The following is a 57671-nucleotide window of genomic DNA, read 5'->3' as shown; positions in this document are numbered from 1 at the left end:
AGGCGGGGGTATTGATGGTGTAGCAGGGGCTCAAGAAGTCTCTTATGACTGGAATGGCGAGTCTGGTAACGGCATTATGCAGCCTCCTGGTAAGTATTCATTAAGAATATGGGTGCGAGACTTTGGCGCTAACTTACCGGTTGAGTATCCATTTATTCGAGAAATTGAAATCATAGAATAACGTTCAATTTTGGGTTTCAGGTTTCTGCTGTACGACCAAGATTAAACAGAGTTTTAAGTTCTTACATCCATTGATATGTACAATTTTAAATGTATCAATGGATCTTTAATATTCCCCTTACTTTTTTATGTGAATTTGCCATTATTAAGTTAATGGCTTTTGGTTATTTTAAGAGATGATTAATATGCGTATTGTGTCTATTTGTTTACTTTTATTGTCAGTGTCTTTGTACTCATTAGCAGCACACGGATTTGAAGATATAGCCGACTTTACCGGTGAAATGCAGCATCAAGCCGGTTATTTTGATTTTTATTATGATGATAAAACCGACAAAATTTATCTAGAAGTAGACAAGCTTGACAAAGACTTCTTATTTCAAAGTAGTTTGCCTCAAGGAATAGGCTCCAACGATATAGGGCTAGATCGTGGCCAGTTGGGTGAGACTCGGCTAGTTAAATTTGAACGCTACGGCAATAAAGTGTTCTTAAAACAGTTGAACACCGAGTATCGAGCGAGCTCAACTAATAAGGCTGAGAAGGCTAGTATAGATGAAGCCTTTGCAGATTCAGTAATTGCAGGTTTTAAAGTAGTTGCATCATCTAACGACACGGTATTGATTGATTACACGGCGTTTTTGTTATCTGATATTCATCAAATATCTCAACGTTTGTCAGCTAGAAAGCAAGGTAGCTATAAGCCGGATGTTAGCCGTAGTGGAGTTTATTTAAAAAAGAGTAAAGCCTTTCCTAAGAATACTGAGTTAGAGGCCCTTGTTACTTTTGGTGGCAGTAAACCTGGTGAGTATGTTCGACAAGTTACACCAGCTCCTTTAAGTATTTCAGTGCATTTACACCACTCTTTAATTGAATTGCCAGATGACCAATATCAAGCCCGCAGGTTTGTGCCTTTTTCCGGGTTTTGGTCAATGGAGTACCAAGATTACTCAGTGCCAATTGAAAAGAGTATGTCCCAGAAGTTCATTCCTAGGCACAGATTATCTAAACAAAATCCAAGTGCTGATGTAAGTGTGCCTATTGAGCCTATTGTTTATTATCTTGACCCAGGTATTCCAGAGCCTGTGATGAGTGCCTTAAAAGATGGGGCGCTTTGGTGGGATCAAGCTTTTGCCGCAATAGGTTACAAAAATGCTTTTCAAGTGAAAGTCCTACCAGAGGGAGCTGACCCCATGGATGTGCGCTATAACGTCATTCAGTGGGTGCATAGAGCTACTAGAGGCTGGTCTTATGGCTCATCTGTAATTGACCCCCGTACAGGTGAAATCATCAAAGGTCATGTTACTTTAGGTTCATTGCGAGTAAGGCAAGATTACTTAATCGCCATTGGGTTAACTAGCCCCTTTAGTGAAGACGGAAAATCAGATATTGATGCTGATACCAGTAAACAAAAAGCCATGGCACTAGCCCGTATTCGTCAGTTATCAGCCCATGAGGTTGGTCACACTTTAGGAATAGCCCACAACTTTGCCGCAAGTGAATATGGCCGCGCGTCTGTGATGGATTATCCGCACCCCTATGTGACTATTAAAAAAGGAAAAGTGGATTTAGAAGATGCTTATGATGTAAACATAGGTGAATGGGATAAGTACGTTATTGCTTATGGTTACCAACAATTTGCTAACCAGACTGATGAGCGGCAAGGTCTTAAAGCTTTAGTCGCTGGTGCCCGTGATAAAGGCTTTAAATATCAGTCTGATCCAGATGCTCGGCCCTCCCATGCAGCCAGTGCTGATGGACATTTGTGGGATGGGGGAAGTTCATCTATTGATGAGCTTTATAAGTTAACCAAGGTTAGAGAAATTGCTCTTGATAACTTTGGCTTAAGAACCCTTGAATCAGGGAGTACCTTATCTTCACTAGAAGAAACTCTAGCGCCTATATATTTGCTACATCGTTATCAGGTTGACGCGGTAGCAAAACTTATTGGTGGTATCTATTACGAATACGAAACTAAAGGGGATTACACTGAAGCAAAAGGGGTTCAAGTGGTTGAGTCTAATACTCAAAAAGAGGCCATTAAGGCGATGTTAACTACTTTAAGCACTGATTTTTTGAGTATTCCCGAACATATCAGCCAACTTATTACACCTAAAGCATACGGTGACAGGGCTAACAGAGAAAGCTTTAAGGGCCGCACCGGATTAACCTTTGATCCTATTACAGCCGCTGAATCTTCAGCCGCATATAGTCTGGCTCTGTTGCTAAAAGCTGAACGTTTAAATCGAGTTGCAGCACAAAATGAATTTGCAAAAGGTACACCAGATATAAAGCAGTTGTTTACAGTTATCTTTAAACAAACCATAAAAAATGGAACGAATGAGGAACATGTACAACTCAGTAAACGCATTAATTACTTGGTACTTGATCAAACTGTAAAAGCCTTATCTCAAGATAATTTAGCGCCAGAGGTAAGAGGCGCTATAGAGGCAGAATTAACAGGCTTACATAAATGGCTTAAAAATCATAACCGTAACCCAGACAATGCAGTAATGGCCAGACAACTCGAGCATTACTGGCATTTAGGGGAGTGGAAATCACAGTTTAGTGCTAAACCTCTACCCCCAGGCTCTCCTATTTAAAGATTATGAATAATGTGACTGAATCATTATATTGTGTGAAATGTGGTAGCGCTAGCCTAGCTAAGGATGGCGAAAAGTCCTACCGTTGTAGCCATTGTGACTTTACGTATTTTCACAATGTGGCTGCTGCCTCAGGGGCTTTTATTGTCTTTAACAATAAAATACTCTTATTGGAGCGAGCGTTAGACCCTGCTAAAGGTAAGTTGGATATTCCCGGTGGCTTTGTTGATTATGGGGAGTCTAATGAACAAGCTCTATGTCGTGAGTTATTTGAGGAATTACAGCTATCTGTAGCAGATTCTGAGATGTCTTATTTATATTCATTTCCTAACCAGTATTTATATAAAAACGTGGTTTACCATACGGTAGACTGCTTCTTTGAATTGATACTAAACTCGGAGCCAAGGTTGGTATTACAGCAAAGTGAGGTAAGTAACTATTATTGGGTAGACCCGAAAACGCTTAACTTAGATGAGTTAGCTTTTGAATCATGTAAGCAAGCACTTACCAAGTATTTAGAATAATAAAAAAGGAGCACTAGGCTCCTTTTTTATTCAATAGTCTTTTTATAGAGCGGCAATTAGCCCCTATAGCCAAAGAACTTATTTCTGATAATTTCTTCAGCAACACCCTCGGGTAGATTCTCTTGCCAGCCTTCTTGACCACCAGATATTTGTTTTAAAATTTCTCTTGAATAAATATTAAATAGCTCAGAATCACTACATTCGATGCCATGTAAAAAGCCATTCTCTAATAAATGACGATACAAAAAGCGTAAGTGTTCTGGCACTTTTACGTCGGTAAACTCACTCAAATTACCGTCTTCGTCCATTTCTGGGTAAACAAATAAACGAGTATTGTCTGGAAATAACTTACCAAACCCTTCCAAAATTCCACCCTCAACACCACGATAGAAATCTTCATTAAATATTTGTTTGAGATTAACCATTCCAACAACAATACCAATTTGTAGTTTAGTAAATTGCCTGAAGTAAGCTCTGAGTGAAAAGTACCGAGTATAATCCGATATCATTACGTTATAACCAAGAGAGTTAAGTAACTGTATTCTTTGAACTATATCCTTCTCTGGCACTTTTGCGTCATTACCGTGAATATCATTTAACGATATTTCAGCAATGGCTATAGTGTTTTCAGGATTCACACCTGGTAGGTTTGCAAATGATTGCTGGCCTTGCTCAATCATATCAACATTAAGCTTGGTTACTGGTCTAAACGAACCACGAATAGTCATGACGTTTTTCTTATAAAGCATTTCTGCCGGTACGGTAACTGTGCCATCTGGTTTGAACATTACAGCACGTGCTTTCCAACTGCGGATCAGATGAATATTTTGAGCGCGATTATCTGAATCTTCAAAATAAGGGCCCTCGAAATCAATAGCGTCAATTTCTACTCTATTGGGTTTCATTCCATCGGTTAGAGAGTCTATGATTTTTTTGGGATCTTCAAAGTAGTGATAGGCAGCATAAATTAAGTTTACACCAATCACGCCCAAAGCTTGTTGTTGGGCTTCTGCATTATCGTCTAACATTCTAACATGAACTATGATGTTAGAAGGCTGAGCACCTGGGTACATTTGCACTCTAACACCACACCAAGCATGGCACTCATTGTTTCTATTGAAACTTTTCGCCGCAACCGTTGCTGCATAAGCAAAGAAACGAGAAGATTTAGAGCGGATGTCGGCAACCCTGTCGATTACTAAATCAAACTCTTGCTCCATCATGGCTTGAACACGAGCTTTACTTACATATCGTCTATTCTCTTGTACGCCATAAATGGCGTCAGAAAATTTCATATCATAGGCTGACATGGTTTTTGCAATGGTACCGGCTGCAGCACCTGCTAAGAAAAATTGTCTGGCAACTTCTTGCCCTGCACCTATTTCTACTATGGTGCCATATTTCTTTTCGTCCAGATTTAAGCGCAAGGCTTTTTGGCTAGTGCTGCGACTACTAACACTAGCCTTCGATGCTAATTTTTTGTCCATGATATCTCCAGTACGAGGCGTAGATGAAATGTTCATTTCTATTGTAGCCTTTTTTACACCTGTGGATAAATCAAAACTTCGCCTTAAAATAACTTAATTGATTGAATCATATAACTAATTCAGTGGTTACTATTAATATTTAACAACTTAGTGGGGTATAGCTTCTTTGAATTCCTAAAATAATACCACTTTGGTCAAATGCAATTTCAACGACATCCCCTGAGTTGAGCTGCATATCAATTTGCTGAAGGTCGGTTAAGGCCGATATAAGCTCCTCAGATAGTTGCATCACTTCATCATCACAGGTTTTTAGTTGCCAGATATTCTCAGTAACGCTCAACACTGCGCGTTTTTGATGGTGCTGGGCATAAGTTTTCCGTTGATTTAGGTAGTCTTTATAATGCTGGGCATAGCGATTACGAATACCTTCTGAGGACAAGTCCTTGGCATTATTCAATGTGTGAATTTCAACGCTTTGATAGGCTAATTGTGGTTTATTAAATTGCACATTTCGAAACATCATAATACTAATTAATAGTAGGGTACTTGCTGCCACAGCCACATAACTTATTCGGTTAAAAATTGCTGTGGTTGTTTTGTGGCTTGTTTGTTTCTCTAAAAGCTTACGTTTGATAGACACTGGTGCGAGATGTGCTGCTTTACGTTTACTGTAAAGCTTTGCAAGTGCTTCTTCAGACGGTTCGTTATCTTTAGTCATGGTCTGTCTCTGCATATTTTTCAAGTTGTTTGCTAAGGTGCTGTTTGGCGTATCTAAGTCTGCTTTTGACCGTTTCAATTCCGCAATGGGTAATATTCGCGATGTCTTGTAAGCTAAATCCTTCTTGTTGCAAACAGAAGGCTTCTCGCTGTTCAAAAGACAGTGACAATAGTGTCTGCTCAAAAACACCGTGTATATCTGATTGCTCGTGCTTTGTATCTAAGGCCTTCGAGTTATCATGTATTGAATTAATATCTCCAGTCATGGGTTTACCTTGTCTCAATTCATCAATCAGCAGGTTACGAGCTAAGGTAAATAACCAAGCTTTAAATTGCCCTGAATCTCGAAAAAGGTGTTTTTTTTCCATAACCTTCAGCCAGGTTTTTTGACATATATCTTGGGCTAAAATAGGTTCAGAGAGTGTTAGTACAAAATGGTACAAGTCGTCGCCACAGGCTGTATACAGCTTAGTTAACAAGGCTTTGTTGCCAGACTCGGCATAACGGAGCATAACGCTCTCGTTACTATGCCTATCAACTATCAAAGATTTTAAGGTTAACGCAAAGCTCATAGACGCTCCTTAATGTATTGTAAATGGCCGCACCATACAAAGCGGCGGCCAATATTAGATAGGGCTATTTAACTACCTAATTTAAAGTCTAACATAACTACCATACCATCTTGTGGTTGTGGGGTGCCTTGTACTATGTTGGGCTTGTATTTCCACTTTGCCAACGCCCGTCTTGCAGCTTGCTCGAATACTCTTTTGGGTTCGGCATCAACTACTTTAATGTTATTTACTGCTCCTTGAGTATTAATGGAAAAGCTGAGTTTTACCCAACCTTCTTTACCATCCCGGGCAGCCGTTGCTGGGTATTTAGGTTCAACTCTGACAATAGGCCTAGCCACACCGTCATCCATGCCTAAGTTAGGTGATATACCTGTGTTGATAGTGGGGCCTTCAAAAGTACTGACATACAAACTTGGGTTAAGATTTTGTTGTGGTGTTGACTCTATTACTCTAGGGATGGGCTCTGGTTTGGGTTTAACTTTGGGTTTGGGTAGCACTTTCGGTTTGATGAGTAAAGGTTCTTCATCAAAGTTATAGTTTAAGTTAATAGGTGTGCTCTGGGTAGCGGTGGCGCGGGTTATTTCGTCATTGGATATCAGCATATCCATGAGTACAAAGGTGCTAAAGGTGATAGCTGCAGCAATAGTAATAGCGCCAATGAGTTTTTGAATATTAATACTGGGAGCTGAAAGTTGCGGTGTTAAAAGTGTTTGCATTGTGTTTCTCCGTTGGTTTCATAGGAGTAACGCAACAGCAACGGAAAAGGGGTTAAATAGTTTAAAGTTTTTTGACAAGGCTTATAAAAAATCGTTTCTCTATAAGCCTTGTGCAGGTTTATTTAAAATTGATATTGTACGCCAACATAAGGTGCTTGCCCTTTGGTGTTATATTCGGCTAAGTCTTTATAGTCTTCGCCAAACAGGTTTTCAACCCTTGCAAAAACAGTGAGCTTGGGGGTCACTGAATAGCGGGCGCTTAAATCAACTATTTGATAATCATCCATTGGCACTCTAACTGATTGAAATATTGCACTATCGTAAACAGAGTCAGTAAAGTCTTTCACCAAACGTACATTGGCAGATACCGTTAATTTTTCAATTTGGTAATCAAGGCCAACATTAACTAAGTGTTTTGGACGACGAATACGTTGTTCACCAGTGGTGTCTTCTGTGTCGTTATAGGTGTAGTTAGTGTTTAGGTGTAACGATTCACTTAACGCTAAGCTCGCAATTAACTCGACACCTTGAGAGTACACCTCGCCTATTTCTTGTATGTATCCAGAGAAACTAGCTAAATCAAACTCAATACTGTCAGTGATTTTTTGGTCAAAATAAACGGCTTCAAAGTGTGAGCCATTGTGTAAGTTGTATTCAATAGCTACCTCGTAGCCTTTGGTATTCTCTTCTTTTAGGTCACTGTCAGTAGCGGGGGCATAAGCCCAGGCACTGTTGTTATAATCAATTTCAGAAAGGCTTGGTGCACGAAATCCAGTACCATAAGCGCTGCGGAGTTTAAGTTCGTCATTACCAACAGCCCAGATATAGGCACCGCTTAATCTCATACTAGTGTGCTCGCCAAAGTCTTCGTTGTCGTCGTGGCGAACACCTGCTGTAACATAGAGGTTTTCAATGAACTGACCTTGGTATTCTAGGTAGTAACCTTTGCTAATGCGACTAAGGTCAGAAGAACTAATGACTTCTTTTTCCCAGTCTAGGCCGTAAACTACACCGTGATCTTCGTTAAAGACTGTGTTGCCTAGGTATTCAAAGCGCTCCACATTACCCTTAGTAAAGAAAGCTGAAATACCGTCGGTAAAATTCTCACGCTCCACTATGGTCTTTGCATAAGCGAATTCGTGGCCACTGTTATCTGTTTCATAATTAGCCGTTACTCTTAGGTTACTTTGGGTAAATTCATTTTCACAGTCGTTAGTACCTAAAGCAGAAAAGCAGTTGTCATACTCGCCATCTCCAGAGGTGTTTCGCAGAACTACGCCAAACTTTAACTCTTCATTTACCTGCCACCCAAGCCATGAATGTATCGTTGTGTTTTCATAACCATCTTGATCAAGGGTGGTATCATCGATTCGTGAGTTGAACCCATCAGTTTGGTAGTTAGAAGCCGAGAGGTAATAATCTAGGCTTTCAATAGTGCCTCCAACATCTGCTGCTAAATTGGTAGTACCATAACGACCTAGTTCTCCACTAACATTACCGGACAAGTCTTCACTGCCTGCGCCACTTAGGATATTAATGACTCCGCCTGCATCAGCACCGTAGGCTAATCCTTGAGAGCCTCTTAAAATCTCTACCCGCTGAATATTGCTACTTTGTAGGTGGGCGAGTTGTGGGCCAACTTGGGTACCTGTTGGGTCAGATATATCTACACCATCAACGCGAACTAGGGTGCGGTAACCTTCTTCACCTCGAATACGTAATGCTGACGTTGTACCTTCGCCCCCTGTGTTGGTGACGCCTATTGACGCTTGCACTTTTAACACATCGGCAAGGTTGCTGTAGCCACGTAGTTCAATGTCTTCTTTGGTGACGACAGATACAGACGTGGCAATTTCTCTAAGTGGCATAGCAATACGACTAGACACCACAACCATTTTTTCTATGTCTTGTTCTTCGTTATTCTGCTGTATATTTTCTTGTGCAAATAATGGGCTGGCAATTAGGGCTGCGCTGACCGATAACGCGAGTGATGTAAGTTTCATAAAATCCTCAATCTTATCTTTAAAAAACGATTGAGAGGGGTGGGTAAAGAATTGCGTGGTTTGTGATGTATAACAAACGCCATGTTTAGGTAATCAAACAAGGTCACCTAAGAATATGTGCATTCTAATGAAGCCCGCCGCTCCATACGTAAAAATAGCTATTTACTTAGGCCGGTGTCGGGCTTTAATGCGAATTTGCATATTACCGTTGCGGGGGCAGCAGTGGAATTTCACCACACTTCCCGTTTACCCTATCCAGTTTATTTGTCAATAAGTAAATAAGCGATAGGCACCTAGAATAGTGGCGTGCAAGATACGTTTAGTTAAGGATATTGTCAACGGGGTTTACACCATTGATATATAAAAAAACACCTGTCGAATGACAGGTGTTTAATAAGCTTTTTTAAACTAGCCAAGCCAAGCCAATGAGATGACTAAACTGGTTCTTATTTTTTAAGTCTACGCAATGCTAGGCCCATCAAAGCTAAGCCTAAAATAGCGGGGGTAGAAGGTGCGGGTACTTCCTCTGCTCCAACTACTGCCCAAGTACCAATCAATCCAGCACCTCCTATATCGTCAATGCTGTCTGCTGGGGCGTAAACGTTTCCGCTTTGTGCACCGTTAAGGGCACTAACATACATAGCTGACGTAACAGCCCAGTTTCCTTGCCCACTAAAGGCGAGTTCTCCTGCGGTAAATGTCATTGAAGGGTCATCAGTAAATGTCCAAATATTTAAGCCGGTATCAGCAAGGTGGCTATAAATCAAGGGGATGCCATTACTTGTATTGTTTGCACTGCTAAGATTGCCGGATGTTAAATATGTACCACCTAATACTTCAAACGACGAGTCAAAAAAATCAGTTAGTAAAAATCCTGTAAAGTCACTGCCACTGACAGTTGCAAGTGAGGTACCTGATGTAGCACTAATGGTAATAGAGTTTTCAACACTAAGGTCAACTTGTAAAACGAGTACTGCATTGGCAAAACTACTAATTGATAACGCTATACCTGCACCTGCCATTTTTAACATTCTTACGTTCATATTGAATTCCTAGGTTTAAATTAGTTGGTACTAAATTATTATTACACTCCATATAAAGCGATTTTCGAGCCAAGGTTGTTTATTTGTTTTATTTCAATTGGTTATGGCTTTTTTTGGGTTTTTATTCTAAGGGCTTGTAAAATAAATTGACATAAAGGCGTTAGCATTTAGTTCAAATCTAATTGTTTCTTTGCAGTCAGTTCATTCATCAATAACGCTTTTCTATTTTCTTAGTCTTGGTAAAACTTTCGTGCGGTGTCTATTTGTTCACACATGATTTTCACTTCATCTAACATTCGGGTTGTGAGTCTGTGGGTTTTGTCTGGATTGGGGTGAAATACAAAATTGTTCTTAGCTGCTGGAATATGTGGCCATTGCTGCCAATTTAAGCTGTCGCGGTTGTCAGCACTATAAGGAGCAGGTTGTATCACCACTTGGGGTAAGCTGGTGAGTACTTGTTCTAGGCCAACAATGGGATAGTCGTCTACTGCGTTTGCAAATGGGTTATTGCCACCACATAACTCAACTTGCTGCTGTAACAGGGCATTTTTCGCTACTGTGCGCAGCGGTCGCGCCCACATTTCATAAAATACTTTGACTGGTGATTTAATGCTATAGGTTTGTTTAAGCTGCTTTAAGTGGGCTAAATATTTAGTTGCTAACGTCTTCGCTGCGGCCTCTCGACCAGTGAGTTCGCCTAACATTAGGATTTCGGCTGCCACATCTTCAATCTGAGTGGGGGCTGAATACACCACCCTAAGCTGGTATTTCTCTAAGCGCTCTAGGTCATCTGCAGGATTACCGGTTTTCCAGGCGATAATTACATCGGGGTTAAGCTGTAAAATTTTTTCGATTTGTAGTCGCGCATAGTTACCAACACGCAGTATATCCTTGGCTGCTGCTGGGTAATCAGCATGGGCCGAGGTACCAATGATTTGCTCACCTGCGCCTATGGCGTAAAGTGATTCAACTAAGTGTGGTGCTAAGGCGATTATGCGCCTTTGTTGTTTTTGCTCTTGGGTTAAGGCCTTAGCGTTATCGCTAGCATGCTGATTGTCAGCAAAAGCTGGTAAGCTTAGTATGAAAGCACAAAGTGCGATTAACCCTCGAAATGTGCTCACCAATCAATTCCTCTTTGTGCCTTTATGCCATTATCAAAGGCATGTTTAACTGGGCGAACTTCACTAACAGTATCAGCTAATTCGATAATGGAACGGTGACAAGCTCGGCCGGTGACCACCACATGTTGTGCCTTCGGCCTTGCGTTTAACGCAGCAAGTACTTCATCTAGATCTATGTATTTGTAAGTCACCATATAAGTGATTTCATCTAACAAAATAACATCAACGCTTGGATCTTGAAGTAAGGTTTTACTGTATGACCAGGCAGCTTGTGCAGCTTTGATATCGCTTTCTTTATCTTGAGTTTCCCAGGTAAACCCGGTGCCCATTACGTGAAACTCAACGCCGTTTTTTTCTAATAGGTTACGTTCACCACATTCCCAGCCACCTTTAACATATTGTACTACCTTGGCATTTAAGCCATGGCCTACAGCGCGGGTAATGGTGCCAAACCCCGATGTTGATTTACCTTTACCATTGCCTGTTATTACTAGCAGTAAACCTTTGTCTTCTTGGGCGGCAGCAATTCGCTGGTCTACCTTTTCTTTTTGATTTTGCATGCGCTTTTTATGAAGTGCTTTGTCTTGTTCGTTACTCATATCTATTATTCTTGCTCATTTGTGATGTGATGAAATTTGTAATTTTAGACCAATCTAAATGGGCTTCGCAGGCATCGGCTAAGCGGTCTAATTCATGTTCTTGTTGCTGTGCGTATGTCTGTGCTTTATCTGTATCGGCGCCAGCCCAACTCAGTATGTGTTGTAAGGCTTCGGGTGAATCGAACAACCCATGTAAGTAACTGCCAGCCACTTGGTTATCGGCACTAATACAGCCATCCAATTTACCGTTATTTAAGGTACAAAATGCTTTGGTATCTGGCACTCTAATGCTTGCACCCACATGAATTTGGTAGCCTTCAATAACCACGCCTTGCTGTGAGTTATCTAGTAGTAAATAGCCTGTGCTATGTGTTAATTGTTTTTCAGCTTGTAGCTCGGTATAAATATTTAAGTAACCTAACCCCTCTGAAATTCCAGCTTTACCTTCTATGCCTAGTGGGTCGTGTATGGTGTTACCAAGCATTTGATAGCCGCCGCAAATTCCCAAAACCTTACCTCCATAGCGAAGATGCTTGGCAATATCGTGATCCCATCGATGTTGCTTAAGCAATGCTAAGTCGTCTCTGACGTGTTTACTGCCCGGTAAGATAATCAGATCACACCCTGGTATGCTTTTTCCTTGGGGCACAAAGGTTAGTTCAAGCTGAGGGTGGGCTCTTAGCATATCAAAATCGGTGTGATTACTAATACGAGAAAACACAGGCACTGCAATCCGTAAACGTACATTGTTTTTGTCGATATGCTGATTAGCTTGTATGGCGTCTTCTTCAGCTAATTGTAGGTCCATCAAATAAGGTAACACGCCTAATACTGGTTTATTGGTTCGCTCTTCTAACCAATCTAAGCCACTTTGTAAAAGTGCGATATCACCTCGGAATTTATTGATTACAAAGCCCACCACACGATTTTGCTCACTAGCAGATAATAACTCTAAGGTACCCACTAGGTGTGCAAATACGCCGCCTTTGTCTATATCAGCAACGATAATTACTGGGCAATCTGCCGCTTCAGCAAAGCCCATATTGGCGACATCACCTTCTCTTAGGTTGATTTCGGCAGGGCTACCGGCGCCTTCGACCATGACCACTTGATATTGATCAGTTAACCGCTGGTGGGACTCAAGTACAGCCTGCATCGCCACTTTTTTATAATCGTGATAAGCCTTAGCCTGCATGTTACTTATTGCTTTACCGTGAATAATGACCTGGGCACCAGTATCACTACTGGGCTTAAGTAGAATTGGGTTCATGTCTACATTGGGTATGACGCCAGCGGCTTGAGCTTGCAGGGCTTGGGCACGACCTATCTCGCCGCCATCTGGTGTCACTGCACTATTAAGTGCCATATTTTGTGGCTTAAATGGGGCTACCTTATAACCCAACCGCTTTAAACAGCGGCAAAATCCAGCAACCAATAAACTTTTACCCGCATCTGTGGTGGTGCCTTGGATCATCAAAGTGGCTGACCCACCTAAGTTGGCAGGTAAAGCGTTGGGTTTAGGCAAAGTTTTCATGTCCTAGGTCAGCAGGCATACCTATAAAGTCAACTCGCGGCAGAGCACCAGCGTAGGTTGGAATAGTAATTCTGGTCAAACTGCCATACCCAATTTCTAATTGGCTGTACCACTGTCCATCTTGCCAATCTACAGGTAATACATGTCCTAAAACTTGCCTGATTACGCCCCCATGGCAAACCAGTAAATTACGTTGGTTTTGATAACTTTCTAACAAAGATTCCCAAGCAGTTATCACTCTAGTATGAAACCCCTCAAGGGATTCACCTTTAGGTGGTGAGTGTTGTTCTGAGCTTTGCCAAAACGACGTCATTAGTGGCCAGTGTTGTGATTGGTCGTCAAATCGAATCCCATCCCACTCGCCAAAGTCACATTCTTGAAAATCTGGATTGAATTGAACATCTAACTCATGGATCCGTGCTATTTCTTCGGCAAAATCACTGCAGCGCCTTAATGGTGAGCTAATGATGTTGTCAAGATATAGTAAGTTCCTACATTGTTGATGCATTTGCTGACGGCCATTGGCACTCAGCTGAACGTCTGTTCTACCGTTTAATGCTTCAGGTCCATCTACTTCACCGTGGCGCAATAAATATACCTGTGTTGGCTGCTCTGACTTGTTTTGTTTGGTCATCACTAGTCCTTTTTATTTTCTCTACAACAGCGAATATTTAGAAGCCTAGCGTTATTTAGATTAGGAGTAATATTGTTGTCGGTACAAAAAAAAGCTGCTGTTGCTTGATTCATAATTAATGGGCTTATAGTTAGTGATTAAGTGTTTCTTTGGCGCATTGCCAATAGAAAAAAGATACTGCCGATGGCCGAGGTGATTATACCAATTGGGATTTCTTGGTCTGGCAGGGCGATGCGGGCGATTACATCAACCCATACTAAAAATGCACCGCCTAACAATACACAACCAATAATTAGAGTGCGACTTGTAACACCTAGCCAATGGCGAATAATATGGGGGATCATCAAACCTACAAATCCGATGCCACCGCAATAGGCTACGATACATGCGGTTAATGCCGCGCAGGTCGCCAAGGATAAAAAACGTAACCGGCCCACATGCACCCCTAGGGTTTTGGCATTTTCGTCACCAATTAATAAGGCATCCATATGGCGGCCGTATAGTAACAATAAAGATACGCTTACGATGAGCACGGGTAATATCACCCAGGCATACCAAGTTTCAATTCGTGCAAGACTGCCCATTAGCCAAAAGATTACTTTGTTGGCAGCAAATGGCTCTGCCATAAATAAAATAAAATGACTAAGAGCACTTAGCATAAATGAAACGGCTATACCTGCTAGTAACATGTGTTCTGTTTTACTACCAAAGGTTCGAGTGACTAAAAGCTGTACTAAAATTACCGAAAACAAGGCTCCAAAAAATGCAGCAAAAGGCAAAGCTAATGAAAAGCTTATCTCTGGAAATAGCTTTAATAATCCCATGCTTTCGGCGAAGTTACTGTCAAATAATAAAGTAGCAATACTTGCGCCTAACCCCGCACCTGACACCACACCAAATAGGTAAGGATCGGCAAGCCCGTTACGGGTAACATTTTGCAATGTTGCGCCAGCAACTGCTAATCCAGCCCCAACTAAAAAACCTACTAATACCCGCGGCGCCCGAATTTCCCAAAAAATCATCTCGTTTACCTCTGAGCTACAGCTATCAACAAGGCATGACAATAACTCTCGGTTACTAAAGTCAGCAGCTCCAAAAAATAACCCTACAATCACAGAGATAATGGCAAAGAAACATAACAACCAGAATTTCTTGTTCATAATTAACAGTCACCTTTTGTTAGATGGTGATCTGTTTGATATGGGGGATAAAAATTCACATGAAAACTTTTATTACTCGCACCTTCAGTAACAGCGCAGGGCAATCGAAATACTTCTGATAATTGCTTTGTGGTAAATACGGCCTCTGGCGTACCTTTGGCTATTAGCTTACCTTGGTTTAGTAGACATACATTATCGCAATAATGAGCTGCTAAATTGACATCATGTAAGCTCATTATAATGGTGACGTTGAGACTACGAGCTAATGAAGTTAGGAGTTGTAAAACTTGATGTTGATAATACACATCAAGATGGTTTACCGGTTCATCTAATACTATTAAATCTGCCCTTTGCACTAAAGCCCGAGCGATTAAGCCCCGCTGCTGCTCACCACCTGATAGTGAATTAAAGGTTTGTTGAGTTTTTTCGGTCAGTCCTACTTTTTCTAATGCTTGTGCAATACGCAATATGTCATCTGGGGTCGCTCTGCTGATCAAAGAAGAGTGGGGTAGTAATCCCATACGTACAATTTGTTGTAAGTTCAGTGAAAATACAGAGTCGTTGATTTGATTGACCACAGCTATTTGCTGCGCACGCTGCATTTCGCTATATTCTTTAAGGTTTTTTTGTTTCCAGAATACGTTACCTTGGCAAAATACTTGGCCTGAGAGTATTTTTAATAAGCTTGTTTTACCCGCACCATTTGGCCCTAGTACACCTAAAACTTCACCTTTGTGAACACTTATATCAATATCAGATAAGATGGCTTTTGTAGCAATCTTATAATTGATGTGCATTGCAATAAGGTTTGGTTTTTCAGGCATATGCTAGTTCTTACTAATGTTTCGGGCTCATTAAAATCATGTGTCAATCAAACCACCAAGGTGAAAAATAGCGAGCAGGAAAGCATATCGAGAATCAGCAGAGCTGTTACAAGAGTATGTTGTCCGTGTATTCCCGCACGAATATCAAATTGGCCAAAGTTGATAGGCCAACATTACAATAATGGATGAGGCTGGTATCTGACTCACGTACTTTTACATCTATTTACATAGACTAAGAACGTATACAGTTGCGGGTACAGTGCTGGCTTCTCACCAACTTCCCATTTAATTTGTATGCTTGTAACTAGAATCGTACACCACACAAAACCTTATCTTTAGGCCGCGAAATATAGCAAGTAAGTAGATGATATTCGAGGGTTAATTGGTGAGGCTGACGTGTTAATTTAGTTTCAGGCCTGATAATCATTTCGAATCATAAAAATCTTAGCAGGCCTTTATTTTTTACAATTGATTTACACTAAATCAATTAATTTGTCTGAAACTACTGGCAATAGCCATTCCAATCGCTCGTTGAACCTCGGTGTGTAATCTATTGGCACTTTCACCACTTAAAGATGCACAGGATATCTTTTCCGCACAAGTTAATTTAGAAACACGACTACCAGTACCAATTTTAGGTGAAGGTGTATTTCTTAATATTTCTAACTGTTCATCAAAAAATTGCTGCAAATCTTGAGGGTTAACCACTATGCGTTCAATATCATCATCATTACCCGGAGGAAGTGGTTGATTCAACTCTGTCAGGCGTTCTCTAGCAGAGTCTATTTTAAATGCAACCTTGTTATAAAGTGGTATTGCTTTAGCCTGTTGGTCTTTCCCAAACACTTGAGTGTCGTACATTTGTGCTAGTAAATACGTTGCCTTGGGTTGATTGTATTTAGAGGCCACTTCAAACCACTCTCTGGCTTTCTCATTATCTTGCTCTACGATTTTTCCATCCATATAAATAACACCAAGCAAATATGCTGCTTCATACGCTTTATTCTTAACGGCTCTTTCTAGGTATCTAATTCCTTTACTAGCATCACCTTTATCGCCAGACGTATATATCAACCCTATTTTATACTGCGCACTTCCTTGGTCCCACTTAGCAGCTTTCTTGTACATTTTGAGCGCTTTAGATTCACTTTTTTCGGTTCCATAACCAACTATATAAAAGTTACCTAATGTTTCCATTGCACTTGGGTGGCCTTTCTTGGCATATTTCTTAAAATCTTTGAACACTTTGACACAGTATTCACTACTGCACGATTCAAAATCAAAGGCATTTGAAAGTGTTGAAAAAGTAGTAAATACAGCAATTATTAACAATTTTTTGAAATGACACATATTAACAATATCCTTATATTGAATTTTTAAGCTGGTTGATAAGTTAAACATATTTTTGGGAAAATAAGTAACGGCTAGGGTTACAAAATGTATTTATTTGAATCTAATTGTAAAGTAACATCAGTTATATTATCTGTAGGCATTTCAAAGTACCCCCACATGGACTTGTGTTATAAAACAACTGATATGCAACCAAGCATTAAAAGTGAGCTTAACCTATGCATCTTTTGAATTTTGAAGCTTTTTTAGTGGCGATTACTCTTCTAACAATAACCCCTGGTATAGATACTGTGCTGGTAATTAAAAACTCTAGTCGCTCTGGTGGTGTGGATGGAGTAGTAACCAGCTTTGGTATTTGTATGGGGTTGTTTGTCCATGCGACACTTTCAGCTGTGGGAATTTCAGCTATATTGCTGCAATCTGTAGAACTCTTTACAGTGATTAAGTGGTTGGGTGCTACTTATCTTATTTGGCTAGGACTTGGCGCACTAAAATTGGCGTTCAAAGGGCAACATGGTATTGCAATTAATGATGTTGCAAGTCGCTCAGTTAATGTGAGCCGGTCATTAAGAGAGGGCTTTTTGTCTAATGTACTAAATCCTAAAACTGCAGTTTTTTATTTAGCATTTTTACCGCAATTTATTAACCCTGATTACTCCCCATTTTTACAGGCTATGACTATGGCTGGTATACATTTCGTTATAGCAATGGCCTGGCAATCTTGCTTAGCTGGAACTGTTAGCTCAGCAAAGCGCCTTTTTGCTAGTAGTACAGCATTGCGGTGGATGGACGGCGTAACTGGGAGCGTTTTGATTTTTCTTGGTGTTAAATTAATTAGTGACAAGTAAACAGGCACCTTATTTTAATTCACCAGAGTACTTAGAGATGCTTGTGGTTGTTTGCATTCTTCCGCTTTAAGACAAAAAAAAGCGGCTATAAAGCCGCTTTAGAGAGTTTGTTGAATTGAAAAAACGGTATAATTTAGCTTTAATACGTGTAAGGTCAATAACGACTTCTTGTTACCCCTTCACCCCCCTAACGCAATGCTCTGCGACGACTAAAAGCAATACCAGCGATTCCAATTAGTACAAGTAACAAAGCTGCAGGTGCTGGAACTTCTGCTGTTGCTTCAGAAGTTTGGATTGTCCAAGTTGCTGTAGTGGCATAATTTGCGTCAGTCGAATCTGTAGAGCTTGATAAATAAAGAACAGAGGAAGAGTTTTCTTGAGATGCATTATTTTCAAGGTAATACCCAGCAGAATTATTGCCATCGATATCAAAAACAGTGAATATTCGACAATATCCATAGCAACCATTTACATTTACAAATAAATCTTCCATTGCATCAAAAAACAAATCACTTAGTAAGGTGTTTGATATTAGCTCTGCTTCTTCTTGAGTGAATAAAGAAGTGTCAAGTGTACTCAAAACTAGGTCTTCAAAAACAACATTGTATAGAGAGTTTGCAACATTTACGTTGTATGCACCCTTAAGGGTTGTTCCTTCTAAATCTAAAACCACATCCGAAGTCTGATTGTAATCAGTAACTAAATCTCCAGTTATTGAGTTAATGAGGGTTGCTTGCGTAGATGCTGCAAATAGAAATGAAACACCAGCTAAAAAAGAATAAAGTAATTTAGATTTCATTATTAATTCCTAAGTAATTAAAGTAACAACGTATCAATTTTTTTTAGATACATACGAATTTATTTAGTAACACATAACGACAATAGCAATTTGCGGGCCATGAGGAAAACTCTTTTAAAACAAAGGTTTGCGTTGTTGTTTTTATGTTAATCTTTATTTGTGTAAAAAAAACTGACAAATGTTGGGTGTTACTTCAAATTTTCAAAAGACTTTTTAATTTACTAACTTTTCCAATTATCAAAAATCTAATTTTGGAGAATTAGATGTAGCAGTATGAGAGTTAGTTACACCTATTTGTAATTCTATAGAAGGCGACCAATATGTGGAGGGATTTACTTTAAAAAAGAAAACGGGAAAGCGCCTATACACCTTCCCGTTCGGGATTGAGTTAAGTAAAGACCAATAAACTTAACTCGAGAGCAAACACACATTAATCTAAATGATAACTATTATCAACATTGTTTATGAAACTTTTTGATATTTTTATTTCCCCATTGACAAAATTCATTTTTAGCGCATTATTGCAAATGATAATTGTTATTATTTGTATTGATCGGTCTTGATGACTATTAATCAAAATCAAACCATAACAATCTGAATATAAATACTATCTGTGACATGGGATAGCATTAAGCCTCGCATGTTAAGCATGCTTGGTTGGCATATTGACTTCAGAAATTGGTTTTATTTTTTGATCAAATTAGGGGAATGTAATGCTACAAACAGATCAAATGACTATTTGGAAAGCGCAAATATGCGCCGGTAATGAATGTTTTGAAAGGTGTCAGACTTTATCTGCATTGGCACATTATAACAAAGCTATAAGGCAGGCAGAATATTTATTAGATAACTGGATTGACCATAAAGCTGCGGTAGCTTCAGTTGTGATTAGTTATCACAACTTAGCAGATTTATATTTAAGAGAAGACAAGGCCATTTTAGCCGAGCATGAGTTAGAAAAAGTTCATAAAAAAATATCCACTTGTTTAAGTGAAGCACAGCCAAATTCTTACCGAGCCAATGCGTTAATTTGGGGCGTTAGCCAAACCTATATTGCTTTAATTAATCACCAAAAAAATCATCCTGAACATGTAATGTCAGTCCCACCTTTAATACCAAACTTATTTGAAACCACTTTTAAAAACACCCTCAACTAATAGGAAAAACAATGCGTAAAATTCAAACATTTCTTTATGCTGGGGCTCTAAGCCTATTAAGCTCAGCCGCCTTTGCACACGAAGGTCACGATCATAGTCATTGGAGTAGTGATGCTTTACATATTTTGTTTTACAGCTCTCTTGTTGCTGCAGTAGCTGCCATGACTTTTTTGGGGATAAAACAATTTAAAAATAAAGACAATAGCAAAAGCGAGGAAATATAATGCTTCATTCACTTACCACTAAGATAGATCGCATCTTAAATTTTGAGCAAGCGTCAGCACATTGTGATATTCCTTGTAAAATATATGACCCAAGTAGCGCACAAGTTGCTGCTTTAAGTGTTATCCGTTTTATTGATTTAATTAATGAGTTAGAGAGTAAAGACAGCTTAAACCTTGCTGACCATGCACAACTAGCTCGTTTAGTTCGCGAGAAAGAAATACACGCTCAAATAGTAAAAGACGAGATTGTTGTCATCTGGGGTGATTACTTCAAGCAGCCTCAATTTGAGGCTTTTCCTGACGCTAGCGAGCTAGTCCATAATATTCTCTTAACCGGCTCTGCTTGTAAGCAGCATATTAATCGAGATAAAGCAGTTGCTTTGTTGAACTTAGTGAACGATTTTGCAGAAATGTTTTGGGCCACTAAAGGGGTTGATATTTACATTGCTACTTGCCCATACCCGCCAAGTGAGTCGGTTGTCTACCCTAAATTAGCTTAATGTTTAAAGTAAAAATTCACAGAGTGGTAGGGCATAGTATGCACCCTACCTTAATGAATAATGACTATGTTATTTGTGGAATATGGCCAGGCTTTGCAGCAAGAAATGGGTGTTTGGTTGTGGTGTCTCATCCGCAATTACACACAATCGTCAAACGTGTTGAAAATATAGACTGCTCAGGCCGATTAAGACTTTCTGGTGATTCTGATTCAAGTATAAGTTCTGACGATATCGGCTGGGTTGAAAGGAAGTACATAGTTGGACGGGTGATATTTTGTATCTCAGCCTAGATATTTTATTCGCATACATATTTAGTTGAAGATAAAAAGATATCAGAAACATGCTAACAAATGCTGTAGCTTTAGTTTACTGGCGTTTTCTTACATTTCGATGATGACTTTGGTCAATATAATTATAAAGTGAGGAGTGTTTTGTTTGTCTTTTGCCAGAATGGGTTAAAAGTACTTTATATAAGCAATACAGTAAGCCAATTAAGGCTATAAATGCCAAATCGAATAATAAGTAATGTAGCCATTCACTTTGTAATGAATGAGTTACTTTAACTTCTGTTGAAAAAGAATATGTACTTTGGGCACACAATCCAAGCACACACACAAGTTTGTTTATCTTATTCATCTTGCGATCCTACTAGCCTTACACTTCACGCTACTTAATTCTAAGCAAACCAGAATTAGCTTGTTGTATTTTAAGATACTCCAATATTATATAAATGCAAATGATAATTGTTATTATTTACTTGTGCCGGGCAATAATGTATCTTTTAGGCACTCATACAAGATTTGAAGGAAGAGCAATGACAATTAACTTTCTTTGTCCTACACACAGGGATTGGGTTTATTTTCATCCTCAAGAAGCATTAACTTATATAGAAGAAGCGCAGCAGCAAGGTGAGACGTTGCTAGAAAAACAAGATTGGCAACAAGCCACTGCGTTTCTTGGGTGTGCATTCGAAACAACTACGATACTCATGGAGCTTCAAGGAGTAGGGAGGTCTTATATGCTTTCTAGGTTAACCTCACTGGCAATTTTGCTTGCTAATAGTTTCAATAAACTCAGTGTGCCCGATAATGGAATGGCAATATTAAATCTGGCCAAGAAGCTGCTTCAGTCAGCGGCAGACCTGTCTTTGGGTAATAAAGGTAAATTGGATTACATACAGCAATGCCTTTTTGCCATTACTACAAGTCAAGAGCAAAACAGGGAAAATCTACCATATCAGCAGATTGAGCCATTTAGACATATTCATTAATAAGCCAATACTCATACGTAGAAATCGTTATCATTAAGGTTTTTATTACTATGTGATAGCATGCGCCCTGAGTAAACCGATTTAACTTGCGTTGTATTAACGCCCTTATAGCTACTGGATATTTAAGATGGGCAGAGCTCATATTTTAATTGTTGAAGATGACCAAGTATTAAATGATCAGCTAGCTGATTTATTACGAAGTAAAGGTTTTTTGATTAATCAATGCCATGATGGTCAACAGGGGTTGTTGTCTGCGGTTAAACACAAGTTTGATTTGATCCTACTGGATGTACTTCTGCCTTCATTAAATGGGTTTTCAGTTTTAAATACTCTGCGAAAGACTAATCAAACGCCTGTTATGATGTTGACAGCTTGTGGTGCTGAGCAAGAAAGAATTGAAGGTTACAGTAAGGGGGCAGATGACTATTTACCTAAACCCTTTAACCTAATGGAGTTAATGTTACGTATAGACGTATTATTGCGTCGAACAGGAATATCAACAGCGCTGCCTTTTACAAAAAATACTCTATCGGCTAATGGACTAATATTGGACAAAATAACGCAACAAATTAGCTATCATGAGCAAAGTATTACCCTAACGCCCATTCAGTTTCGATTATTATTTACTTTAGTTGAAAACCAAGCTGAGGTATTGAGTAAAGCTTATTTATATCAAACTGTACTTGAGCGATCGTTTAGCCGATATGATCGCACTTTAGATATGCATTTAAGTCGCGTCAGGAAAAAGCTCATTCAAGCTGGCATGTCAGCTGAATGTCTGGCCACTGTGCATGGTAAAGGGTACGTATTTAAGTGAAGAACCGTCTACTTATTAAGCTGTGTTGTATTATTGGTGCGGGTACTGTTTTGTTGTTTTGGATGATAGATATTCTCAGCAACCAAGCTGAGCAGAGCATGAGCTTTATCGACGAGCAGTATAAACAAGAGTTACAAGATTACGCCAAACAAGCTGAAGATATTTATAGTAAGCATGGCAAAGATGCATTAGATATCTGGTTAGAGGAATTACAAGAAAAGGAGCAAACTTGGGCGGCGGTTGCGGCTTCTAATGTGGTAACTGTGTCTGATTCGGATTTGAGAGATAAGTATGTTGAAGGCATTAAACTTGGGAGAAGTCTTGACTGGATGATCCATCTTTATTTTGATTACAATCCCATTATGGATATTCCTTTTACTGATAAAAATACCCACTTTTTAATCCAATTACCCCAACGTATGCGACCTGGAAAATACTACACTCATGCAGGTTTAGCTATTAAGTTTGCGTTGCCTTTGATTTTGTTATCTTTGCTTTCTTTGGTCTTGTATCAACATTTGATGTCGCCATTACGTCGATTAGAAAATGCTACCAAACAATTCAGTGAAGGTAATTTTGATGTGCGTATCAATGCGTCACTAGATTCGAGAGACGACGAATTAACTGCTCTGGCAGACACCTTTGATCACATGGCCGATCGTACAAGTAAATTAATTGCTAGCCAAAGGCAAATGTTATCTGACTTATCCCATGAGTTACGTACGCCTTTAACCAGAATGGATATGGCTGTGGATTTTTTAGAGCATCAGCTCGACCCTAAAAAAGCGGCAGATAGACTTAGATACGAAGCAGCCAATATGCGGGAGTTGGTAGAAGATGCATTAACACTTGCTTACTTAGACACAGAGCGGCCAAAGCTTAACAATGAAACCTTTGATTTAGCAGAGCTTATCAATGTGATTTGCGAGGACTCGCGCTTTGAATACTCAAATCATACCCTTATTGCTAATTTGCCAGAACAAGCTGTAATCAAAAACAGTAGTCAAAGAGCACTTGGGCAGGCTATAGAAAATGTTATCCGCAATGCACTGCATCATACGCCACTCACTAAACAGGTGACTGTATTTCTATCTAAAACCGACACACTGTATTCACTAGTTATTGAGGATGAGGGGCAGGGGGTACCTGAAGAACTACTTGAAGAAATTTTTAAACCATTTTTTCGGGTAGATAAGGCCCGTACTTTGTCTGATGCTCAAAGAGAGCTTAAAGTGGGGCAAAAACGTAATGGTTTTGGTTTAGGACTAGCCTTAGCTCAGCGACAAATAGAAGCCGTGAAAGGCAATATAAAAGCCAGTAATCATTACTCACATGAAGGTAAAATTTTGGGTTTAAAGATTAGTATTGAGCTACCTATAGTGAGTGAATACGCATGATGCCATTCAGCACTTGGATTAACCCCTGTGGTGCTGAATGGTTGTTATATAAAAAGTTTTACCAGTAATGGTTATTGTATGCCGCCGTGGGTGAGTTTTTCAGGATCCAGCAATTTCGCTAATTCTTGTTTATCCATGCCTGTTTCTTCACTTGCCACCTCAATAATCGCGCGGTTTTCAGCGTAAGCGAGTTTGGCTATTTTAGCTGCTTTTTCATAACCAATCACTGCGTTTAGGGCGGTGACTAAAATAGGGTTACGGGTTAATGCTTCTTTAAGTTTTTCTTCTTTTACCACAAAGGTTGCTATAGCCTTATCTGCCAATAACTCACTTACATTACTAAGTAGCTCAATACTGTTTAGCAAATTATGGGCTATCACAGGTAGCATCACGTTTAGTTCAAAGTTACCTGATTGCCCAGCAATACTAATAGTGGTGTCGTTGCCTATTACTTGGGCACCAACCATAGCGGCGGCTTCTGGGATAACTGGGTTGACCTTGCCAGGCATGATAGACGAGCCAGGTTGCAGCGCTTCTAGTTCTATTTCGCCCAGGCCTGCTAATGGGCCTGAGTTCATCCAACGTAAATCGTTAGCAATTTTGATGATAGAAACCGCTGTGGTTTTCAATTGTCCAGATAACGACACCGCAATATCTTGGCTACCAATGTGGCTGAAAAAATTCTCTGCTGGAGTAAAGGTTAACCCTGTTAGCTGGCTAAGCTCTTGGCTGAACTCGTCTGCAAAGTCTGGGTGAGCATTAATACCTGTACCTACAGCTGTACCTCCTTGAGCTAGGCTATGCAAGTCTGGGAGTAGGGATTCAATATGCACTATATTTTGATCGATTTGATTCGCCCAGCTAAGTAAGCTTTGGTTAAACCTTACCGGCATGGCATCCATTAAATGGGTGCGCCCTGTTTTTACATGGTGTCTCACTGTACTGGCTTTTTGTTTAATGGTTACCGATAGGTGTTGTAAAGCTGGAAGGAGTTTGGTGTTTAGCTCTATAGCAGCACTTACATGAATACAGGTTGGGATAACATCATTACTACTTTGACCATAATTAATATGATCATTTGGCCCAACTTTATCTCCGTACAAATTCGTTGCAAGGGTAGATAATACTTCGTTAGCGTTCATGTTCGAGCTTGTACCTGATCCAGTTTGAAAAATATCTACTGGGAAGTGACTCATTAACCTTTCATCAGCTAGCAGGCCTGTAGCTGCCTGATTAATAGCAGCCCCCATCTTATCTGGAATAGCGCCAAGCTTAACGTTTGCGGTAGCGGCAGCTGATTTTATTTTGATCAATGCACGGATAAAAGACTCAGGCATGGCTTGTTGACTAACTGGAAAGTTATTTATGGCCCGTTGAGTCTGCGCTCCATATAGTGCATCAGTTGGGACAGCTAATTCGCCCATGCTATCTCGTTCAATACGGTTTGATGTCATAGATTTTTCCTCTTTTGATAATCTAGATACATATTTATAAATATGACTTTTTATAGAGATAATACTAATGGAACAAATAATGCCCCATAATTCGAAGTTCTTTAAATAGACGGGCTAATTCAGATTTTTCCGAGACTGAACGAGTAATCCGCTGTAATGAAAATAAAGGTTGATGAATATGGTCATAGCACTGCGTACGCCAGTGTAAGGGAAGGTATTCATCAGCTGCGGTATCTAAGAGTAGATTAAAGTGTGATAGTAAAAGAGCTCTTTTTTGGTTAACTAATAGTCTATTGTCCACACGTAAATATTTTTTTAATAGTGTTGGGTTATCTGGCTCTAACCCGAACCTAATTTTATCTTCTAGTTTGATTTCTTCATTAGACATTTTGTTTTCATATAAATAGGTCTCTATTTGAGTTGAATTAGAAATAAATTTGTAACCCATATAACCAAGCCCCTCTCTAGTTTTTTAAACAATCTATAATAAACAGACTTTAATGCAAATAAGAATGAATGTTATTTGCATTTGATTGTTATCTATTTGTCATGAGTAGCCAATGAGTGATTAGCCCAAATGTAACAATTGTAAAAGTAGTACCTTTTCCAAATTGATTGAATGAGAATACTTCTCAATAGTATTTTGTTGTAGTTTTATTCTAACGGAGCTTTTTTTGAAAAATTTAACACTTAATTTAACACTGATAAGCGCAGCTTGTGCGCTTTCTAGTGGTCTTACTTTTGCCGCAGTCCAAGAATCAGAGAATGCCGCTGCAGTTGAGAAAATCTCAGTTGTAGGTGCGGCCTCCAACTTAGTGATCACCGCTGAAGACTTAGAGCAATTTCAAGCAAATGACTTAGCCGATATCTTCCGTACAACCCCTTCAGTTGCAGTAGGCGGCTCTGTAGGTGTAGCACAAAAAATATATATTCGTGGATTAGAAGACTCATACCTTAATGTTACGGTAGATGGTGCACAACAAACATCGACTTTATTCCACCACGTTGGCCGTGTGACCTTAGATCCTGATTTGTTGAAGCAAATTGATGTACAAGCAGGAGCTGGAGAGGCAACGAGTGGCCCAGGCGCTATTGGTGGGTCAATTAGCTTTAAGACGAAAGACGCTCAAGACTTGTTAAGTGATGAAGAGCAATTTGGCGGACGCGTAAAAGCCAATTACTTTAGCAATAACGGCACACGCTTAAGTGGAAGCGTTTACGGTAAGGTAAGTGATGATTGGGGACTATTAGGTTATTACAGCACGATAAATCGTGACAATATGGAAAATGGTGATGGCGAGGAAATTCTCGGCTCAGCTGCAGACCAAGATTTATTATTTTTAAAAGGTAGCGGCACAATTGGTGAACATCACTATTTGTCTTTTAGTGTTGAGCAGCGTGATGAAGAAGGAGAGTTTTCGGCTCGTCCAAACTGGATGGTAGCAGAAGGGGCTGCACTTTATTCAAGTGAAGCAGAGCGTGAAACCTACGTGGCCAACTATGCGTTTGATTACGATAATGCAGTATACCTTGAAGCAACAGCCTACCAAACAAACTCGTCTTTTAGTGGTGGTCGTTTTGCTTGGTTAGCAGATATAGACACCTTTGGCTTAGACATACGCAACACCACTGAACTGACTAACCATAAATTTGTTTACGGGGTGGACTATCGCAGCGATGAAGTGGAAAGTGGCTCTGTTGGAGGTCCTGTTGAAAATAGAGAAGAAGGCACTGTACTTGGCGTTTATGGTCAAGGCCATAGTGATATCACGTCTGATTTATTAGTAAGTTATGGTGTGCGTTTTGACAAATACACTTTTGATCAAAGCATCTTACTTGAAGAGTATTATGGAGATCTAGTAACGGCTGAAGCAGTATCACTCGACGATAACGAAGTCAGTTTTAACCTAGGGGCTTTATATACCTTAAGCGACGAATGGGCTATAGGTCTAGGTTATGCGCAAGCTGCCAGAGGTAAAGAGATTGGAGACGGTTTCACTATAGATGGTGTGCTTTGGAAAGGTCTACCTGTAGTAAATGAAGATTTAGTCCCTGAAACAGTAGCTAATATTGAAGCGTCTATTGAGTATAGCGATGACAATTTAAATGCTAAATTTACTGTATTCAACTCTACCATAGATGATGTTATTTCAGCTGACTTTAATGGTGATGCCATTTATACCAACATAGGTGAGCTTGATACGGCCGGTTTTGAATTTGATGTAGCATACCAAGTTGGCGACATCGACTTATTCCTTGGTTATTCATCAGTATCTACCGAACTTGCGCCTAGAGATGACTTATATAGTAATGCTAGTTATTCATCTATTGATATCAATGGCTATGAGTTTGATGGTTTAGGAAATAGTCGCGGTGATACCTGGTTACTGGGTGCTGATTATAATGTAACTGATGATTTAATCATTGGTGCAAGTATTAATCATGTAAATTCACTCAGTATCGATACCCTGCACGGAGCGCTGGAAGCCGGTTGGACAGATGCGATTTATCGTTTAACCAAACCTGCCTACACAACGGTTGACGCTTATCTAGATTTTGAAGTGGCGCCTAATTTTAAAGTGAATCTAGTCGTTACTAACTTGCTAAACGAACAATACATAGATCACTCTAGTGTTGCTGACTATAGCGAAGTATTTGGTTCGGTAGTGGGACCAGATGAAGCGGGTCGCGATATTAGAGTATCTGTTACCTTTGATTTTTAGTGATAATTTAATAATCTGTAAAGATTTATAAATCTTGAAACGCTCTAGTCTCGTTTGCGATGCTGGAGCGTTTTGGTAAATGTGCCAAGAGCTTTTAGTGCTTTAGAAAGTGATAGGTTTTGTTAGTTTCAAAGCCTTATAGAAGCTCTTATTAACACAAGGGAAGCAAAGACTTCCTATTTATAAAAAACATAGGGTACCCATGTTACGTAAAACTATATTTTGGGCTCACTTGGTGGTGGGCGTATCGGTTGGGGTCGTAGTGTTTATTATGTCGGTTACGGGGGTTTTGCTGACCTATGAAAAGCAGATTAAAGATTGGGATGAAGCTCGCCATGTTTCTGTGCCCTTGGATAATCAGCAAAGGTACACCACAGACCAAGTATTAGCCAAACTGCAATATATGCATCCACAAGAAACTCATTTTTACATACGTTGGGTTAATGAAACCGGTAGGCCCATCCCTGCATGGGCTGGCCCTCAGCGTTATTTAATTTCTCCCTACTCGGGAGACATTATAGAGACTGGACAAAGTTGGCTGGGTGAAGCATTTCATATCATAACTGATTTACATAGATGGCTTGCTTTACATGGCGAAGAGAAAGCTGTTGGTAAAGAAATTACGGCTTACAGTAATGTTTTATTTCTGTTTTTGATTATATCGGGGGCGTATCTATGGTTGCCCCGGAAGTCTCGTTGGTCGGCTATTAAGCCTCATTTACTATTTAAAACGAATCCTAAAAATCGCCACGCTAAGTATTTCAACTGGCATCATGTATTTGGTTTTTGGGCGTTAATACCCCTTTTGGTTGTGGTAAGTACTGCAACTATTTTTCACTTTGATTGGGTTAACCAAACCTTATATGGTTTCTATAATGAGGAACCAGCAAAACGTCCAAAGAGAGAAGCATTACCTGAATTAGTAACAGGGGCGTTTTCCTATGAAGCTTTATTTCAAGAAGCAAAACAATATGCAGCTGCCAATATTGCCGATAGTGACAATCAAGAGTGGTATTCAATGTGGCTAGAGTTTGGTCGTGTTGAAGGACAACTGCGCTTTTATATCGACCCCAGTATTGGTAATAACCCTGAAAATGCTTATGCATTATTTCTTGACGTAAATACCGGTGAGGTGTCGAGGGTGCAAAAATATTCCGATTGGACTCCAGGGGGGCAGGCTTGGACTGTGGGGCGTTATCTTCATACTGGTGAATATTATGGGCTGATTGGGCAAACTATTGCAGGCTTAGCTTCGCTAGCAGCATGTTTTTTAGTTTATACCGGTTTTTTACTCTCATGGAGACGTTTAGTTTTACCATATTTAAGTCGTAGGCCTGTATCGAGTAAGCCTTAAAATATCATTCGAACACCTTCATTTAGAAAAAAATAGTAGGTTGCTTATTAATTTTTACTTAACGCTGACTCAGTTAATTAGTTGCGTCTTATTGCCTCAGCCCTACTTTGAAGCTGGTGCTTTCATTATAAAATACATAACGTTTCAGCAGCATATTAATAAAAATATCTATATCTGGTTATTAAATGGTTTATTTTTGAGCTAATGCCCAGCTATGGAATTAATGACTATTGCAAATGATATCGATTATCATTATTATTCTGAAAAATTATAGACTTAATTATTCAGGACACAATAATGCATTTCAAATACAAAGCTTCGTGGCAAGTATCTTTAGCTGTTTCAATCGCCTTGACCTCAATTTCAGGGTATTCAAATGCCCAAGAAACTGAGGTGAAAGAGTTAGATAATTCAGAGCTCGAACAAATAACTGTGTATGGCAAGCATAATCAATTGATTATGGAGTCAGGTACTGCGACTAAGTCGAATATGAGTTTAATGCAAACGCCAGCAGCAGTTGTTGTTGTTGATAAGTTGTTATTCACCGAACAAGCAGGTGCGACACTTCAAGAGTCATTACGTAACGTCAGTGGTTTAAGTCAAGCTGGTAACAACTATGGCGTGGGAGATAACTTATCTATTCGTGGTTTAGGGGTGAACTATGCTTATGATGGAATGTATGGTGGTGCTGATTTAGAAAATAGCTATAACCCTACACGTACTATGACTAATGTTGAAAGTGTTGAAGTATTAAAAGGCCCAGCAACAGGTCTATATGGTATGGGAAATGCTGGTGGAGTAATCAACTTAATTGAGAAAAAACCACAACAAGAAGAAGCTTACGAAGTACGTGCCACATTAGGGCAATGGAACAATTATGGTGTGATGGTAGATGCTACCGGTGGTATAACTGACGATACCGCTTTTCGTATTGTGGCAAATTATGAAACCACAGACGGATACCGTGACGTTAGTCAAGAGCGCGCCGAGCTATATGCATCTTTGAGTCATGATTTTTCTGATGACAATAAAGTGTTGGTTTCAGCAGCCTATATAGATGATGCCATTCAGGTTGATTCGATTGGGCATCCGGTACGGTTAATTGACTTGAGCTTATTTGATGCAGAGCCGGGCAGTATTACTGCTGATGACTTTGTAAATGGTGACGCTGATGCAGGTGGTTTACAACTTACTGAAGAGCAAATACAAACCTTAGTCGATACATTAACAGCTACCGATGGTTGGCAGCCTTATGATTTGGGAGATACAAGTTTAATCTCGCCTATTTCTACCCCTAATGATGGTGAAGAGCTGCGCATTAAAGCACGTCAGGATCTTGACCTTGCTGATGACTGGTTTTTGATGCACCAGTTACAATTTAGAAGTTATTCAACTGATTACATACGTCAAACCGCGGCTTATAACTATATTTACCATGATCGCAATGGGGTCATAAACCTCGATCCAAGGGCACCTTTAGTTGAAGATGATGTGTTGTATCCGTTTGCAGCTCGTCGCCAAGAGTATCGAAACATTACCGCGCAAGAAGATACTTGGCAGTACTTTGCTGATTTGAGAAATAATTGGAGTTCAGGTGCTTTACGGGGTGAGCATTTAATGAGCTTTAATTACGAGTATCGTGACATGGAGTATCAGCAATTGTCTATTTGGGATGCGGACGATACTAGAAGTGACCCTGTACCCTACATCTATGATATTCGAGAGCCAAATTGGCCTACAGGTACTTTCGATGACTATGTTACAGATTATACTACAGCTGGCTCGCTTCGCAGTAAATATGATAAGACTGCATCGGCTTGGGGCGTGAGCTTTCAAGAAGTTGTATATTTTAGCGATGCTTTAACTGCCAGAGCGGGTGGGGCATATAGCGGCGTGTCACAAACTTATACTAATCAAACAACGGATAGCAATCCTGAATATGATACAGATGACAATGGTTTTACTTATAACTTAGGGTTGAATTATCAATTTTCAGATCAATTAGCTACCTTTATTAATCATTCAAAAGGTAGAACGGCTTATAGTATTTTAGGCAGTTTAAGTGCCGATGATAATCGCCCTGATGCTGAATCGGTTTCTTGGGATTTGGGTGCTCGATTTACTGCATTTGATGAAGAGCTTTTAGGATCAATTGTATTTTTTGACACGGCTCGAACAAATTTACGTTATAGCAACCCTTTGTTTGAAGATGATCCTGAAGATGCCGCATATAACATTGATGTGCCTGAGTACTATTACGATGAGCAAGATAGAACTCAAGGTGTTGAGCTGGATTTAAATATGATGTTAAACGAGCAATGGTCACTAAACTTCAATGCTACCTATCAAGATGCAATTACAGAACCTGGTGATCATGCTGCTAGTCAAGCTGAAGAGCAAACTAAAGGTATTCCTGAAACATTTGCAAGTTTGTGGACAAGTTATAGTTATGAATTCGATGGCTTGATTAACCCTGTTAAGTTCAGCATAGGTATGACTTATGAGGATGAACGTTCTATTTCAGCTTCTGCATTTGGAATTGATTATGCAATTGTTGAGGCATATACGGTATGGGATGCAGCAGTCACTTATCAGGGAGATAGCTGGGATTTACAGCTTAATATTGATAATTTAACGAATGAAAGTTACTACAGTAAAGCGATGTATTTGGGTGGCCTACCAGGCGAAACTAGAAATGCTAAGTTAACTGCCACTTACCATTTTTAAGTAAGGGCTTATACCTAAAATATGAAACATAAGTTAGATGTTTTGTTTCGTTTGATAGCCGCCATTTTGGGCGGCTATCTTGTTTCTATTGGATTTAGCATAGCCTTTGTTCCAGTTTTAGTTTGGTTGAAGTTATGTAGCCAAGCCGAAGCAGTTATGGTGGCCACTATGCTGAGTTACATCGTTTATTTTGCTGTAATAATTGTGAGCTTTTGTCGACGTTCACCATGGTTGCTCTGGCGAGATTTGTTATTAAGCCTTTGTTTATTTAGCGCCATTTATTGGGGGATGGAGGCTTTATGAAACCAGACTTTAGAAAAAACATGGTTTGGCTACATACCTATTCAGGTCTAGTGATGGGGTGGTTGCTGTTTACTATCTTTTTGACTGGTACTTTAGCTTACTTTAATCCCGAGATTACCCAGTGGATGAAGCCAGAATTACAGAAGGTTTCAAACACTGCCAACATGCTTAATCGTTCACTAGATGAACTGCATGCTAGAGGTGAGGGGGCATCTGGTTGGTCTATTTACTTGCCTAACAACCGAACCGAACATTGGTACATACAGTGGGGAGAGGGCAGGCGAAATCGAACAACTCTAAGCTTAGGGTCTGAATTAAAACAAGTTATTGAGCCAAGAGAGTCTGCTGGTGGCAACTTCTTTAGGGTTTTTCATTACACCTTACAACTACGTGGTTATGGTGGGCGTTATTATTCTGGTATAGCGGCTATGTTTATGCTGGTTGCTGTATTCAGCGGTATTTTTACCCATAGGCGATTTTTTAGAGACTTTTTTACATTACGTATCTCTAAACTGCAAAAAGCGCTAACTGATTTTCATGGGCTCATTGGAATAGTGACTATGCCGTTTTGTATCATGATCTGTGCAACTGGAATTATGGTGTATGTCATTATGTATATGCCTTTTAGTTCAGAGCACTACGTGGGTACTGAGCGACAACTAAGTAGTGTATTAAGCCCCGGTTTAGAAAAGCTGGCCCCTAAGGCACCTACTAGCGTACCTATCACTAACTTCTCAGAAATAGAGCGAAAAATAGATGCAACTTGGGGGGAAAAGCAAATCCGTCGGGTAACTTTCGAGCAACCCTTTACTGAAGCCGGTAGAATTATTGTCGATCGCATAAAAGACAGTACGTTATCAAGACAGTCAGACCGTTTAGTGTTTTCGGCCCATACGGGTGAGCCTCTTAAAGGCTATCTCCCAGCAAGTACAGCAGCAGAAGTCAGGAGAGTGTTTTTTGGGTTACATGAAGCTCATTTTGCAGATACGGGGCTGCGTTGGTTATTATTCTTGTTGGGATTGTTGTCTAGTGCTTTGATTGCTTCAGGGTTAACTATTTGGCTAATGAAACGACTCGATAAAGTTAGAAAGCGTCACGTGAGTCACTTTCTTGTGGAGCGCTTAAATATAGCAGTAATAGCTGGTCTACCTTTGGCAATAATGGCATTTTTCCTGAGCAATAGATTGTTACCAGTAATGTTAGAGAATAGAGCTGAAATAGAAGTGCAGGTGTTCTTATGGACTTGGTTACTATGCTTTCTGCATAGTTTTTTACGGCAAGCTAAAAATGCTTGGGTTGAACAATTGTTGGCAACTGCATTATGTTGTTTTTTGCTACCTATGATTGACCTTATACAAGATAGTCAAAGGCTACTTGATGCATTCAATCAAATAAACTTACCCTACTTAATATTCACGGTTTCTATACTTATAGTAGGAGCTTGCTTTATGAAAACGGCTTTGTGGTTAAAAGGTAAACCAGTGTCTAATAAGCTTAATAAAGGTAGTGATAAAAGCTCATGTTAATAAGTATATTTTTACAAACTCTTGCATTGGCTTGTTTATCTTTAGCTATGGATAAGCACTATAATGCTGTTGTTCATGGGGCACTAGCAACTAAGAGGAAAGTTGTTTTGCGAATATTAGGCTGGGTATCACTGCTTATCTCTTTTGGATTACTTATTGCCCAGCAGCCGTTGTTAGCGATAGCGGTTGTGGATTGGTTGGCCTGGTTATCATGTAATATACTATTAGTTGCCCTGCTACTTTGTTGGAAAAGCGTCAAGAGATAGCGTTACACATTGATAAGCTATTAATGGTCTTGCAAGTCCCAACTTGTTAGAAACTCATCGCCTTTCCAGTTTTGTATCGTTAGCCACAACTTGTGTTCTGGCTTAAATGATTTTGGTGCGATAGCGTGCACCTCTTGACCATGTTGAGAGCCATGCAATATGCCATGGCCTTCAGCTTGTAATTCGTCCAAAGGCAGCGGCTCATCGCCTATATTTAAATAAGCTTGGCGAATATCTTTAACTTGTCCTTTGTTAAACATCAGAAAAAAGTCTTTAGTATAGACGCCATCATGTAGGTAGGGAGGATCCAAGTTGTATGGCATTGGTGAAACTTCAAACCCTGCAACTTGTTTCGCTTCCCACATATCTGGAAATACAGGGTTTATTGACTGATAAAAGAAGTAGCAAGATAGCAGTAATACTAAGCCGCTAATATTAAACTTGTTACGATTCCACCAATTATTTTTAACCCGTGCCATCTTAACTTTCCTGTTTATTGAGTGAGTAGCTTGAAGCGTTGTCAGACGTTTCATCATTCTTATGCTTTTTAACTGCCTGAATAGTTCTATTGCCCCACATTAAGAAGCCCGTAATTGACATTCCAGTTAAAAAAACTCCAAACACAAACCAGATTATCTTGGTCCATATGCCACCTATGGTTCCGTAATGCAGAGGGTTGGCGATGTGTGATAGGGTTTGTAAGATATTCATTTCATTGGGATCTCTGACCTGCATAATCTCGCCATTCCATGGATTGACCACAACACCATAAGAGTATTGATCAAAGAAAATAAAATCGCCTTCTCCGTATAGTTTGTAGGTATCGCGATAGTGTTCAGGTGGTAAAATATACGTGCTTTTAAAATCTGGATATTTAGTACTGGCTATGTGTAAGGCGTCGGCCAGTGATATTGGCCTTTTGGGCACCTCTCCATCAATAGATATACTCGGAATTTCTGAAATAATGGGAGCGTGAGGATCTATTTCTACGTCGTTATGCCATAGAGTCGCCTGCACTAAATACCATATTCCGGTTACAGCCATTAGTAATATAAACCAAATAGACCATACACCTGCTAGTCGGTGTAAATCGGCTAAAGCTGTTTTTCTACCTTGGTTAAGACGCAGTTTTGGTTGGGTGAATGCGCGCCAAAAATTTTTGTACACCATTAACCCTGTGAGCAAAGCGCCCAGCATAGTAATTGCCATAGCAGAGACTAAATAGTAGCCAATACTGTAATTTGTTTTCCATGGGAATAATAACCAAGCATGTAAGGAGCGCATAAAACCAATAAAAGTGACACCCTGATTGACTTCTTGAATATCCCCTGTGTATTGATTTACATAAGCAATGGCGTAGGGCTTGTCACTGTCGGTAAAAATAACAGTATTAACAAGGTAAGGCTCATAGTTCATAACCGTACTGACTTTCGCGTTAGGGTAGGCATTTTCAACTATGGCGGTTATTTCTGCCATTGTTTTACTAGGCAGGTTATTGGGGTTGTCTGCCCTTGCAGCTGAATTAGTAAGCCAAGTTAACTCGTGACTAACTACTGCTATGGTACCCGTTAAGCATACCGCACAAAACAGGATCCAAATAGGAAGTGACATCCAACCATGAAGTTGAAACCAGAGACGATTGCTGATCTTTGCCATTTTTTCCTCAAACTGATTGGTAGCTGACTTTTATTTGGTACGAATACTAGTGACTGAGAATAGTGTTATGCAATAAGCTCTCTAAAAAAGAGTGTAGGGCTTATTTTGCTATGGCCTATGTACGAGAGTACATCGGCCATAGCAATATGTTAAAGCGCTTAAGATTAAAATCTATAGCTTAAGCTAACAGAGCCGTTTAATGGCGCGCCGTAATAACTAGGTTGAGCTAGACTAATAATGTATTTTTCATCAGTAATATTATTGATATTCGCTTGTACTGAAAGCTGCTCTGCAATATCCCAACGAGCAAATACATTAGCTAATAAATAAGACTTTTGCTCAAGCCCATAAGTGTTATTTTTGATTTTAGACTGCCATTTTCCACCTAAGCCAAATGTGAGTTCTGGCATATTAGGGATGGTATAACTGAATGAATAGTTGACGACATTTTCAGGTACCCATTCGGTTGTTTCTTCTCCGAATTCATCTTCAACGTTAACATTAGTATACCCAATAACCGCTGTTAAATTATCCGTGATGTGCCCGACAAGCTCCATCTCAACACCTTCTGACTCCACATCGAACCCAGCGTAATAAACGTTTCCAGCGGCATTTAACCCTTCTTGCTGTATAGGTAAGTTATTTTGCTCTGCTGCGAATATCGCAAACGTAGCTAATAAACGATCATCAAGCCATTGTGTTTTTATGCCTGCTTCGTAATTAATGCCTTTAGTTGGATCAATAAAGTTGCTGTCATAATCATATTGTTCTTGTGGTTGGTACACATCAGAATAACTCGCATATACATTAATATCTTCAGTAATAGCATAAGTCGCACCTATGTAAGGGCTAACTTCACTTTCATCGTTATTAATTTCACCTGAGGAATTAACCCCTTCTCTTGTGAAATTAATCGCATTAAAGCCAGCAACAACAAATAAATCATTAGTGATATTCAATTTAGTTGAACCAAAATAACGGGTGATAGTCATGTCTATATCTGAATAGAGCGTTTTATCACCCCATACAGGTTCAGCAATCGCATCTGCTGCGTAAGGGAAAGCTGGCGCCGCACCGAAACCTGAACTTGGTGGGCGACTATATGAAAGTGTTTCACTTTTAGCTTTGCTTGCCCCTAAATTAAGCTCATGGGTTTTACCAAATAATGAATATTCTCCAATTGCAGTAATATCAAATATTTTAGAATTAAAATCAGATTCGTAGCTTCCTGGCCATGTGCCTAAGCCTAAACCGGTTTCTGTATCTACAGCGCCATAAATATAAAGTAATTCTGAAGGGTCTTCTGACTTGCTTTGGTTATAGGTGGCTTTTACTTGCCAATCATTAGCAAAAATATAGGTATACTCTACAAAAGCGTTGGTACTTTCTGTATCCCAAAACGTCCATTCTTGGGCAGTACTGGCACTTGTATCCCATTCAGCTTGAGTGCCATCAGTGTTATTAAATACTAACCCGCCCCACATAGTGCCGTCAGTATTACTGTTTTGATAAGATATACCTGCTGCTAGTGTTGAGTTATCGGTTAACTGCCCATCAATCACGCCGTAAAAGTAAGTTCGGTCGCTTGATAACACATCTAAATGTGATTCTTTATCCTCAGAGACCGCCACTACTCGTGCAGCCCAGCTTCCGCTTTCGGTTAATAAAAATGAATAGTCAGCCTGTAAACGCTTTAGGTCGTATGAACCTAATGTAACGCCTACTTCACCTTGATTTTCATTAGTGGGGCGCTTGCGTACATAGTTAATTGTTCCGGCCGCATTACCAACACCTGTTAATAAACCATTAGCGCCACGAATAACTTCGATCTCTTCATAACCGTAGGATTCTACAGGGCCAGTGACAATTCCCCATCCATTGGGCATGCCTACGCCGTCAACTTGTGTATTTTTGATATCAAAACCACGGGCAGTGTAATTTGTGCGAGTTGTTTCATACTCTTCAACGGTAACGCCTGTGGCTAGTTTCAAAGCATCATTAATGTTATTGGCAGCAAAGTTTTTGATTAATTCAGAAGTAACAACACTAATTGACTGTGGCGTTTCACTCAGCTCCATGGTTAAGCCGGTAGCACCTTTACTTGCTCGAGTTTGACGTACCCCAACAATTTGTATCGTTTCTGTTTGCTCTTCATTGTTTTCAACGTTTGCAACCTGCTCTGCATCTTGTGCGAAGGCTGTTTGTAATCCCATAGCTAAAAGTAATGGAGAGAGTGTAAAAGTGTGTTTAAGTTTCATGGTTGCCTCTAGTAGCTATAATTTTTGCGGCGAGTATACATTATTAAATTACTAATGATAATAGTTATCATTAGTAATTTAATTTATGGTGTTCATTAGTATTTTGGGAGTTTCAAAGGTAGGGTTGAAAACTTTACCCTTAAAAGGGGCTGGTTTGTGGGATAAATATCACTTCTAGGCCAAGGGTTAATGTTGTTCTTTGGGGCAACCATTCTTGCATTCACCATACAAATAAAGGCTGTGGTGGGTGAGTGTCATATTATTATTCGCTGCAACCTCCTTTTGGCATTGCTCGATAATATTATCTTCAAACTCAATTACCCTGCCACACTTTAGACATACTAAATGGTCGTGATGATGCTTGCCGCTTAATTCAAAAACAGATTTTCCCCCTTCAAAGTGATGCCTATCTATAATACCGGCATCATCAAACTGGTTAAGCACTCTGTATACGGTAGCAAGGCCAATTTCTTCACCATCTTCTAATAGACTTTTATAAATATCTTCTGCACTGACGTGCTGATCTCCTATATTTTTCAGGATGTTTAAAATGGTGACCCTTGGGTGAGTTACTTTCAGACCTACTTTTTTAAGTTCTTTATTTTTATCCATAGCGATATCTCGAAATCGGTTGTTGTTACAACTTTATCAGCCTAATTAAATGACCGTAATCGATAGTTTACATTTAAGTAATCATGTATTGCAAATGGTAATGGTTTTTATTTGTATCTGTGTGGGTGTATCTACAGGTAAGATATGTTAATAATTTCAATTTGAGTGATGGCATAAAAAAAGGGACCTAAGTCCCAATTTTTAAAGCTGTAAATTAAAACTTACTTCGCTTTTTTAAGCTGCTTTTTAAGTTTTACAAGTTTGCTTTTTTGTTTTGCGATTTTAGCTTTGCTAACTTTAATTTGTTTTTTAAGTTTTTTTGCTTTAGCCATGGGCCATCTCCAAAATTAGTAATATTCAATATCGTCAGCAGAGTGAACAAGTTAGATTTGTTTTTTGTTCTCTGCAATAAAACAGCGAATAAAGCGTCGTACTTCTCTAGCTGCGCTAGTGTCTAACTCTTCACAGAGCTCTACAAATTCAGTACGTTCCATATCGTTTATACGAACGATAAGCTGGCTGTTTTTTTCTTCGATTTTGTATTTTCCAATTCAGCATCCAAAAAATAACGAAAAACCAGACTAATATTCACAGTTGGCACTAATATAGCAGATATCAATTAGATAGCAAATGTATATGCATTGGCTATCTTTTTGATATCTTTTTGTTTTAAATGAAAATAACATATTTGGTTTACTAGTGGTTGGAATAATTTCTAAGTTTAAAGACTATTATATTTTGGAGATGTGAGTGTATTTTATTGGTTGTCTAAAATCTCAATAGTAGACTATTTTGATGGAGTATTAGGCTCGTGAGTCAGTCAGTAGTTGAGCGATTCAAACTAAGTTCAGGTACAGCTGTGACATGCTCAAAAATGTTTAGATAAAATGTATTTGGAAGGTTGAGCTACCTATATTTTTTATTTGGCTTAAACCAGCTTATTGTAACCCGAATAGAACTTGTACCTATTAACTAGGGTTGTGATTATCTGCGAAAGCAATAAAGTCTTTATAAGACAGTGGTTTAGAATAGTAGAAGCCTTGTACATAATCACAGTCAATACCTTTTAAATATTGATTAGTTTCTATATCTTCAACGCCTTCAGCTATAACCTTCATATTCATTTCTTGAGCTAAAGTAGTAATCGCTTTAACAATACTTTTGGATTGTGAGTCACTAGTAATGTCCTTTATAAATGCTCGGTCAATCTTAATAATATCGAAATCCATGAGCTTTAAATTGTGCAATGAGGTATAACCCGTCCCAAAATCGTCAATAGCCACTGAAAATCCGTTATCTCGGATCAGTGATAGTATTCGAATTGTGCGCGTTAAGTCTTTAATAATACTTGTTTCCGTTAATTCGAAAACGATACGCTTCTTACTTTCAAAATAAGAGAGTCGTTTGATAAAGTTCTCAAGCATTGCTGTATTGGATAAATGCACAGCCGATATGTTGATTGAGTAATATAGATGTTGCGGTAACTTTTTAAGGATATCGATACTTTTATCAAATACCATTTTATCAATTAATGGCATAAGATTTAATGACTCACACATTGGAATAAAACTATTTGGAGATACATGGCCACGGCGAGCGCTTTCCCAACGTAACAATACCTCACAGCCAACTACCTTATTGGTATTTACTTCAAGTAAAGGCTGGAATACTTGATAAAATTCGTTGTGTTGCAAGCCATATTTTAGGTCTTCTTCAAATGAAAAACGTTCCTTAAGGTAGGTTTCCATTGTTGTGTTAAAGAAATAAAACTGATTTTTACCTTTTTGTTTGGCCGAGTACATTGCTAAGTCAGCTTTTTTAAGTAAGTCGGTAGGGTTTAATGCGTCATCAGGATATAAACTGATACCAATGCTAAGACTGACTTTTAATTTGAGGTTTGAAAAGGGGAGCGGGCGCTCAAAAGCTTTGATTATCCGTTGAGATACTGTAACTAAGCAGTCTTTATCTTTAACATTTTTGGCTAAGATAATAAACTCATCTCCACCTAAGCGAGCTACCACATCACTTTGCTTTACAGTTTGTTTTAATCTATTTGCCACTTCAGTTAATAAGCGATCTCCTACTTCATGACCATATCCGTCATTTATCTGCTTAAACTCGTCTACATCCAAAAACAAAATTGCAAACACTTCACTCGTAGGCTGCTCACAAGCAAGCCTTATGTGTTCTATTACATTTGGTCTATTAGCAAGACCTGTCAAACCATCAAATAATGCAAGATTATGTAACTCACTTTCTTTTTGCTTAAGTTCAGTTATATCACGGACGGTAGCGCCATAAAAACTAGTTTGCTGCTCACCTTTTATTTCAAAAATACTTAGAAAAAAATAATTATTCTGTTGCAAAGGTGAATTGAGTTCACCTTCCCATCTCCCGTCTTCATTGATTTTAGAAACTATGTCAACTTTAAGATTTTCGCTAAGGGTATTTTGCCAAAAGTTGTCGATAGTTGCTTTTTTATCTGAGCCTAGAAAGATATTTCTAGCCGCTTGGTTTGTATGCTCAATTCTCCAGTTTTTATCCAGAATAATTAAACCTTCATAACTATAATCAAATAACTTTTTGAAGCGTAATATGGCTTTATCTTTTAACAACACATCTTGTGCATTATGTCTCAAGGCTTTAGCCAAAAAAGTGTAATAGAGCAAAGCCATTACGAAGAGGGTTAGTAATGCCATTATGAATCGAAATATTAGTAAATTAGCTGTTGAGTTATCACTCGCCTTTTCAAACTCGGAAACTGCTTGATCTAGCACATTTAAAAGGTCCTGTGACTGACGATAAATCTCCTCGAGCTCAATAATACTAGCGTGGGTATTGTTTTGATTATCTTCAATTAATGGGCTGTAGGCTTGCAGTAAGCTCAGGTATTTATTGAGTTGTTCGCCAATTTTATGAGATGAATAAAAAGATTTAAGAGTCTGAGTTTTTAAATTTTCTGCTAGGAAATTGTGATTGTTTAACAACTCATTTTTAACGGCTAAAAACTCTTTTTGCTGCACTTTGCTTGGTAACTCTGATACTGCAATGTAGGCAGCTTTTTGGCTAAGCATTCGTTGCTTGCCGGAAATATTAATAATCTTTGGATAGGTAACTAAATCACTATTTAAATAATTGTCTAATATACCAAACGAAATTATCCAGACCATTAAAACTGCAGATGCTTTTATTATTGATATATGAAGGATGTTCTTTTGCATTAAACGAATAAACCATTTTTATTGTCAAATTAAAAACTTTAGCCATTTTTAATTATTTTATTAGCGTGCTTATCATGAAACAAACTTATTGTATGTTTGTTATTCTACTTCAAAAAACATATATATTCATGTTGTTGTACAGCTGTGTCGACAATTCAGTATAAGGCTTCACTGTTTATGTTATTTTTGCATGCCTAAATGAAGTTGTTCTTGATGTATATCTACGGATCATCAAACTGAATCAATAACATCTTCGTTTTAATAAATAAAAAACCGGCTTTCGCCGGTTGTTTAAGTATTGCTGAGTTAGCCGCTAGCTTAGCTAGCAAATACATTAAGACTTAGCAGGACGTCCCGCTTGCTTACGCAAGTTCTCAGTCAGTAACTTTTTACGTATACGGGTACTAAGAGGCGTGACTTCAACCAACTCATCGTTGTCGATGAACTCAAGCGCTTGCTCTAGTGTCATCACAACTGGTGGTACCAAGGTTTGCGCTTCATCAGTACCAGATGAACGTACGTTAGTTAATTGCTTACCTTTAAGGGCGTTAACGGTAAGGTCATTTTCACGAGAGTGAATACCAATGATCATGCCTTCGTAAACTTCTAAACCGTGACCGATAAATAAACGTCCACGACTTTGTAAGTTAAACAATGCGTTAGTTAGTGCTTTACCTGTCGCGTTGGCAATCAATACACCATTTTTACGCTGACCGATTACGCCACCTTTATGAGGACCGTAATGATCAAATGTGTGGTACATCAAACCAGAACCTGAAGTCATAGTCATAAAGTCTGTTTGGAAACCAATTAAACCACGGCTTGGGATCATGAAGTCCATACGAATACGGCCTTTCCCATCTGGTGCCATATTAGTCAGTTCACCCTTACGTGTACCTAGTTGTTCCATTACAGAACCTTGATGCTCTTCTTCAACATCAATAGTCACAGATTCGTATGGTTCGTGAGTGACGCCATCAACTTCTTTCAAGATTACTTCTGGACGAGAAACCGCTAGCTCGTAGCCTTCACGACGCATGTTTTCAATTAATATACCTAAGTGAAGTTCCCCACGACCTGATACGCGGAATTTATCCGGGTCAGTTGGAATTTCTTCAACTTTAAGTGCCACGTTGTGGATCAATTCGTGTTGTAAACGCTCAAGGATGTTACGTGAAGTAACGAACTTACCTTCTTTACCAGCAAACGGAGAGTTGTTTACTTGGAATGTCATGGTAACGGTTGGCTCGTCAACAGAAAGAGGTGGTAAGGCAACAACATTATTTGGATCACAGATTGTATCTGAAATTTTAAGTTCGCCAATACCTGTAATTGCAATGATGTCACCGGCGTCTGCTGCTTCTACTTCGTGACGTTCAAGGCCTAAATATCCTTGTACTTGCCCTATTTTACCATTACGTGTTTTGCCGTCAGCACCAATAACTGTAACTTGCTGATTTGGCTTAACCGAACCACTAGTAATACGACCTATACCGATAACACCAACATAAGAGTTGTAATCAAGTTGTGACACTTGCATTTGGAAAGGGCCTTCGATATCGGCAGCAGGTGGCTTAACGTGTTTGATGATAGTTTCAAACAAAGGCGTCATGGTGTCGCTTTCAACGTCTAAATCGTTAGTTGCCCAACCATTAATCGCTGATGCGTAAACTACTTCAAAATCTAGTTGGTCGTCTGTTGCGCCTAGGTTATCAAACAAATCAAATACTTGATCCATTACCCAATCAGGACGAGCACCAGGCTTATCTATTTTGTTAATAACAACAATTGGCTTTAAACCTTGAGCAAATGCTTTTTGTGTTACAAAGCGAGTTTGCGGCATTGGGCCTTCTTGTGCATCAACTAGTAATAATACTGAGTCAGCCATAGACATTACACGTTCAACTTCACCACCGAAATCGGCGTGTCCCGGAGTATCTACGATATTAATACGGTAATCGTTCCATTTAATCGCTGTGTTTTTAGCAAGAATGGTAATACCACGTTCTTTTTCGATGTCATTCGAGTCCATCACACGTTCTTCGGCTTCGCCGCGATTTTCTTCTAATGTACCTGACTGTTGTAATAACTTATCAACTAAGGTGGTTTTGCCGTGGTCGACGTGGGCGATTATCGCTATATTCCTCAAGTTTTCGATTGAGGTGGTAGATGCACTCATTGGCTTTACTCTGTAATGGCGGTTGTTCGTTTGAAACTGGCCGCAAAATTAACTGAAATTTTATGGGCGCGGATTGTACAGTTTTATCAAACATTAAGCGAATACCAAATGCATTTTGGCTTAAATAAAAATTGCAGCGGCATTTTAATAACTTGCTATTAACATTTTAAACTTGTTTTCCTTAAATTATAAATAGTTATGTCCATCTTGGTGCGGGTTTGTTTTATTTTGGTGCATTGACTTGGGCGGTTTTAAAATCCCTTGAAAATGTAAAACCTTGATTTAAGGCATTCCAAAAAGCCCAGTATATGGCATGATTATGGTTTTCGAGCGCAACACATATGTTTCTTAGGGTCTAAAGTTGGGTCTTAATTAGCAAATATTGTATTTTTAATCTGGAGGACATCCATGTCAGCACAAAAGGTTTTAGACCTAATAAAAGAAAGTGAAGCTAAATTTATTGATTTACGTTTCACAGATACCAAAGGTAAAGAGCAACACGTTGCTATTCCTACTCACCAAGTTAACGATGAATTCTTCGAAGAAGGTAAAATGTTTGATGGTTCTTCAATTGCTGGTTGGAAAGGCATAAATGAGTCAGACATGGTGTTGATGCCTGACGCAGAAACTGCTGTTTTAGACCCTTTTGCAGAAGAAACTCAAATTAATATTCGTTGTGATATTCTTGAGCCAAGCACTATGCAAGGCTACGACCGTGATCCACGTTCTGTTGCTCACAGAGCAGAAGCTTATATGCAGTCTACAGGTATAGGTGACACCGCATTCTTTGGTCCTGAACCAGAGTTTTTCTTGTTTGATGATGTGCGTTTTCACACTGATATGTCAGGTTCTTTCTACAAAATCGACGCGGCTGAAGCCAAGTGGAATTCAGGGGCAGAGTTTGAAGAAGGTAACATGGGACATCGTCCTGGTGTTAAAGGTGGTTACTTCCCAGTTCCTCCAGTCGACTCTTCAAATGATACACGTGCAGCTATGTGTATGGTTATGGAAGAAATGGGCCTAACAGTTGAAGCTCATCACCATGAAGTAGCTACCGCTGGTCAAAATGAAATCGCATGTCTTTTTAATACTTTAGTTAAGAAAGCTGATGAAGTTCAAATTTATAAGTATGTAGTTCATAACGTTGCTCACGCTTATGGTCAAACTGCTACCTTTATGCCTAAGCCTCTAGTTGGCGACAATGGTTCTGGTATGCATGTTCACCAATCTATTGCTAAAGATGGTAAAAATATCTTTGCTGGTGATAAGTACGCAGGCATGTCTGAAGAAGCCTTGTTCTACATTGGCGGTATCATTAAACATGCTAAAGCAATCAATGCTTTTGCTAACGCATCGACTAACTCGTACAAACGTTTGGTTCCTGGTTTTGAAGCGCCGGTAATGCTTGCGTATTCAGCACGTAACCGTTCTGCATCTATCCGTATTCCTTTTGTAACATCTGATAGAGCGCGTCGTATTGAAGTTCGTTTCCCTGACCCAACGTGTAACCCTTACTTAGCTTTCTCTGCTATGTTGATGGCTGGCCTAGACGGGATCAAAAACAAAATTCACCCTGGTGATTCAATGGATAAAGACTTGTATGATTTGCCTGCTGAAGAAGCAGCGGCTATCCCACAAGTTGCTAGCTCTTTCGAAGAAGCTTTGGATGCACTAGATAATGACCGTGAATTCTTAACGGCTGGTGGCGTAATGTCAGATGACATGATTGACGCTTACATCGAGCTTAAACGGGAAGAAGTTCAATTACTTAACATGACAACTCACCCTGTTGAGTTTGACATGTACTACAGTGTTTAATAACTAAGAAGCTCGTTAGTTATATCATTTAATAACAAGCCCGTAATTACGGGCTTTTTTTTGCTCTCAATAAGGCTACACTTAGCCATAGCTATTAGATATGTATTGAAATGTCAGAGGGTAATAGTGAAATTACTATATATTATTGGGTTACTACTCTTATGTATAACTGCATCTGCGAACGTTATATATAAGACCGTAAAAGAAGATGGAACCGTAGTTTATACTGACATCCCCTCAAAAGGTGCAACCTCAGTGAATCTATCTGCCGTTAATAGTGCAGTGATCCCGACACTTAACGGTTCGAATACCCAGCCAAATATAAGCGATCCAAATAAGAAACCAGAGAAAGTTATCGTCTACACTGTCAGCATTTTAAATCCAGTGGCAGAACAAACTATACGAAATAACTCTGGTGAACTTACAGTGAAAGCACAAGTATCACCTGATACCCCAGGTAAGTATGAATTATTTCTTGATAATCAATTGGTTAGCACTAAAGGTAGTGGCTCGTTTCGATTGGAAAATTTAGAACGTGGAGCCCATGAGATTGAAGTGAAGTTTTTAAACAACTCAGGCAAGATCCTTGCATCATCAGAGTTGCAGACCTTTTATTTACATAAAGCGTCAGCACTTTTCACTCCTAACTAATGCCAATTAGGCATATTTTATATAAGTTAGTAGTAATTACGAAGTAGTAAATAATTGCCTTGCACTAATTTTGTGCATGAATATACTGAGCTTATGTCTGAATTTACCATCTCTGAAAATTTGTTGGACAACTTGTCTACTGGCATCATATTGCTTGATTACAAGTTACGTATTCAATACGCCAATCATACCGCCCAAGCTTTTTTTGAGCGTAGTTTAAACTTGTTGATTAATAGCCCTATTCATCAAATTGTTGCTACCTCGAGTTTAGATTTTGCCCGCTTTAAAAACTTTACCCAATATGGTGAGGTGTTTTCCGACAGCGAAGTGCAGTTTAAATTTACAGATGGTAGGTATTCCCAAGCTGATGTTTCAATTACCAATATTGCCGAAAATGGTAAATATCAGTTATTGATTGAAATCCGTTTAGTTGAACAACAAAAAAAGATCAGTCAAGAAAATCACCAATGGGCACAGCAACGTGCAGCGAGAGAGTTGGTGCGTGGATTAGCCCACGAAATTAAGAATCCGTTAGGTGGAATTAGAGGAGCGGCTCAATTACTTTCAAAACAATTGGTTTCAGCTGATTTGATTGAATTTACTTCTATTATAATTGATCAATCTGACAGGTTGACTAATTTAGTAGACCGTTTGTTGGGTCCTAATTTAAGGCCTAACTTTGAGTCTCATAATATCCATAAAGTGTTAGAAAAAGTATGTGCTTTGGTTGACTTAGACTTAAGTCATAATGTCGCGATAACCCGTGATTATGACCCTAGTATTCCTGATGTGTATATAGATCAAGATATGATGCAACAGGCAACCCTGAATATTGTGCGCAATAGCTTACAGGCTTTGTCAGAGCATCCAGAGATACCAGGGAAAATTAGAATTGTGACTCGTATTGAGCGACAAGTAATTGTGCACGGAGCATGTTTTCCATTGTGTGCCAAAATACAAGTAATCGACAATGGACCGGGTATACCTACTGAGCTTCAGAACACTTTGTTTTATCCTATGGTAACTAGTAAAAAAGACGGCAGTGGATTGGGACTTTCAATCTCACAAACACTGATTGGTCATCATAGGGGTAAAATCGAAGTAGAAAGTTGGCAAGGTAGAACCGCGTTTACCATTTATTTACCAATTGATAAAAAGGAAGTCCAGAAATGAGTGCAGAACCAGTATGGATAGTCGATGACGACAGCTCGATTCGCTGGGTATTACAAAAGGCGTTACAAACAGCCAATATTCCTTGCTTCAGCTTTGAGAACCCAGAAGATTTATTATTGCAACTAGAAACGGGGCAACCACCTGAGGTGATTGTTTCTGATATTCGCATGCCGCAAATGGATGGTATGAAATTACTCGAAGAAGTGCATAAACGATTCGAGAATATTCCCGTGATTATCATGACGGCCCATTCAGATTTAGATAGTGCAGTTAATGCTTATCAAAGTGGTGCCTTTGAATATTTACCTAAACCCTTTGATATAGATGAAGCTGTGGGTTTGGTGCAGCGAGCTTTGGTTCATGCTAGGGAGCAGCTAAAACAGAATCAAGTGCCAGAGGTAACACAAGCCACTGAAATTATTGGCGAAGCTCCGGCGATGCAAGAAGTGTTTAGAGCCGTAGGGCGACTTTCTCGTTCAAGTATTAGTGTGCTAATTAATGGGCAATCAGGTACGGGTAAAGAATTAGTAGCCCATGCTTTACATAGACATAGTCCTCGAGCTGATAAAACATTTATAGCCTTGAATATGGCGGCAATCCCTGCAGACTTAATTGAGTCTGAGTTATTTGGTCATGAAAAAGGGGCCTTTACTGGAGCCCAAGCGGCAAGGCAAGGGAGGTTTGAGCAAGCCAATGGAGGAACTTTATTTTTAGATGAAATAGGTGATATGCCTCTAGATGTGCAAACTCGGTTGCTACGGGTATTGGCAGATGGTCAGTTTTATCGAGTGGGTGGGCATAACCCTGTTAGCGTTGATGTGCGAATAATTGCAGCAACTCACCAAAATTTAGAAGAAAGAGTAGCAGAAGGTAAGTTTCGTGAAGATTTATACCATCGCCTGAATGTTATTCGTATCCATATTCCTAAATTGAGTGAAAGGCGAGAAGATATTCCTTTGCTAGCTGCGCACTTTTTGCAAACCGCTGGTATCGAGCTAGATGTTGAGATCAAGGTTTTATCAAAAGAAACCAAAAAAATACTCTCAAATTTACCTTGGCCAGGCAATGTTCGCCAATTAGAGAATATGTGTCGTTGGTTGACGGTTATGGCTAGTGGGCAAGAAGTATTACCCCATGATTTGCCCCCAGAAATTCATCAACAACCTGTGTCTATTGAAAAGAGTTCACAATCCGGTGATTGGCAGACGCTTTTAGCAAGTTGGGCTGATGCTCAGCTGCAAGCTGGGCAAAATAATATATTGGATGAAGCAATTATTAGTTTTGAAAAAATATTATTAGAGCGAGCATTGCACTACACTCATGGGCATAAGCAAGATGCGGCTAAACGTTTAGGATGGGGTAGAAATACATTAACCCGAAAACTGAAAGAGCTAAATATGTAACTGAGTTTGCTTAGTTTTAATAAAAACGCCAAGTTATACAACTTGGCGTTTTTGATTGTAAAACTAATATCAACCAACCTAGCTAGAAAAGCTATGTTGGCTCACTTGGTTAACAAGGCTGCCATGCCTGAATTAAATGCTTGCATCCATTTTGTGGAAAATTGCCCCTTGGCAATACGGTTTATTTCAATAACCGCCTTTTTCTTAGGGCGTTGTAGGTGTGCTTCGTGTGCTCGCGCATGGGTAATGGCGTCAAAGGTATCTAATATTCCTAATAGTTTAGCTCCGTCACATATATCATCTTCTTTGATACCCAAAGGATAACCACTGCCGTCAATGCGCTCGTGATGTTGCATTACAATTTTTCGGGCTTCATCCCATTGCGTTAGGTTTTCTAGTAGACGAGCACTTTTATAAACGTGTGAGCGCATAAGGTTAAATTCCACTTCTTCAAGTTGCTCTTGTTTATGTAGAACTTTAACTGGCATAAAGGCCATACCAAAATCGTGCATGTAGCAGGCTACGGCAAGCTGCACCTCATTTATTGGCGAGCCCGCTATTTTATTAATGTAGCCAGCAAGCTTTGCGATCCTATCGCCTCTACCTTCCCAATATCTTGAGCGTTTTTCTATTGGCTTCATCAATTCACGAAAGAACAGTAAATCTTCACGTTCAATATTGGTAATTGATTTAGGTATCCCGGTTGTTGCTACGCTAGCAGGAGCAGAAGACGCAGGTTTTTCTGTAGTGCTTGCATCATTAATTTCTATTCCTAGATCTAAGCTAGGGTCAAGAATTAAAACAGCTTTAGCTAAAAGCTGCTCATGGTCATTGCTATTGTCTGGCGTAATACAAATAATTGCCGCAACAAGCCGCTCATACATGTCTTTATCGTATTCAGCTTGCCCTGTTTGAATACAGCTTTGAACAAATAATTTTACTTTGTCCATTATTAGTAAGACCAAATCACTCATGTTACTGGTGTATTGAATTTGCCCTTTACGTAAGTAGTCAAGTAAATCTTCACCATGTTGCAATAGTGGAATAAGCGGGGTGAAATTAACTAAGCCTAAATCACCTTTGATTGTATGAATCGAACGAAACAATGAACGTTGTAACTCATTATCAGTAGGTTTTAGTTCTAACTCTATTAGGGTTTGTTCGCTCGCTTCATAGAGTTCATTAATCTCCTCCAACAAGTCTGTCAAAATGTCTTCGTCAAGATCTTCATGTTTGAATATTTGCATTTAAAGCGCGCCCTTTTAGTATAATTTTATCTATTGAGATAAGTATCGGCCGAATAGTAATTTAATTCATTCCTTTCAAGCAAATAGTGTTGCGAAATTAACAGAAAGTAATGTTTAAAAACTATTATTAAGTGGTTTGGGTATAAGTTAAAAAGTGCGTATACTCGGCACCCATTTCGATTTCCGGATAAGTGAATGTTAGCTCTGATTAGAATAATCGCCTTAATTTGTTATTTTATTTTGGTAAATGCAGCATTATTGCTTGTGTGTTTAGTGCGACCTTTTCATCGTGATAACGTATACGTTGCAGGTAAATTATACAGCTCAATTTCAGTGATTTTAGGTTTAAAATTGGAAGTTAGGGTACCTGAGAGTGTTAAGCAAGGTGGTCCGTTTGTATATATAGCGAATCATCAAAATAGTTATGACCTAGTGACAATTTGCAAAGCTGCACAAAAAGGCACGGTAACAGTTGGTAAAAAAAGCCTAAAGTGGATCCCTATTTTTGGCCAAGCTTACTGGCTAACTGGCAATATTATGATTGACCGTAAAAATTCGGGAAAAGCCAGAGGTACGTTACAAGTTACCGTTGACAAGATTAAAGAGAAAGGTTTGTCAGTTTGGTTTTTCCCTGAAGGGACCAGAAGTTATGGCCGTGGATTATTACCTTTTAAGTCAGGGGCATTTCGTATTGCAGAAGAAACCAAAGAGCCTATTGTGGTAGTCGCTGCGAGCAACTTACATCAAAAAATTAAATTGAATCGTTGGAATAACGGTACGGTATTGATGTCATTGTCAGAGCCAGAGTATATGGATGAAGATAAACCCTTAAAAGACAATATGGCATATTTTCATAATAAAATGGCTGATATGATAAAGGTCTTAGATACAGAAATTGAAAGTCACAATTCTTAAATATTCACCCATCAAAAGGTATTAGTATGAGTTTAGAAGCAGAATCAGAGTTAGCTGAGTGGTTTGAGTTTAATCAAGAAACAGTTGCTGCCCTAATTGAAGATGGTAGTGATAATAGCCAGGCACATACCATAGAGTATCATTTTGCTAGCGTGGATTTTGAGGCCCTTGAAAAAGCAGCTGTAGATGCCTTTAAAGCTGGGTTTGAAGTTGGAGACGCAGAAGAATTAGAGCTAGATGATGGCGGTGAAGTTTTCTGTTTTGATGCAGTAGTTGAGCGTATGTTAGATGTGAGTTTAATCGATCAAGATACCAAAAAGTTGTTTGCCATAGCTGAAAAACATCAAGTGGAGTTTGATGGCTGGGGTACGTATTTCATCGAAAAATAGTTATATTTGATTGGTTTAAAACAATCATCAGTAAAGGCTTAGTGACACAAAAGTGTCACTAAAACCGCATAAATATGCAGTAAAAAAGTCACTTAAGCGTCATCAGTTGTACATCTCAGCTTCATATAAAACCTTCAAATTATCGCCCACTATAAAAACATACTGGGAGATACCATGAAAACTACTAACCGCAAAAAACTGGCAATATCTATTGCTGTCGCATTGAGCTCTTACGCGACTTCTGGCCTTGTTGTTGCTCAAGATAATGAAGAGCAAGAAGTCGAAGCCATTACCGTTGTGGGTAAAAGCGTGTCTTACGCAAACAACCAAACATCTGAAGAGATGATCAAACAACAAACTTCAATGACTAGCGTGTTAGCTACTATTGATAACTTACCCGGTGTACTGATAAATGAAGGGGATACCTTTGGAGCAGATGACTGGTCTACGAGTATATCGATACGTGGTTTTCAAGTGGATTTATCGCAGCAACAAATAGGGATGACAGTGGATGGCATCGCAAACGGCAATTCAAACTATGGTGGCGGCGCAAAAGCCAACCGTTATATCGACACTGAAAATTTAGCCAGAGTGGACGTGTCACAAGGTACTGCTGACATAGCATCTCGCTCCCATGAAGCCTTAGGCGGCACACTTGACTTTGTCACCATTGATCCTGGGCTAGAAGAGCGTTTGGTTGTAAGTACGACTTTTGCTGAGTTTGATGGTAGAAAATTCTTTGCTCGTTACGAAACAGGTGAAATTGCTAAAGACACTTTTGCTTGGTTTAGCATGTCTAATCAAGAAAGTAGTGATTGGATGGATCAAGCTGCTGAGAATGTACGTGACCATTTTGCGGCAAAAGTAATTAGTACGGTAGGTGATGTAGATTTAACGGCATATGCATCTTACGACGATACCCATGAAGATAATTACCAACGTATTTATGGCTTAGCGCAATTTGAACAGAACTCAGAGTGGGACCAATTAACCAGTGAGTGGACTGGTATTCCATATCAAGATCAAGCCTATCGCCGTGGTTGGTCTACCTTAAGAGAAAACTTTTTCACTTACTTAAAAGCAGATTTTGATATAGGTGATGTTGCCTTTAGTACTAACGTTTATTACCACAACAATGAAGGCCGTGGTGATTGGGTACCACCGTATTTGGTGGATGTAACTGCAGATGGTGAAGGTGTTGGTCATTCAGAAGTGGTATCTGGAAATACAGTATACGGTGGGGATATTCTGGGACAGATTTTCTTTGTAGACAGTGCTGGTGTGCAATTGAGCCCAATTGATGGATGTGAAAGCTCTATCAGCTTCCCATACGGTGGTGCGGGTGCAGAATATGACCCAGGTTGTTATGAGCAAGGTGCAATACCTGTAGGCTCTTATCGTCACACTCACTATGAAAAAACACGTGTAGGTATTAATGGTGATTTTATTTGGGATGCCCGTATAGCAGATATGGATAACACCTTACGAGGTGGTTTCTGGTATGAAGATTACACTCGTGACGAAAGCCGTGATTGGCACAAAATAATTGACTCTGCGACTAGCTTTTATTTTGATGAAACCCCTTACTGGGTGCAATATGACCGTGAATTCCCGGTAGAAACCACTATGTTCTACCTTGAAGATGAATTGGACTTAGGTTTTGCCAAAGCTCATTTGGGTGTCAAACAATTCTTGGTTGATGTATCTAAAAATGACAGGTTTAACTCAGCCAATGATCAAGGGGTATCTTCTGATTCTGACCTGTTGTTATCAGCGGGCTTTGTTGCACCCTTGCCAGTTGATGGTTTAGAGGTATTTGCTGGTTTTGCACAAAACTATGCAGCAATCAAAGATGCAGTGTTAGAGCGAGACGATGCTGATTTAACGCTAGTCGAGCCGGAAACCGCTGATAACTTTGATATGGGGTTACGTTACTCCTCAGAAAACTTGAGTGCTAACCTGACCTACTATGCCACTAAGTTCGATAATCGTATTACTTTTGTTAGCGTTGAAGATGGCGAAGACGGTATTGATTTCTTGGAGTCAACCGCTGGTGGCTACATTAATGATGGTGGTATTGAATCTACCGGTATTGAAGTCTCTTTAACTTATCAAATATCAGACAACTTTAGTGTGTTCGCGTCTTATACCAACAACAATTCAGAATATACCGACAAGCCAGCAGATGGCGAAACTTCTATTTTGGGTAATGGTGTAATTGGTGCTGCTGAACAAATGGGAGTGTTAAGTCTTGATTGGGTACGTGGTAATCACTCAGCAGGTTTAAGTACTAAATATGTTGGAGAGCGCTGGTTGAATCAAGAGAACACCTCAGCAGTAGATGCTTACACAGTCAGCGATTTGTACTTTAGTACTCAAATTGATGACCTAGGTAAGTCTGTAGATTCCATAGAAATAAACTTTACAGTCAATAACTTATTTGATGAAAGCTACCTAGGAACGGTAGCGACAAACGCAGCATGGTTGGGAGCACCAAGAACAGCTGCGATTAATATAAAAGCTGTATTTTAAACAAAAGTTCCCTGTAGCACTTTGGGACGGGCTTTGGCTCGTCCTTTTTTATTTTACTTAGTTGGAATATAAGCTCATGAAACCACTGATATTGCTATGTCTATGCTGTTTGATATCACCCGTTAAAGGGGCGGATAACTTACTTTTGGTGAGTATTGATGGCCTGCGTTGGCAAGAGGTTTTTCAAGGGTATCAAGATGATGTTATCGATTTAGAAAGCTTTAAGCAGGCAAAATCAGCGTTAGAAAAGCAATTTGGGGCAGCTAACCCAATTGAAAGACGCCAAAAGTTAATGCCTTTTTTATGGAATGTAATTGCTAAAAATGGGGTGTTAATAGGTAATCGTGAATTAGGTTCGAATATGCATGTGACTAATGATTATTGGTTTTCTTATCCTGGTTACAATGAGCTATTAACAGGTAAAGCAGACCCTAACATCAACTCCAACCAAGCCATTAATAATCCTAACGTTACCATTTTAGAATGGCTAAACAAGCAATCAAGTTATAAAGATAAAGTGGCTGCATTTGGAAGTTGGGATGTATTCCCTGCTATCGTCAATCGGGACCGTAGTAAAGTGCCAATTAATGCGGGATTCGAGTCAGCTAAATGGCCTGAGTTATCAGATAAAGCAAAGTGGTTAAATGAACTACAAAAAGACATCCCGAGCCCTTGGCACAACGTGCGGTTAGATGCCTTTACGGTGGGGTTTGCCGAGGAATATATCTTGGTCCATCAGCCAAAAGTGATATATGTGGCGCTAGGTGAAACCGATGATTTTGCCCATCAAGGTAACTATCCAGAGTATTTACGTGGAGCCAATCGTTCAGACCAGTTTATTAAGACGTTATGGGAGTTGCTGCAGTCAATAGAGCAATATAAAGATAATACCAATCTAGTGATTACGGTTGACCACGGGCGTGGTGACTCTGCCGCATCATGGCAGCACCATGCTAGCCCAGTAGCAGTAAAAGGTTATTTAAATGGTTTAAGCCAGTATAAAAATGGCATCGCTGGAGCGGATCAAATCTGGCTGGCTGCAATGGGGCCAGATATCAAAAAACTAGGTGAAATGAGAAACACAGCAGACGTTACATTAAGTCAGGTGGCTGCCACATCACTTAGATTACTTGACCTTGACCCCCATTATTTTTCAAAGGGTATTGCCGAGCCGTTAGCTATTACAAGAGAAGAGTAAAAACGCATGAAATATCCTATTTTTATTTGGCTTACAGCCTGTTGTTTTTTTGCCTCCGTAGCATATGGAGAACACAGCTCCCCCGAGACTGTAAAAATACTATTTGGTTCGTGTTTACACCAAGACAAGCCACAGCCTATTTGGCAATCCTTGAATCAAGAGCAAGCTGATTTGTTTGTGTTACTGGGTGATAACATTTACGGTGATACCGAGGATATGCAAGAGCTTGAAGCTAAGTACCAAAAGCAATGGTCTCACCCTGGCATGCAAACTATGCTGGCCAATACACCTTTAATTGGGATTTGGGACGACCATGACTTTGGTGAAAATGACGCAGGAGCTGAATATCCACAAAAAGAAGCATCCCGTCAAATCATGCTAGATTATTTTAATGTACCTCAAAATAGTCCCAGAAGAACCAGAAGTGATGGCATTTATACCAGTCATATTTTGAATCAAAGTGGCATGAAGGTGCAGTTAATTTTGCCGGACTTACGATGGAATCGCAGCCCACTCAAATCAGTGAACAAAGAAGATTATATTACAATTAAAGCCCCTAATAATCTTGGTCCTTACGTACCCCATACAAACAAGTCCATTAGCATGCTGGGAGAGCCACAATGGTTGTGGTTAGAACAACAGTTACAACAAGTTGCAGATGTACGTATTTTAGCCACAAGTTTACAGTTTTTACCTGAACTCACTGGGTGGGAGTCTTGGGCTAACTTTCCCCATGAAAGGCAACGATTTTTAGACTTACTTGAGAAACACAAGGTAGAAAATTTAATTATTGTAAGCGGGGATACCCACTGGAGTGAGCTGAGTCAAATAAAGCGACAGAACGGTAATGAGCTATGGGAAATGACAACCTCAGGGCTAACAGAAGAGTGGAAAGAGGTTAGCCCCAATAAGCATAGGGTAGGGGATAGTTATGCTAAGGCTAATTTTGGTGTAGTAGAAATTTCAAAGCATAGCGTCTCTATGACTATTAAAGACGTTAAGGGGAATAAAGTGATGACAAAAGTAGTGCCGCTTTAAATCAGAAACTAGCTGATTTTAAGGAGATGTGAGCTTTGTTGAAGTGAATTTAGTCAGAACTTAATCTTACCTTTGTATATGTAGAACTTACTTCAATCTGACTGACGGCTTAGTGCCATAAGCGGTCATTGGGCACCATCCCTTGAATACTTACAATCCGAAGGGCTTTATTCACTGCGTGATGGTTGGATATCGCTTCACCATCCTGAGTGAAACGCCCTGTGCGGAGCCGTCCGGGCCGACGTTTCGGTGCAGGGTGTTGTGGGAGCTGGAGGTTAGACACCTCTGGCTACCCGATTAGCAGGCATTTATTCGCAACCAATTTAGCTGTTCATTATAAGCAAATTGATTGTAATTAGTTGAATATAAATTCATAAAACCATGCAAGTAATCTACTTTTGTAGTATTTACATTTTTCTTTTTAGATAGCTCATTTTGTAGTTCCAGCACATCAAAATGAAGCTCTTTTTTGGGAAAGATTAACTCAACTTCAAACAGTGGATTCACCTCTTTGAAATTTCTAATTTGAGAACCATAGTAGCAAATTGCACGATTTACATTTTTAACCGAAAGCTTTTCAGATAACTTCCAAATTATAGAAGCCCCAATACTAAAACCAATTAAGGTACAAACAGAAGATATTGATTCAGTTGCTTTTAATAATATTGACAAATAATCTTCAATCCCAATATTTTCCATAAAGTAAGAATACGCTTCTGCTTCATTTTTAAAAGCCATATCGACACCACCATAAGGATCGACAATAACTTTTGCATTGAGCTCTTCACTTAACTTTACTAAAGCAGGTGTTTTGCCGAAGATATCCGTGACTAAAATTATATTCATAAACCTCTGCTTTAGATTGCTAACGCTAACAGCAGAGGCGCGAGCTTGCGAGCGTCCTGCTGCCTGTTTTTGTGTACGCCCAGCATGGGCATGAACTAATGAGGTGAAA

50 protein-coding genes and 2 riboswitches (1 of these 52 running past the window's edge) are annotated in these 57671 nt (G+C 39.4%); of the genes, 26 read left to right on the top strand and 24 right to left on the bottom strand.

Translation table 11 applies throughout. From position 1 onward, the window contains the following. The 3 genes from EOK74_RS03550 to EOK74_RS03540 form a co-directional block, all read left to right on the top strand. Positions 1-181, top strand: the final stretch of a protein-coding gene (locus EOK74_RS03550; RefSeq protein WP_133468543.1) for a thrombospondin type 3 repeat-containing protein. The gene continues 2885 nt to the left of window position 1, outside the view; only the last 181 of its 3066 coding nucleotides appear in the window; its start codon lies off the left edge, out of view; it ends in the stop codon at positions 179-181. A gap of 184 nt (positions 182-365) precedes the next feature. Then, the gene (locus EOK74_RS03545) at positions 366-2777 is read left to right on the top strand and encodes a zinc-dependent metalloprotease (RefSeq protein WP_133468542.1); all 2412 of its coding nucleotides are present in this window, start codon (positions 366-368) and stop codon (positions 2775-2777) included. Between the two features lie 5 nt (positions 2778-2782). Beyond that, complete coding sequence (locus EOK74_RS03540) at positions 2783-3301, top strand: NUDIX hydrolase (RefSeq protein ID WP_133468541.1); 519 nt, start codon at positions 2783-2785, stop codon at positions 3299-3301. Between the two features lie 56 nt (positions 3302-3357). On the opposite strand, the gene EOK74_RS03535 is transcribed toward EOK74_RS03540, so the two are convergent. The 13 genes from EOK74_RS03535 to EOK74_RS03475 form a co-directional block, all read right to left on the bottom strand. Then, positions 3358-4788, bottom strand: coding sequence for a TonB-dependent receptor (locus EOK74_RS03535; RefSeq protein WP_133468592.1), 1431 nt, complete (start codon positions 4786-4788; stop codon positions 3358-3360). A 139-nt stretch (positions 4789-4927) separates the two neighbouring features. Next, entirely contained in the window at positions 4928-5506 is a 579-nt protein-coding gene (locus EOK74_RS03530; protein WP_133468540.1) for a hypothetical protein, read from the bottom strand. Continuing rightward, positions 5499-6077: an RNA polymerase sigma factor gene (locus EOK74_RS03525; RefSeq protein ID WP_239023996.1), complete on the bottom strand. Its 579-nt coding sequence runs from the start codon at positions 6075-6077 to the stop codon at positions 5499-5501. Before EOK74_RS03525 ends, EOK74_RS03530 begins: the two co-directional genes overlap by 8 nt. 68 nt (positions 6078-6145) lie before the next feature. Continuing rightward, the gene (locus EOK74_RS03520; protein WP_133468539.1) at positions 6146-6793 is read right to left on the bottom strand and encodes an energy transducer TonB; all 648 of its coding nucleotides are present in this window, start codon (positions 6791-6793) and stop codon (positions 6146-6148) included. A gap of 122 nt (positions 6794-6915) precedes the next feature. Next, positions 6916-8796 (bottom strand): TonB-dependent receptor plug domain-containing protein, encoded by a 1881-nt coding sequence (locus EOK74_RS03515; protein WP_133468538.1) that lies wholly within the window; start codon positions 8794-8796, stop codon positions 6916-6918. A gap of 152 nt (positions 8797-8948) precedes the next feature. Next, positions 8949-9108: riboswitch (cobalamin riboswitch) on the bottom strand. 134 nt (positions 9109-9242) lie between these two features. Then, the gene (locus tag EOK74_RS03510; RefSeq protein ID WP_133468537.1) at positions 9243-9839 is read right to left on the bottom strand and encodes a PEP-CTERM sorting domain-containing protein; all 597 of its coding nucleotides are present in this window, start codon (positions 9837-9839) and stop codon (positions 9243-9245) included. A 230-nt stretch (positions 9840-10069) separates the two neighbouring features. Then, positions 10070-10960, bottom strand: a complete 891-nt coding sequence (locus EOK74_RS03505; RefSeq protein ID WP_239023995.1) for a cobalamin-binding protein — start codon at positions 10958-10960, stop codon at positions 10070-10072. Continuing rightward, positions 10957-11559: a cob(I)yrinic acid a,c-diamide adenosyltransferase gene (gene cobO / locus EOK74_RS03500; RefSeq protein WP_133468536.1), complete on the bottom strand. Its 603-nt coding sequence runs from the start codon at positions 11557-11559 to the stop codon at positions 10957-10959. Before cobO ends, EOK74_RS03505 begins: the two co-directional genes overlap by 4 nt. Continuing rightward, a complete protein-coding gene (locus EOK74_RS03495) occupies positions 11552-13093 on the bottom strand; it encodes a cobyric acid synthase (protein WP_420818921.1) in 1542 nt (513 codons plus the stop codon). The genes cobO and EOK74_RS03495 overlap by 8 nt, the downstream gene beginning before the upstream one ends. Beyond that, positions 13077-13727 carry a histidine phosphatase family protein gene (locus EOK74_RS03490; protein WP_133468535.1) on the bottom strand — a complete coding sequence of 217 codons (651 nt, stop codon included), beginning with the start codon at positions 13725-13727 and terminating at the stop codon, positions 13077-13079. The genes EOK74_RS03495 and EOK74_RS03490 overlap by 17 nt, the downstream gene beginning before the upstream one ends. Positions 13728-13864: 137 nt before the next feature. After that, positions 13865-14887, bottom strand: coding sequence for a FecCD family ABC transporter permease (locus EOK74_RS03485; protein WP_133468534.1), 1023 nt, complete (start codon positions 14885-14887; stop codon positions 13865-13867). A gap of 2 nt (positions 14888-14889) precedes the next feature. Then, positions 14890-15711: an ABC transporter ATP-binding protein gene (locus EOK74_RS03480; RefSeq protein ID WP_133468533.1), complete on the bottom strand. Its 822-nt coding sequence runs from the start codon at positions 15709-15711 to the stop codon at positions 14890-14892. A gap of 172 nt (positions 15712-15883) precedes the next feature. After that, a riboswitch (cobalamin riboswitch) is annotated at positions 15884-16051 on the bottom strand. Positions 16052-16194: 143 nt separating this feature from the next. Continuing rightward, positions 16195-17061: a tetratricopeptide repeat protein gene (locus EOK74_RS03475; RefSeq protein WP_166638706.1), complete on the bottom strand. Its 867-nt coding sequence runs from the start codon at positions 17059-17061 to the stop codon at positions 16195-16197. Positions 17062-17279: 218 nt separating this feature from the next. Between EOK74_RS03475 and EOK74_RS03470 the strand changes: the two genes are divergently transcribed. Then, positions 17280-17909: a LysE family translocator gene (locus EOK74_RS03470; RefSeq protein WP_133468531.1), complete on the top strand. Its 630-nt coding sequence runs from the start codon at positions 17280-17282 to the stop codon at positions 17907-17909. A gap of 187 nt (positions 17910-18096) precedes the next feature. On the opposite strand, the gene EOK74_RS03465 is transcribed toward EOK74_RS03470, so the two are convergent. Beyond that, positions 18097-18708: a PEP-CTERM sorting domain-containing protein gene (locus EOK74_RS03465; RefSeq protein ID WP_133468530.1), complete on the bottom strand. Its 612-nt coding sequence runs from the start codon at positions 18706-18708 to the stop codon at positions 18097-18099. A gap of 713 nt (positions 18709-19421) precedes the next feature. Here EOK74_RS03465 and EOK74_RS03460 point away from each other — a divergent pair. The 7 genes from EOK74_RS03460 (at position 19422) to EOK74_RS03430 (ending at position 24073) form a co-directional block, all read left to right on the top strand. Further along, positions 19422-19865 (top strand): hypothetical protein, encoded by a 444-nt coding sequence (locus EOK74_RS03460; RefSeq protein ID WP_133468529.1) that lies wholly within the window; start codon positions 19422-19424, stop codon positions 19863-19865. Between the two features lie 11 nt (positions 19866-19876). Then, on the top strand, positions 19877-20089 hold the full coding sequence (locus EOK74_RS03455; protein ID WP_133468528.1) for a hypothetical protein: 213 nt from the start codon (positions 19877-19879) through the stop codon (positions 20087-20089). Continuing rightward, on the top strand, positions 20089-20589 hold the full coding sequence (sodN, locus tag EOK74_RS03450) for a superoxide dismutase, Ni (protein WP_133468527.1): 501 nt from the start codon (positions 20089-20091) through the stop codon (positions 20587-20589). Before EOK74_RS03455 ends, sodN begins: the two co-directional genes overlap by 1 nt. Beyond that, positions 20589-20879, top strand: a complete 291-nt coding sequence (locus EOK74_RS03445; protein ID WP_133468526.1) for a S24 family peptidase — start codon at positions 20589-20591, stop codon at positions 20877-20879. Before sodN ends, EOK74_RS03445 begins: the two co-directional genes overlap by 1 nt. 524 nt (positions 20880-21403) lie before the next feature. Next, positions 21404-21859, top strand: a complete 456-nt coding sequence (locus EOK74_RS03440) for a hypothetical protein (RefSeq protein WP_133468525.1) — start codon at positions 21404-21406, stop codon at positions 21857-21859. A 127-nt stretch (positions 21860-21986) separates the two neighbouring features. Then, positions 21987-22676: a response regulator transcription factor gene (locus EOK74_RS03435; protein ID WP_133468524.1), complete on the top strand. Its 690-nt coding sequence runs from the start codon at positions 21987-21989 to the stop codon at positions 22674-22676. Further along, positions 22673-24073 (top strand): sensor histidine kinase, encoded by a 1401-nt coding sequence (locus tag EOK74_RS03430; protein ID WP_205964487.1) that lies wholly within the window; start codon positions 22673-22675, stop codon positions 24071-24073. The genes EOK74_RS03435 and EOK74_RS03430 overlap by 4 nt, the downstream gene beginning before the upstream one ends. 71 nt (positions 24074-24144) lie before the next feature. On the opposite strand, the gene EOK74_RS03425 is transcribed toward EOK74_RS03430, so the two are convergent. Together EOK74_RS03425 and EOK74_RS03420 are read right to left on the bottom strand one after the other, a co-directional pair. Next, entirely contained in the window at positions 24145-25527 is a 1383-nt protein-coding gene (locus tag EOK74_RS03425; protein ID WP_133468523.1) for a class II fumarate hydratase, read from the bottom strand. Positions 25528-25591: 64 nt separating this feature from the next. Beyond that, positions 25592-25975 carry a hypothetical protein gene (locus EOK74_RS03420; protein ID WP_133468522.1) on the bottom strand — a complete coding sequence of 128 codons (384 nt, stop codon included), beginning with the start codon at positions 25973-25975 and terminating at the stop codon, positions 25592-25594. 226 nt (positions 25976-26201) lie between these two features. On the opposite strand from EOK74_RS03420, the gene EOK74_RS03415 reads away from it, so the two are divergent. The 6 genes from EOK74_RS03415 (at position 26202) to EOK74_RS21250 (ending at position 34426) form a co-directional block, all read left to right on the top strand. Then, positions 26202-28250, top strand: coding sequence for a TonB-dependent receptor plug domain-containing protein (locus EOK74_RS03415; RefSeq protein ID WP_133468521.1), 2049 nt, complete (start codon positions 26202-26204; stop codon positions 28248-28250). A 202-nt stretch (positions 28251-28452) separates the two neighbouring features. Further along, entirely contained in the window at positions 28453-29604 is a 1152-nt protein-coding gene (locus EOK74_RS03410) for a PepSY-associated TM helix domain-containing protein (protein WP_133468520.1), read from the top strand. A 297-nt stretch (positions 29605-29901) separates the two neighbouring features. Beyond that, positions 29902-32331, top strand: a complete 2430-nt coding sequence (locus EOK74_RS03405) for a TonB-dependent receptor (protein WP_133468519.1) — start codon at positions 29902-29904, stop codon at positions 32329-32331. A gap of 21 nt (positions 32332-32352) precedes the next feature. After that, entirely contained in the window at positions 32353-32634 is a 282-nt protein-coding gene (locus EOK74_RS03400) for a hypothetical protein (RefSeq protein WP_133468518.1), read from the top strand. Continuing rightward, a complete protein-coding gene (locus EOK74_RS03395; protein WP_133468517.1) occupies positions 32631-34160 on the top strand; it encodes a PepSY-associated TM helix domain-containing protein in 1530 nt (509 codons plus the stop codon). The genes EOK74_RS03400 and EOK74_RS03395 overlap by 4 nt, the downstream gene beginning before the upstream one ends. Continuing rightward, positions 34154-34426, top strand: a complete 273-nt coding sequence (locus EOK74_RS21250) for a DUF3325 domain-containing protein (protein WP_133468516.1) — start codon at positions 34154-34156, stop codon at positions 34424-34426. The genes EOK74_RS03395 and EOK74_RS21250 overlap by 7 nt, the downstream gene beginning before the upstream one ends. A 20-nt stretch (positions 34427-34446) precedes the next feature. Here the strand turns inward: EOK74_RS21250 and EOK74_RS03385 are convergent, their stop codons facing one another. The 6 genes from EOK74_RS03385 to typA all read right to left on the bottom strand — a co-directional run bounded on the left by EOK74_RS03385 (position 34447) and on the right by typA (position 44352). Beyond that, entirely contained in the window at positions 34447-34905 is a 459-nt protein-coding gene (locus tag EOK74_RS03385) for a hypothetical protein (RefSeq protein WP_133468515.1), read from the bottom strand. A 1-nt stretch (position 34906) separates the two neighbouring features. Beyond that, the gene (locus tag EOK74_RS03380; protein WP_133468514.1) at positions 34907-36082 is read right to left on the bottom strand and encodes a PepSY-associated TM helix domain-containing protein; all 1176 of its coding nucleotides are present in this window, start codon (positions 36080-36082) and stop codon (positions 34907-34909) included. Positions 36083-36246: 164 nt separating this feature from the next. Next, on the bottom strand, positions 36247-38340 hold the full coding sequence (locus EOK74_RS03375) for a TonB-dependent siderophore receptor (protein WP_133468513.1): 2094 nt from the start codon (positions 38338-38340) through the stop codon (positions 36247-36249). Positions 38341-38526: 186 nt separating this feature from the next. Beyond that, complete coding sequence (fur, locus tag EOK74_RS03370; RefSeq protein ID WP_133468512.1) at positions 38527-38952, bottom strand: ferric iron uptake transcriptional regulator; 426 nt, start codon at positions 38950-38952, stop codon at positions 38527-38529. 968 nt (positions 38953-39920) lie between these two features. Then, positions 39921-42173, bottom strand: coding sequence for a bifunctional diguanylate cyclase/phosphodiesterase (locus EOK74_RS03365; protein ID WP_133468511.1), 2253 nt, complete (start codon positions 42171-42173; stop codon positions 39921-39923). Between the two features lie 334 nt (positions 42174-42507). Continuing rightward, complete coding sequence (gene typA / locus EOK74_RS03360; RefSeq protein WP_133468510.1) at positions 42508-44352, bottom strand: translational GTPase TypA; 1845 nt, start codon at positions 44350-44352, stop codon at positions 42508-42510. Positions 44353-44760: 408 nt separating this feature from the next. Here typA and glnA point away from each other — a divergent pair, with 408 nt between their 5' ends. From glnA to glnG, 4 genes are all read left to right on the top strand, one after another. Further along, positions 44761-46170 carry a glutamate--ammonia ligase gene (gene glnA, locus EOK74_RS03355; protein ID WP_133468509.1) on the top strand — a complete coding sequence of 470 codons (1410 nt, stop codon included), beginning with the start codon at positions 44761-44763 and terminating at the stop codon, positions 46168-46170. 126 nt (positions 46171-46296) lie between these two features. After that, a complete protein-coding gene (locus EOK74_RS03350; protein ID WP_239023994.1) occupies positions 46297-46821 on the top strand; it encodes a DUF4124 domain-containing protein in 525 nt (174 codons plus the stop codon). Positions 46822-46914: 93 nt separating this feature from the next. Next, complete coding sequence (gene glnL / locus EOK74_RS03345) at positions 46915-47994, top strand: nitrogen regulation protein NR(II) (protein WP_133468507.1); 1080 nt, start codon at positions 46915-46917, stop codon at positions 47992-47994. Next, positions 47991-49397: a nitrogen regulation protein NR(I) gene (glnG, locus tag EOK74_RS03340; protein WP_133468506.1), complete on the top strand. Its 1407-nt coding sequence runs from the start codon at positions 47991-47993 to the stop codon at positions 49395-49397. The genes glnL and glnG overlap by 4 nt, the downstream gene beginning before the upstream one ends. Positions 49398-49498: 101 nt before the next feature. Here the strand turns inward: glnG and EOK74_RS03335 are convergent, their stop codons facing one another. Then, entirely contained in the window at positions 49499-50644 is a 1146-nt protein-coding gene (locus EOK74_RS03335; protein ID WP_133468505.1) for an HD domain-containing phosphohydrolase, read from the bottom strand. Between the two features lie 195 nt (positions 50645-50839). On the opposite strand from EOK74_RS03335, the gene EOK74_RS03330 reads away from it, so the two are divergent. The 5 genes from EOK74_RS03330 (at position 50840) to EOK74_RS03310 (ending at position 56716) form a co-directional block, all read left to right on the top strand. After that, complete coding sequence (locus EOK74_RS03330; protein ID WP_133468504.1) at positions 50840-51559, top strand: 1-acylglycerol-3-phosphate O-acyltransferase; 720 nt, start codon at positions 50840-50842, stop codon at positions 51557-51559. 26 nt (positions 51560-51585) lie between these two features. Beyond that, positions 51586-51948 (top strand): ribonuclease E inhibitor RraB, encoded by a 363-nt coding sequence (gene rraB, locus EOK74_RS03325; protein WP_133468503.1) that lies wholly within the window; start codon positions 51586-51588, stop codon positions 51946-51948. Between the two features lie 174 nt (positions 51949-52122). After that, entirely contained in the window at positions 52123-54480 is a 2358-nt protein-coding gene (locus EOK74_RS03320) for a TonB-dependent receptor domain-containing protein (RefSeq protein WP_133468502.1), read from the top strand. Between the two features lie 76 nt (positions 54481-54556). After that, positions 54557-55678, top strand: a complete 1122-nt coding sequence (locus EOK74_RS03315; RefSeq protein ID WP_133468501.1) for an alkaline phosphatase family protein — start codon at positions 54557-54559, stop codon at positions 55676-55678. Positions 55679-55684: 6 nt separating this feature from the next. Further along, on the top strand, positions 55685-56716 hold the full coding sequence (locus EOK74_RS03310; protein WP_133468500.1) for an alkaline phosphatase D family protein: 1032 nt from the start codon (positions 55685-55687) through the stop codon (positions 56714-56716). 297 nt (positions 56717-57013) lie between these two features. Here EOK74_RS03310 and EOK74_RS03305 read toward each other — a convergent pair. Continuing rightward, positions 57014-57671 (bottom strand): hypothetical protein (locus EOK74_RS03305; protein WP_338047269.1); only part of this gene is annotated, 658 nt, incomplete at its 5' end.

It is taken from the genome of Paraglaciecola marina (genome assembly GCF_004360155.1).
GTDB lineage: Bacteria > Pseudomonadota > Gammaproteobacteria > Enterobacterales > Alteromonadaceae > Paraglaciecola > Paraglaciecola marina.
The sequence above is the reverse complement of the archived record's forward strand: the minus strand, read 5'-3'. Positions and strand labels throughout refer to the sequence as shown.

Bases quoted from the DNA above. Each gene is read 5' to 3' on its own strand.
- EOK74_RS03545 (WP_133468542.1), top strand. From the start codon at position 366: ATGCGTATTGTGTCTATTTGTTTACTTTTATTGTCAGTGTCTTTGTAC.
- EOK74_RS03540 (WP_133468541.1), top strand. From the start codon at position 2,783: ATGAATAATGTGACTGAATCATTATATTGTGTGAAATGTGGTAGCGCT.
- EOK74_RS03535 (WP_133468592.1), bottom strand. From the start codon at position 4,788: ATGGACAAAAAATTAGCATCGAAGGCTAGTGTTAGTAGTCGCAGCACT.
- EOK74_RS03530 (WP_133468540.1), bottom strand. From the start codon at position 5,506: ATGACTAAAGATAACGAACCGTCTGAAGAAGCACTTGCAAAGCTTTAC.
- EOK74_RS03525 (WP_239023996.1), bottom strand. From the start codon at position 6,077: ATGAGCTTTGCGTTAACCTTAAAATCTTTGATAGTTGATAGGCATAGT.
- EOK74_RS03520 (WP_133468539.1), bottom strand. From the start codon at position 6,793: ATGCAAACACTTTTAACACCGCAACTTTCAGCTCCCAGTATTAATATT.
- EOK74_RS03515 (WP_133468538.1), bottom strand. From the start codon at position 8,796: ATGAAACTTACATCACTCGCGTTATCGGTCAGCGCAGCCCTAATTGCC.
- EOK74_RS03510 (WP_133468537.1), bottom strand. From the start codon at position 9,839: ATGAACGTAAGAATGTTAAAAATGGCAGGTGCAGGTATAGCGTTATCA.
- cobO (WP_133468536.1), bottom strand. From the start codon at position 11,559: ATGAGTAACGAACAAGACAAAGCACTTCATAAAAAGCGCATGCAAAAT.
- EOK74_RS03495 (WP_420818921.1), bottom strand. From the start codon at position 13,093: ATGAAAACTTTGCCTAAACCCAACGCTTTACCTGCCAACTTAGGTGGG.
- EOK74_RS03490 (WP_133468535.1), bottom strand. From the start codon at position 13,727: ATGACCAAACAAAACAAGTCAGAGCAGCCAACACAGGTATATTTATTG.
- EOK74_RS03485 (WP_133468534.1), bottom strand. From the start codon at position 14,887: ATGAACAAGAAATTCTGGTTGTTATGTTTCTTTGCCATTATCTCTGTG.
- EOK74_RS03480 (WP_133468533.1), bottom strand. From the start codon at position 15,711: ATGCCTGAAAAACCAAACCTTATTGCAATGCACATCAATTATAAGATT.
- EOK74_RS03475 (WP_166638706.1), bottom strand. From the start codon at position 17,061: ATGTGTCATTTCAAAAAATTGTTAATAATTGCTGTATTTACTACTTTT.
- EOK74_RS03470 (WP_133468531.1), top strand. From the start codon at position 17,280: ATGCATCTTTTGAATTTTGAAGCTTTTTTAGTGGCGATTACTCTTCTA.
- EOK74_RS03465 (WP_133468530.1), bottom strand. From the start codon at position 18,708: ATGAAATCTAAATTACTTTATTCTTTTTTAGCTGGTGTTTCATTTCTA.
- EOK74_RS03460 (WP_133468529.1), top strand. From the start codon at position 19,422: ATGCTACAAACAGATCAAATGACTATTTGGAAAGCGCAAATATGCGCC.
- EOK74_RS03455 (WP_133468528.1), top strand. From the start codon at position 19,877: ATGCGTAAAATTCAAACATTTCTTTATGCTGGGGCTCTAAGCCTATTA.
- sodN (WP_133468527.1), top strand. From the start codon at position 20,089: ATGCTTCATTCACTTACCACTAAGATAGATCGCATCTTAAATTTTGAG.
- EOK74_RS03445 (WP_133468526.1), top strand. From the start codon at position 20,589: ATGTTTAAAGTAAAAATTCACAGAGTGGTAGGGCATAGTATGCACCCT.
- EOK74_RS03440 (WP_133468525.1), top strand. From the start codon at position 21,404: ATGACAATTAACTTTCTTTGTCCTACACACAGGGATTGGGTTTATTTT.
- EOK74_RS03435 (WP_133468524.1), top strand. From the start codon at position 21,987: ATGGGCAGAGCTCATATTTTAATTGTTGAAGATGACCAAGTATTAAAT.
- EOK74_RS03425 (WP_133468523.1), bottom strand. From the start codon at position 25,527: ATGACATCAAACCGTATTGAACGAGATAGCATGGGCGAATTAGCTGTC.
- EOK74_RS03420 (WP_133468522.1), bottom strand. From the start codon at position 25,975: ATGGGTTACAAATTTATTTCTAATTCAACTCAAATAGAGACCTATTTA.
- EOK74_RS03410 (WP_133468520.1), top strand. From the start codon at position 28,453: ATGTTACGTAAAACTATATTTTGGGCTCACTTGGTGGTGGGCGTATCG.
- EOK74_RS03405 (WP_133468519.1), top strand. From the start codon at position 29,902: ATGCATTTCAAATACAAAGCTTCGTGGCAAGTATCTTTAGCTGTTTCA.
- EOK74_RS03400 (WP_133468518.1), top strand. From the start codon at position 32,353: ATGAAACATAAGTTAGATGTTTTGTTTCGTTTGATAGCCGCCATTTTG.
- EOK74_RS03395 (WP_133468517.1), top strand. From the start codon at position 32,631: ATGAAACCAGACTTTAGAAAAAACATGGTTTGGCTACATACCTATTCA.
- EOK74_RS21250 (WP_133468516.1), top strand. From the start codon at position 34,154: ATGTTAATAAGTATATTTTTACAAACTCTTGCATTGGCTTGTTTATCT.
- EOK74_RS03385 (WP_133468515.1), bottom strand. From the start codon at position 34,905: ATGGCACGGGTTAAAAATAATTGGTGGAATCGTAACAAGTTTAATATT.
- EOK74_RS03380 (WP_133468514.1), bottom strand. From the start codon at position 36,082: ATGGCAAAGATCAGCAATCGTCTCTGGTTTCAACTTCATGGTTGGATG.
- EOK74_RS03375 (WP_133468513.1), bottom strand. From the start codon at position 38,340: ATGAAACTTAAACACACTTTTACACTCTCTCCATTACTTTTAGCTATG.
- fur (WP_133468512.1), bottom strand. From the start codon at position 38,952: ATGGATAAAAATAAAGAACTTAAAAAAGTAGGTCTGAAAGTAACTCAC.
- EOK74_RS03365 (WP_133468511.1), bottom strand. From the start codon at position 42,173: ATGCAAAAGAACATCCTTCATATATCAATAATAAAAGCATCTGCAGTT.
- typA (WP_133468510.1), bottom strand. From the start codon at position 44,352: ATGAGTGCATCTACCACCTCAATCGAAAACTTGAGGAATATAGCGATA.
- glnA (WP_133468509.1), top strand. From the start codon at position 44,761: ATGTCAGCACAAAAGGTTTTAGACCTAATAAAAGAAAGTGAAGCTAAA.
- glnL (WP_133468507.1), top strand. From the start codon at position 46,915: ATGTCTGAATTTACCATCTCTGAAAATTTGTTGGACAACTTGTCTACT.
- glnG (WP_133468506.1), top strand. From the start codon at position 47,991: ATGAGTGCAGAACCAGTATGGATAGTCGATGACGACAGCTCGATTCGC.
- EOK74_RS03335 (WP_133468505.1), bottom strand. From the start codon at position 50,644: ATGCAAATATTCAAACATGAAGATCTTGACGAAGACATTTTGACAGAC.
- EOK74_RS03330 (WP_133468504.1), top strand. From the start codon at position 50,840: ATGTTAGCTCTGATTAGAATAATCGCCTTAATTTGTTATTTTATTTTG.
- rraB (WP_133468503.1), top strand. From the start codon at position 51,586: ATGAGTTTAGAAGCAGAATCAGAGTTAGCTGAGTGGTTTGAGTTTAAT.
- EOK74_RS03320 (WP_133468502.1), top strand. From the start codon at position 52,123: ATGAAAACTACTAACCGCAAAAAACTGGCAATATCTATTGCTGTCGCA.
- EOK74_RS03315 (WP_133468501.1), top strand. From the start codon at position 54,557: ATGAAACCACTGATATTGCTATGTCTATGCTGTTTGATATCACCCGTT.
- EOK74_RS03310 (WP_133468500.1), top strand. From the start codon at position 55,685: ATGAAATATCCTATTTTTATTTGGCTTACAGCCTGTTGTTTTTTTGCC.